This is a genomic window from Halomonas sp. KAO (assembly GCF_015595025.1).
Taxonomy (GTDB): Bacteria; Pseudomonadota; Gammaproteobacteria; order Pseudomonadales; family Halomonadaceae; genus Halomonas.
Window position 1 is genome coordinate 157,235 of the sequence record NZ_JADNRL010000005.1, and the last position, 55,522, is coordinate 212,756.

The window sequence follows — 55,522 nt, forward strand, 5'->3', positions numbered from 1 at the left end:
CAGCCAACTGACGCTTGAGCCTCGCGTTCTCTTCCGCCAAGGCCTGCTCGCGAGCCGAGGCATTCTGCTGCTGCTGAGCCTTGGATCGCCATTGGTAGAGCTGGCTGGGTTGAAGACCCAGCTCACGAGCGGCGGCACTGGCACCAACACGGTCAGCGAGCGCCAGGGCTTCATCCTTGTAGGCCTGGGAGTAACGGGTACGGGTCTTCTTCATCGACGTTGCTTGCCTTGCCATGGGGCACCTCGTTCAGTGTACTGCCTTAACGGGGTGTTCACTGTTGGTAGGCAAGATCAGCAGTCGCGGATGGCGCTCGAGTTGAGCCGCCACACGCTCGATCAACTCCCGGTAGGTCAGCACCTCGAGCCTAGCGAGCAAGGAGTGCTAGTCATTTCTATTACAACATTAGGGTTGACTAGGATTTGGTGAGCTTTACGAGCAGATACCTAGACCGATGGCGCTCAAGCTCGTAATAGCTAACGAGCGCAAGGTTAGATACATGTGTAAGCTGTTGAATCCTGTGGGAGAGCTCAGATTTCATGCTCTGTGTGCAGCAGGCTCCGCGCGGATGTGTAGATGCACGGCACAGGCTACGCGCAGCATGGAAGCAAGATTTGGCACTGTGCCTTTGGTTGCTATGACCTCGCCATACAGCTCACTGATGAATTGACCAGTAGATAGTCGCTGATCTTGGGCTAGCTGGTCGAGAATTTCCCAGAACTCGTTTTCCAACCGGATACTGGTCACGCTGCCCTGCAAGCGTATCGAACGTGTGGTGCATTCATAACGCCATGGATCGGTTGACGCATAGACGTGGCACATATGTTCTCTCTCTGAAAGGTGTGTCTGCAGGCTGAAGGCGAATTATGCTTGCTATTCACTGACATTGCCGCCTAAGACAGCACTTGAGCATTAGACCTTCGTAGATGTAGTAGCCCGCTGTTACCCGATGGATGCTTGCTACGTCTAGTCTCAAGTCAGCTTCTTGCCCCAGGCGGTCACCCCACAAAAATTGCTATCGGCCCAATACTGCCTTGGTATTGAGCCTTGATTACGAGAGGTCAGTCATGAGTTCATCCACTCTATCACGCCGCGTCTTTCTCAAAGCGAGCGGTGGTGTTCTGGCCGGTACTCTGGCCCTTGCTAGCGGACCTATCGCTCTATTGGCCCCCTCGCGTAGCTGGGCCATGCCACTCGATTCACTTAGCACACATCAAGGAGAAGTGCTACTGGGGGTTGTCAAACAGATTTTCCCACACTCGGGTTTAGAGGATGCTGTTTATGCCTACGTAGTGAAGAGCCTTGACCGAAAAGCTAGTGATAATAACTTGCTCAATACACTTAGTAACGGTATCGCAGAGCTCGAAAAATCTGCCGGCGGTGACTGGCTAGCGCTGGATGGTGCCTCTCAGCTTGATCATCTTACCGCCATGGCTGGTACGCCTTTCTTTGAAGCTATCCGCGGTGATGCCGTGGTTTCGCTTTATGACAATCCCTTAGCTTTCGCCCACTTCGGCTATGAAGGTGCCGAGGGTGACGGTGGCTATCTAAGCAAGGGCTTCAACGACCTCACCTGGCTACCCGACCCACCCCAGCCTCAGGGTGGCTACCTGCCCTTTGAGGAGCCCACGGCTTGACGTAGACGCGATCATCGTCACCAGAACAATAATGCTTATGGAGATACCAAGATGGCAATGACTGACAACCAGAAGACCTTCGCTCATGACGATGCCAGTGTTGTCGTAGTAATCGGTTCGGGTGCTGGCGGTGGTACCCTGGCTAATGAGCTGGCCCAACAGGGCATTGACGTGGTGGTGCTGGAAGCTGGTGCTTTACACACCACAGCTGACTTCTTGGCCGATGAGTGGGCCTCCTTTGCTCAGCTTGCCTGGCTTGATGCTCGCACTACTTCGGGTAGCTGGAGAATCTCGAAGGACTTCCCCAACCTGCCAGCGTGGATCGTTAAGGCGGTAGGTGGGACTACCGTACACTGGGCAGGTGCAAGCTTACGCTTTCAGCCTCACGAGTTTGCTGCCCTTTCAACCTATGGAAAGGTGACGGGCGCCAACCTACTCGATTGGCCCCTTACCTACAATGATTTGGCTCCCTACTACGATCGCGCGGAACGGCGAATGGGGGTAACGCGCACCAACGACAACAAGGGGCTGCCCGGAAATAATAACTTCAAGGTGATGTATAACGGCGCCAAGATGTTGGGCTACTCATGTAACACCGGACATATGGCTATCAACAGCGAGCCACGTGCTGGTCGCGCTGCCTGCCAGCAGAGGGGGTTTTGCTTTCAGGGATGCAAAACTGGGGCTAAGTGGTCGACCCTCTACACCGAGTTGCCTGAGGGCATCGCCACTGGTCACCTAGAGCTTCGCCCCGAGTCCCATGTGGCACGAATTGAACATGATGAACGTGGCAGAGTAACGGCGGTGGTCTACTTCGATGCTGAGGGCAATGAGCAGCGACAGTGGGCACGCCTGGTATCGGTAGCCGGTAACTCCCTCGAAACGCCTCGCCTACTGCTTAATTCGGCTAGCAACTTGTTCCCGGAGGGTCTTGCTAATGGCTCTGGCCAGGTGGGGCGCAACTACATGCGCCACATGACCGGGTCGGTTTATGCCACCTTCGAGGAGCCCGTGCACATGTACCGCGGCACAACCATGGCTGGCATCATTTCTGACGAGGCCCATCACGACCCTGAGCGCGGCTTCGTCGGTGGGTACGAGATGGAGACATTGTCTCTGGGCCTGCCGTTCATGGCGGCCTTCTTAGATCCCGGAGCTTGGGGGTCGCGCTTTACAGGGGCGCTAGATCAGTACGAGAACATGGCGGGCATGTGGTTGGTGGGCGAAGACCTACCCCAAGAAAGCAACCGAGTAACCCTCAGCCCTGATGTTACCGACCGATACGGGCTGCCTGTTGCAAATGTCCATTATGATGATCACCCCAACGACATTGCCATGCGCGAGCATGGTTATCGGCAGGGCGCAGAGCTCTACCGCTCGGTGGGAGCCAGAGATATCTACGAGGTGCCGCCTTATCCCTCAACACATAACCTGGGCACCTGCCGGATGAGTGAACGCCCCGAAGAGGGTGTCTGCAATTCCTATGGCCAGACCCATGAGGTTCCCAACCTTTTCATTTCCGACGGCAGTCAGTTCACCACCTCCGCTGCAGAGAACCCGACCCTGACGATTGTATCCCTGGCCATCCGACAGGCCGAACACATCGGCCAGCTGATGAGGCAGGGGGCTGTCTGATGTAAGCCCATAGCATGTCTGCCCTTTTTTCTACTTTGAATTAGTCAAGGAGTTGTGAAATGAGTTTTTCTGGTGAACAGTATCCTGGCGTTCATGCACCTCCATCCGAGGCCGAAGGCTTTCGCCTCAATCACACCATGTTGAGAATAAAAGACCCTGAGGCGTCTCTAAGGTTCTATACCCGGGTGTTTGGCATGCGAGTGCTGCGCCGGCTCGACTTCGAGGCAATGCAGTTCTCACTCTACTTCTTGGCACGTCCCGAAGCCGGTGAGTCCGTTCCCGATGATGTGAGTGAGCGCACCGTCTGGACTTTCAAACAGCGTGGCGTACTTGAGCTGACCCACAATTGGGGTACCGAGAGTCAAGAGGGGCGCATCTATCATGACGGTAATGCCGAGCCTCAGGGATTCGGTCACATCTGCTTCAGTGTGCCGGACCTAACAGCTGCTGAGGCCTGGTTCGTTGCCAACGATGTCGAATTCGTCAAGCGCTCAGACCAAGGCAAGATGAAAGATGTGATTTTCATCAAGGATGTCGATGGTTATTGGATTGAAGTAGTTCAGGCTGGCCGCCTCGGCTCATTGGGCGACTGATTTTCCTGACTCTTGCCCGGCTTCTCAGTCTTTCGCCAGGCAGCGCGGCAGGCTGTCAGTAAGTGTACGCGGCATGATACCGAGGTCGGCGAAGCTGCCCGCGTCCGGGTCGGCGAGGTTGTCGCGCTGCATCAGCAGTACCTGGTCCCGCGTCAGGGGCGGTGAGGGGAGCGGGGAGAGCAGGGCGGCGGCGAGGCGCCAGGCGGAGAAGGGCAGCGGCAGCAGTCGCGGATGGCGCTCGAGTTGAGCCGCCACACGCTCGACCAGCTCCCGGTAGGTCAATACCTCGGGCCCACCGAGCTCGAAGAGTCGGCGTTCGACGGGGCGTGTCGCGGTGAGGCGTGCCGCGGCACGGGCCACATCATCTACATGCACCGGCTGCAGGCGGGTCGTCCCGTGACCGAACAGCGGCACCAGCGGCAGGCGTACCAGCCGGGCGAGGTTAGCCAGCAGGGCATCATCGGGGCCGAACAGTACGCCGAGACGCAGCAGGGTCGCCTTGGGCATGGCCTCGAGCACGGTCTGTTCGCTGGCGGCCCGGGCACGCACATAGGCGGAGGGGGAGCGGGCATCGGCGCCGATCCCCGAGACATGCACCAGCCGCGAGATGCCGGCCTCCCGCGCCATTCCTGCCAGGCGGCCGGCGGCCTGTTCATGGATCGCGGTAAAGGTCAGCCCCGCCCGGCGCTGCTCCACGTAGAGACTGACGGCATTGATCGCGGCGGTGCTGCCCTCCAGGGCCGACGCGACCTGTGCCTCGTCGCGAATGTCGCAGGTCATGGCCTCGATCCGGTCTCCGGGCTCGCGCCATGCGGGCAGACTCGGGTGGCGCGAGGCGATGCGCACCGGGCGGCCCGCCTCCACCAGCTCGCGCACGATGGCGCGGCCGAGGAAACCGGTGCCACCGAAAACCGTGGTTGGACCCTCCTGCATGCTGCTTCCTTCTACATATTGGATGGGTCAATCCTGCCAGGCCGGGCCCTGGCCGTCATGTGCCCGCTGGAGACCCGCAGCGCCGCGGTGTAGGCTTGGCAGCCTTCATCCCACCTCGTCTGGAGCCTGTCATGAGCGAACTTCCCGCCTGTCCTGCCTGTAACTCTCCCTATACCTACGAGGACGGCATCCAATATGTCTGTCCCGAGTGCGGCCATGAGTGGTCCGCTCAAGCGGGTGACGAGGCCGTCGACACTGGCCTCGAGGTGCGTGATGCCAACGGTAACCTGCTGGCCGATGGCGACAGCGTCACGGTGATCAAGGACCTCAAGATCAAGGGCTCCTCCCAGGTGGTAAAGGTGGGCACCAAGGTCAAGAGCATTCGGCTGGTGGAGGGTGATCATGATATCGACTGCAAGGTCGAGGGTGTCGGCCCCATGAAGCTGAAGTCCCAGTTCGTGAAAAAGGCCTGACCCAGACGAGCCGCTGATAGTTTTCGCAAATGATAACGATTGCGTTTATTGATGCTATCGGCGTCGATCATGCCGCTATCCTGCCGGCTGGATAAGGGAATTCGCGGGGCGGGCTTCACATCGAAATCATATGGGACTAAAATGGTCCGCTATTGAGGCACGGCATATCGCTGGGCCGTTCGTCCACAGGAGGCTCGCCATGCTCAAGCTCTCGCGGCTGACCGACTACGCCGCTGTGGTGATGGCCCAGATTGCTCGTCACCCCGAGCATCCCCAGGCCGCGGCCGATCTCGCCGAGGCCGTCCAGCTACCGCATCCCACCGTCAGCAAGACGCTGAAGATGCTGGTCAAGGCGGGGCTGCTCGAGTCTCGCCGCGGTGCCCTGGGGGGATATTCGCTGGCACGGCCTGCCTCCGAGATCACCACTATCGATATCATCACCGCCATCGAAGGGCCGGTGGCGATGACGGAGTGCAGTCATGACGATGGCGACTGTGAACTGGCCGCCACCTGTGGCGTCGCCGATAACTGGCAGCGCGTATCGTTGGGTGTGCGCACCCTGCTCGGCAGCGTGACCCTGGCACATCTGGCCAGCCCCACGCCGATCAAGTTGCCGGTACAGCTGCCCATCCAGAGCGTGAGCCTGGCCGCCGATACGGCCTGAGCACCCAAGTTTCATCAGATTCAATCGGCGAGCCCGTCTCGCCGGCCCAATGTCCGGGAGGGGAGAGATCATGGCAACTGAAGAAATGGAACAGCTTGTCCGTCGCGAATACAAAGAAGGGTTCGTGACCGACATCGAGAGCGAGACGCTACCGCCGGGCCTTGACGAGGACGTCATCGCCTTTATCTCGAACAAGAAGGGCGAGCCGGAGTGGATGCTCGAGTGGCGTCTCAAGGCGTATCGTGCCTGGTTGAAGATGACGCCGCCCTCCTGGGCTCACCTCGATTTTCCGCCTATCGACTACCAGGCCATCTCCTACTTCAGTGCGCCCAAGCGCCCCGAGGATCGTCCCCAGAGCCTCGATGAGGTGGATCCCAAGCTGCTCGAGACCTACGAGAAACTGGGGATCCCGCTGCATGAGCGCGCCGCCCTGGCCGGCGTGGCGGTAGATGCCGTCTTCGACTCGGTCTCCGTGACCACCACCTTCAAGGAGAAGCTTGCCGAAGCCGGGGTGATCTTCTGCTCCATCTCCGAGGCGGTGCAGGAGTATCCGGAGCTGGTCAAGCAGTATCTCGGCACCGTGGTGCCCCAGACCGACAACTACTTCACGGCGCTTAACTCGGCGGTGTTTACCGACGGCTCCTTCGTGTTCGTGCCCAAGGGCGTGACCTGCCCCATGGAGCTCTCCACCTACTTCCGCATCAATGCCGAGAATACCGGGCAGTTCGAGCGCACCCTGATCATCTGTGAGGAGGGCGCCCAGGTCTCCTACCTGGAGGGCTGCACCGCGCCGATGCGCGACGAGAACCAGCTGCACGCGGCGGTGGTCGAGCTGGTGGCGCTGGACGATGCCTATATCAAGTACTCCACCGTGCAGAACTGGTATCCCGGCGACGAGGATGGCAAGGGCGGTATCTACAACTTCGTCACCAAGCGCGGTGACTGCCGTGGCGACCGCTCTCGCATCAGCTGGACTCAGGTCGAGACTGGCTCCGCCATCACCTGGAAGTACCCCTCCTGCGTGCTGCGCGGCAAGGACAGCATCGGCGAGTTCTACTCCGTGGCAGTGACCGGTGGCCGCCAGCAGGCCGACACCGGCACCAAGATGATTCATATCGGCGAGGGGTCTCGCTCCAGCATCATCTCCAAGGGGATCTCGTCCGGGCGCAGCAACCAGTCCTATCGCGGCCTGGTGAAGATCGGTCCCCGTGCCAAGGGCGCGCGTAACTTTACCGAGTGTGACTCGCTGCTGATCGGTGATCAGTGTGGCGCCCACACCTTCCCCTATCAGGAGATCGGCAACAGCACCGCGACCGTGGAGCATGAGGCCACCACCTCCAAGATCGGCGATGACCAGCTCTTCTACTGCCAGAGCCGCGGCATCTCCGAGGAGGACGCCGTGAGCATGATCGTCAACGGCTTCTGTAAGGACGTCTTCCAGGAGCTGCCCATGGAGTTTGCCGTCGAGGCCGAAGCGCTGCTCAGGGTCACCCTCGAAGGCTCCGTCGGCTGATCACACTGTTGCCAATCGCTTATTTGAATCAAAAGGTATTCACGATGCTCGAAGTCAAGGATCTACACGTTTCCGTCGAGGGTAATGAAATCCTCAAGGGTCTGTCGCTGACCATCAATGCCGGCGAGGTGCACGCCATCATGGGGCCCAACGGCTCCGGGAAGTCGACCCTCTCGGCGGTCATCGCCGGCAGGGAAGAGTATGAGGTGACCAGCGGCAGCATCACCTATGACGGCCAGGACGTGCTGGAGATGTCCGTCGAGGAGCGTGCCTGTGCGGGCCTGCTGCTGGGCTTCCAGTACCCGGTCGAGATCCCGGGGGTCAAGAACATCTATCTGCTCAAGGCCGCGCTCAATGCCAAGCGCGAGGCTCAGGGGCTCGGCGAGATTCCGGCTCCCGAGTTCATGAAGCTGATCAAGGAGAAGGCGGCGCTCATGCAGATGGACGCCAGCTTCCTGCAGCGCTCCGTCAACGAAGGCTTCTCCGGCGGCGAGAAGAAGCGCAACGAGATCCTGCAGATGCTGGTGCTGGAGCCGCGCCTGGCGATGCTTGACGAGATCGACTCGGGCCTCGACATCGATGCCATGAAGGTCGTCTCCGATGGCGTCAACTCGCTGCGCTCCGAGGAGCGGGCCATCCTGCTGGTGACCCACTATCAACGCCTGCTCGACTATATCGTGCCCGACCGGGTTCACGTGCTCGTCGACGGCCGCATCGCCATGAGCGGCGACGCGGACCTGGCTCGCGAGCTCGAATCCCGTGGCTATGACTGGGTGCTGGAGGAGTCCGTCGCATGAGTGAAGATACACAGCGTTTTCTCGACCGTTTGGCCGAGGCGCGTGCTGACCGCGCTGGCGAGCCGACCTGGATTGCCGCGCGTCGGCAGGCCGGCGCGGCCCGCTTCGAGGCGATGGGCTTTCCCACTCGCCGCGACGAGGCGTGGAAGTATACCGATGTTCGCGCCATCGCCCGGGGTGACTTCGCCCTGGCCGCCGATGCCGACTTCTCCCCGGCCAGCGCGGCGACGCTGACCCTGCCCATCGATGCCTATCGGTTGACCTTCGTCGACGGCATCTTCTCGGCGTCGCTGTCGCAGCTCGATGGTCTGCCGGAGGGCGTCTCCCTGCAGCCCCTGTCGGTGGCACTGGCCGAGAATCACGAGGCGGTAGGCGGACCGCTGGGGCGCCTCACCGGGGTCGAGTTCTCGCCCTTTTCGGCGCTGAACACCGCCTTTATGGAGGAGGGCGCCGTGCTGCGCCTGGCGCCGGGCACCGTGGTCGAGAAGCCGATCATCCTGCAGTTCCTCTCCCGTAACGGCGAGGCGCCGGTGATGAGCCATCCCCGCGTTCTGGTCCAGGCCGGCGGGCGCAGTGAGGCGACCCTGGTCGAGCATCATGTGGGCGAGGAGGGCGCCGCCAACTTCACCAACCTGGTGGCGGAAGTGATCCTCGAGCGTAACGCCATGCTCACTCACTACAAGCTTCAGGAGGCGCCGCTCGCCGATCTGCATGTGGCGTCGATCCATGTCGAGCAGGCCCGTGACAGCCGCTATACCTCGTTCAACCTGAACCTGGGGGGCGCCCTGGTGCGCACCGACCTGATCAGCGAGCTGAATGGCGAGAACGCGACCAGCGACTTCTACGGCCTGTTCTATGGCGAGGGTCGCCAGCATGTCGACAGCCACACCCTGGCCAACCACAATGCGCCGCGCACCTTCTCCAACGAGAACTACAAGGGCATCCTCGACGATCGCTCGCATGGCGTGTTCAACGGCAAGGTGGTGGTCAAGCCCGACAGTCAGAAGATCGAAGGCTTCCAGAGCAACGCCAACCTGCTGCTCTCCGATCGCGCCGAGATCGATGCCAAGCCCGAGCTCGAGATCTACGCCGATGACGTCAAGTGCACCCACGGCTGCACCACGGGACAGCTCGACGAGGAGGCGATCTATGCCCTGCGCGCTCGCGGAATCGATCGCCAGACCGCTCGAGGGCTCCTGACCCTGGCCTTCGCGGGTGAGGTGCTCGAGGCGGTGGGCCTGGATGCCATCGCCGAGCGTGTGGAGCTCGCCGTCGCCGGCAAGCTGCCCGAGCGCTTCAACCTGGCCGGGCTGGTGGAAACCGCCGTGGCCCTGGGTGATGAGTAAGGGTCATGAGTGAGAGCGACCGCGATATCCTGAGGAGGAGCCTGCCATGACCGATCTGGCTACCCGCGCCCCCGCGACGTCGACCCTCGACGTCGCGGCGATCCGCGCCGACTTTCCGATTCTCACGCGCCAGGTGCATGGCAGGCCGCTGGTCTATCTCGACAATGCGGCGACCAGCCAGACCCCGCGGCAGGTGATCGACGCGTTCACCGCCTACTACGGTGGCTACAACGCCAACATTCACCGTGGGCTGCACACCCTGGCGGATGAGGCCACCGCTGCCTTCGAGGGTACCCGGGAGACGGTGCGCGGCTTCCTGAATGCCGCCGATAGCCGCGAGATCATCTTCACCCGTGGTACCACCGAGGCGATCAACCTGGTGGCCAACAGCTGGGGGCGTGTCAACCTCCAGGCCGGTGACGAGGTGCTTATCTCGCGCCTCGAACACCACTCCAATATCGTGCCCTGGCAGCTGCTGGCCGCCGATATCGGCTTTACCATCAAGGTGATCCCGGTAGACGCCCATGGCACGCTGGATCTCGAGGCCTATCGCGAGCTGTTCAGCGAGCGCACCCGGCTGGTCGCGGTCAACCATGTCTCCAACGCCTTCGGAACCGTCAACCCGGTCAAGGAAGTGGCGGCCATCGCCCATGCCCATGGCGCGCGGATCCTGGTCGATGGTGCCCAGGCCACGCCCCATCAGGCGGTAGACGTGCGCGATCTCGATGCCGACTTCTACGCCTTCTCCGGTCACAAGGTCTACGGCCCCACCGGGGTCGGCGTGCTCTATGGCAAGGCCGAGCTGCTCGAGGCGATGCCGCCCTGGCAGGGAGGGGGAGAGATGATCGCCACCGTCTCCTTCGAGGCCGAGACCACCTTCGCCGAGATCCCCCACAAGTTCGAGGCCGGCACGCCGGCCATTGCCGAGGTGATCGCCCTTGGCGAGGCACTGAAGTGGGTGAGTGGCGTCGGGGTCGCGGCGATCGGCGCCTGGGAGGGGCGGCTGCTGGCCCATGCCACCGAGCGGGTCCTGCGCATCGACGGCCTGCGTATCCTGGGGACCTCGCCGAAGAAGGCCGGAGTGCTCTCCTTCGTGGTCGATGGTGCCCACGCCCAGGATATCGGCCTGCTGATCGACCAGCTCGGGGTGGCGATTCGCACCGGCCACCACTGTGCTCAACCGCTGCTCGCCCACTTCGGTGTCGATGCGACCTGCCGGGCGTCGTTTGCCGCCTACAACACCCTGGACGAGATCGACATCTTTGCCGATGCCCTGGAGCGCGTGATCGGCATGGTCAGGTAAGCCATGGTCAGGCAAGCAATGATCGGACAAGTAATGGTCGGGCAAGCAATGGTCGGGCAAGGAACCGCTAGAAAAGGAACGCCATGAGCGACATCGAGCAGATTGCGAGTCTTCACAAGGGGCAGGAGCTGCCCCTGCAGCGTGATGTGGAGGTGATCGCCATTCCCTTCGGCAACAGCGTGACGCTTGCCGAGGATAGCATGGTCAGCGTGATGCAGGCCAAGGGCAGCACGCTCAGCGTGGGCTATGAGGGGCGCCTCTACCTGATCGAGGGCGCCAATCTCGATGCCGTGGGTCTCGAGGCCATGCCGCGCCCGACCCTGCATGAAGATGCCACGGATGAGGAGCTCGAGCAGTTTGTGTGGGACCAGCTGCGCACCTGCTTCGACCCCGAGATTCCGGTCAATATCGTCGATCTGGGCCTGGTCTATGGCTGTCGGATCGAGCGCTTGATCAGCGGCGAGCGTATCGTCACCATTCGCATGACGCTGACCGCCCCCGGTTGCGGCATGGGGGATGTGATCGCTGCCGATGCACGCAACAAGATCCTGGGCGCCCCACAGGTCAGCAAGGTGCATACGGAGATCGTCTTCGATCCGCCCTGGAGCCGTGAGATGATGAGCGACGAGGCCAAGCTCGAGCTCGGCATGTTCTAGCGGCTCGCGCCGTTGACCCCGCGGTGATCGACCCGCGAGGGAGGGCGTCCAGGGAACAGGAGGTGCCGATGAAGCGGGTGGCATGGCGGATCCTTCGGGCCGTCCTGATGGCGCTGGGCACCTTGGTGTTGATGGCGGGACTCCTGCTGCTGGTGGCCAACCTGTGGGTGCTGGGGCAGACCCGCGAACGCATCGACTATCACCTTCCTCAGTGCCATGCCGAGCGGGTCGGTATCGTCTTCGGTACCTCCCACTGGACCCGCAGCGGAACCCGCAACCCCTACTTCGAGGCGCGCATGAGCGCCTCGGCCCGCCTGCTGCGCCTGGGGCGCATCGACCATCTGCTGCTCTCCGGTGACAATCGCACCCTCTCCTACAACGAACCCATCACCATGTGGCGAGACCTGCGTGGTCGTGAGGTACCCGAAACGGCCATGACGCTGGACTATGCCGGCTTCAGCACCTTCGATACCCTGGCTCGGGCGCGTGAGGTGTTCGGCGTGGAGCGTGCGCTGTTGATCACCCAGGCGTGGCATCTGCCGCGGGCACTGTTTATCGCCGAGGCGCTGGGGATCGAGGCCCAGGGCTGCGCGGTGAAGGGGCGGAATATAAAGGGGCAGTGGCGGCTGGCGACACGGGAGTGGGTAGCGCGACTGGCTACCCTGGGAGACCTCTATCTGTGGGAGCGTGAGCCCTACTTCCTGGGACCCCGCGAGCCACTGGTCATCACCCCGCGGGGGGGCGAGGCTGGCCAGGAGGGCTGGGCGGCCGATACACCGTCGGGTGAGAAGCGCTGAGAAGGGGCCTCAGCGCCGCTTGTCCCGCGTCTTCTGCAGGGCATAGAGCTCGCGGATCAGCGCCCGACAACCCTTCCAGCACTCCTCCGCCTTCGACTCCAGCTCGTCGGGCAGGGGGTGGGTCATCAGGTTGGAGAGCGACTGCATCAGCACCCGCTCCTGCTCCAGCAGCTCGCCGATCACCACCTGGCGTTCGTTGCCGACGAAGCTCTTCAATCGGCTCCACAGCCACATGTAGTCATCGCGCTCGACATCGGCGTCCCGCGGCAGCATGTTGAGATGCTCCCGGGCGAGTGATTGCAGCTCGCGCATGGACCGGCTGCGTGCCTCGTAGTGCGGCTTGAGTGCGTCGCGCAGCGACGGCCTCAGGCGCTCCAGATTGTCCTGAAAGTAGTCGATGCTGTCAGCCAGCGCTTCCAGCACGCTGTCCATCGCCACCTGGCGATTGTCGAGAAACATGAGCGGTCACCCCCTTTGGTGACGCAGATTGTGGCGGGGAAAACACTGTTTTGCTAGCCCCGGAATGGAATAAGTGCGGAAATCACGATGCCCATTGAGCCTGGCTTGTGCGCAACTGGCAATTACCCCTTGGGCTTAGGCGGTGCCTTGCGTGCCGGGGCGGCATTCTTCTCCAGGTGTTCGATGATCAGACCGGCGATATCCTTGCCGGTGGCACTCTCGATGCCCTGCAGGCCGGGAGAGGAGTTGACCTCCATGATCACCGGGCCGTGGTTGCTGCGCAGCAGGTCGACGCCGGCCACCCGCAGCCCCATGGCCTTGGCGGCACGGATCGCCGTGGAGCGCTCCTCCGGTGTGATCCGGATCACGCTGGCGGTGCCGCCGCGGTGCAGGTTGGAGCGGAACTCACCTTCGGCGGCCTGACGCTTCATGGCCGCCACCACCTTGTCGCCGATCACCAGGCAGCGAATATCGGCCCCCCTGGCCTCCTTGATGTACTCCTGAACCATGATGTTGGCCTTCATGCCCATGAATGCCTGGATCACGCTTTCCGCTGCCTGGTTGGTCTCGGCCAGCACCACGCCGATCCCCTGGGTACCCTCGAGCAGCTTGATGACCAGCGGGGCATTCTTGACCATGGTGATCAGGTCGGGAATGTCATCGGGGGAGTGGGCAAAGCCGGTGATCGGCAGGCCAAGCCCCTTGCGAGAGAGCAGCTGCAGCGAGCGCAGCTTGTCACGCGAGCGCGTGATCGCGACGCTGTCGTTGAGCACATAGGTGCCCATCATCTCGAACTGGCGCAGTACCGCACAGCCGTAGAAGGTCACCGAGGCGCCGATCCGCGGGATCACGGCATCGAAGGCTTCCAGCCCCCCGCCCTTGTAGTGGATCGATGGCTGGTGAGCCGCGATGCTCATGTAGCAGCGCAGGGTGTCGACCACTCGCGTGGTGTGGCCGCGTTGCTCGGCGGCCTCCACCAGGCGTCGAGTGGAGTAGAGGTTGCGGTTGCGTGACAGCAGTGCGAAATGCATCGAGTCGCTCCGGAGGGGTGGAAAAGCGAATTCAGGGGTCGCCGTGCAGGAAGGAGGCGCCGGGAGCCACCAGCAGACGACGCAGGGCGCGTCGGCCCAGCAGCATGGGGTGACGCATTTCGCGTCGGTCGGTCAGGGTGAACTCCACCGGGTACTCGAGGGTGCCGAGCCGCATGGGCGTGCGGACCACATAGCGCCACTCCTGCTGGCCGTTGGAGCTGCGTACCTTGCGGCGGTCGTGGAGCGGCATGCGGAAGACGTGGGGTGGGGAGTCAGGGCCACTGCCGGGGATGGTGAAGCTGACCCACGGCTCTCCCTCCTCGTCGAAGATTGTGATGTCCTCCGCGTGCAGCGCCGAGGTACGCGCCCCGGTATCCGCCTTGGCGCACAACACCAGCTGCATTTCGGTCAGCTCGACCATCTCCCGGCGGCCGATGATCGCCTTGGGGGTATAGGGCAGTTCCTTCATCATTGTCATGGATCGTCTTCGCCTCAGCGCGTCAGGGCCGCGAGCCGCTTGCCGATGGGCGAGTCGGCGGGCGCCTCGCGCAAGGTCATCAGCACGGGCAGTCGCAGCCTGGGGATCAGGGCCAGGTCGCGGGCCACTCTCATGAAGTCCGCCTGCTCGCAGCTTGCCAGGCGCTCGAGGTAGCACGGCAGTCGCTGACCATCCTCGAGAAGCGGCCAGCCGCGCGCGGCGATTGCCGCCAGCAGGTCGGGGCCACAGGCGTGGGCATCGGCCAGCAGGCTGTCGAACCAGTCACCGGCGGCCTCGCTGGTCGACGCCGCCCGTACGCAGGCACACAGGGTCTCGACATCGCCGGCCTCGGCGGCTGCTTCGCCCCGGGCGCGCAGCGCCTGGGCCAGCCGGTCATCGATGGCGACATGCTCGAGACAGTAGCACAGCGAGGTGAGCATCTCGGTGGGCAGGTCGGGCAGCCGCCGGGCCAGCTGGCGACGCTCCTCGTCACCCATGCGTGCCGCGAAGTCGGCCAGCCCCTGGAGGCCGAGTGCCTGCCAGTCGCGCGTCTGCTGACCACTCAGATAGGCCTCTACCGGCTCCAGGTGCGAGCTGGCCGCTCGTCCCAGGTCATGGCTGGCGAGGGCGTGAAGCATGGCCTGGAAGGGGAGGGACGGCGTGAAGGCCAGCGGGTTGTCCTTCATCAGGTTATCCACCGCCTGGCCATCCTCGCGCCCGACCTTGGCCACGTTCCGGCCCAGGGTCTCGAGGAGCCGCTGCACGAAGGCATCGCGGGATGCCGGGTCGAGCCGGCCCTGTTCATCCAGGGGCAGTGCCAGGAACCAGATCAGCGGGTCGGGCATGTCGCCGAGGCGAAAGACCAGACCCAGCCGAGCCTGGCCCTGCCAGGGGACCGGCCAGGGCGCCGAGCCGGTCTCCAGGGCTTCCAGGGTCGCCATCTCGCTGGACTCCACGCGCCGGCCCAGGTGGTAGAGCCGTACCTCGGCCCCGCTGCGCACGAAGAAGTCGTGAAGGGTGTGGATGGGTTGCATGGCATCTCCGCTTGTCTGAGCGTGCACTCTACCGTGGCATCATCATACTGTCAGCAGGTTCGGCGAGGATGTGCCGGGGGTGATCAAATGTTGATCGCCCTTCGCTGTCTCCCATGGCATCGGGGTTAGCGAACTCTTTCCAGCGGTTATCCACAGGGCCGTTCACGGAAACTGTGAATGAGCCATGAACGGGGGATAACCAACCGGTCCTGGGGACGACGCCGTGATCCTTGAGATGGCGGGTGGCCAGGGGTCGCCGGGGGCGAGATAATGACGCCACACTCGACTGGGAGCTTCCCCGATGACGGTTCACGACGAACTCGACAAGTCCCTGCGCCGGCTCGAGGCCACCATGAAGGCCGCCAACCTGTGGCAGATGGAGACACCCGAGCCCTCGGCATTCGATAGCCAGGAGCCCTTCTGCGTCGATACCATGGCGCTTCCCCAGTGGTTGCGCTTCGTGTTTATCGCCCGCTTGGACGCCCTGGTGGAACGGCGCGCTCCACTGCCGGCGCGTTGCGATGTGGCCCCGGCCCTGGCGGCCTATTTTGCCCAGCAGGGCGGGCGTGCCAGCGACCGCCTGCTGCTGTGGCAGGTGGTGGAGGAGATCGACCGCCTGATCACCGAAAACTGAGTCGGTAACGAGCTGACTGGCCGCCAGGCGCTGCTACAACAGGACAACCGCACGCCAGACACAACAGGGCCCGCCAATGGCGGGTCCTGTTGTGTCTGGCGTGAGGTGGAATCAGAAGCGGTAGCTGACGGCCCCCATCACGACCCAAGGGTCGATGTTAACGGTACCGATATCGGCACCATCAAGCTTGGCATCGGTATCGATGTCGAGGTACCAGGCGGCGCCATTAAGCGCCCAGTGATCGTCGATCAACAGGTCGACCCCCAACTGGCCGGCGGCACCCCAGGAGTCGTCCAGCTCCAGGTCACCTAGATCGCTCTTCTCGTTGGAGAAGCGGGTGTAGTTGACGCCCACGCCGATATAGGGCTGTACATAGGCGTCGGTGCCGCCCAGCGGATAGTACTGCAGGGTCAGGGTCGGCGGCAGGTGCTTGGTGGAAGCCAGGTTCGCCCCGTTCAGTTCGATGTCGTGCTTGAAGGGCAGAGCCGCCAACAGCTCCATGCCCAGCTTGTCGGTAAAGCGATACCCCAGGGTAAAGGCAAAATCGGTCTCGTCTTGGACGTCCGCTTTAACGGCACCATTGACTAGGCTTCCGTTATCGCTCTTGGGCGCGACCTTGGCCACGCCAATGCGGGTGAAGAAGTCACCGGCCCCATAGGCGAGGGCCTGGCTGCTGACGGTAACGGCGGCGGCGACGCTCGCCGCAATCAGGATTGAGAGGGGGCTCTTGCGCATGCTTCGGCTCCTGGTGGCTGGCCTTCTGCGGCGGGGTGCCGCATCGGATGTCATGTTCATGTTAACGAGCCGTTAGGCGCTGCATGTTGACCCAGCGCAAGGTTTTTTACCCGGGGTGGCAGAGTGTCGCAGCTCTTCCGGAGCGTCTTCAGGGTCGCCAGAACGAGGGGAATCGTCTTCACTGAAGTCAGTGGATAGAGGCGGGGGTGGCCATGTGGCGTGAGGAGTCGCGATACGATCGGGAGATGGCGCTGACGGCCCTGCTGCTGGCGGCGGGGCTGGCGGTGTGGCTGCTGTTGCGCCCGGAGCTGATCACTGGCCTGCCGCTTGCGGGGCGCCTGCCATTGATACTGCTGGGTATCTGGGCGCTGGGTGCGGCCTTCCTGCGCCCCTATCGGGTGTTGCCCAGCCGCGGCTGGCCGCACCGAATGCTGACGCCCCCCTGGAGCCTGCTGGCTCTGGGGCTGTTTGCCTTGCTGGTGATGGGGCTGGCCCTCTCAGGGTAGTGGCGCCTGGTAAGTGAAAGGACAGCAATCCGAACCTGGCCGATCATGAGGAGCCTGATCGCCAGGCGCTTATGCAACAGGGCCCGCCAGTGGCGGGCCCTGTTGTGTCGGGGGGGATGGTCAGAAGTGGTAGCTGATGCCACCCATGACCAGTATCGGATCGAGCTCGACTTTGCCTGCATCGGCACCGCCCACCTTGGCATCGGTGTCGATATCCATATACCAGACCGCGCCGTTAAGCGCCCAGCGGTCGTCGATCAGCAGATCCAACCCCAGCTGACCGGCGGCACCCCATGAGTCGTCCAGTTCCAGGCTGACACCATCTACCTTGGTTTTTTCGTCAGAGAACCTGGTGTAGTTAACGCCTACACCGACATAGGGTTGGACATAGGCGTCGGTGCCCCCCAGCGGATAGTACTGCAGGGTCAGGGTCGGTGGCAGATGCTCGGTGGAAGCAAGGTTGGCATCGTTCAGCTCGATGTCATGATCAAAGGGCTCGGAGGCCAGCAGCTCGACGCCCAGCTTGTCGGTAAAGCGGTAGCCCAGGGCAAAGGCGAAGGCGCTGTCATCCTGCACATCAGTTTCCAGCACGCCCAGCGCTGTATCCAGCGAACCGTTATCGCTCTTGGGTGCAAACTTGGCCACGCCGAGGCGGGCGAAGAAGTCGCCGGCACCGTAGGCGAAGACCTGGGTGCTGGCGGTGACGGCAACGCTCGTCGCGATCAGGATGGTGAGGGTTCTCTTGTGCATGGTTTTGGCTCCTGCAAGCGGTGGGACACCGCCACCGAGCATTTATTTTAGATGCATGCCGCAGATTTTGCGTTGTTTCAACGCTGGGTCTGGCGCGCAGGGCGAAAATAGCCGGTGGCACACCTGCAGAAACGTTGCAGGCCGCCCGAGGGCGGCCTGCTGATGGGAAGGGGCAGGCGAAGGCCTGCATGCTGCGGATGGGCTGAGAGGGGGCTCTCCCGCGTTCTACTCGGCCGTGGCCAGCAGGCTGGCGTTGCCGCCGGCGGCGGTGGTGTCGATGCAGAGGTGGCGCTCCACCACGTAGCGCTCCGGCGCGATGGTCTGGGTCTCCAGCGGCACGATGGCTCCGTCGCGCTCGGCGAGTGCCCGGCGCAGCTCTCGGGTCCAGTCGCTGCTGCCGGCGGCGGCCACTGCCACGAAGCCCTCGACCGCGGTCAGCGTATCTGCCGAGACGCGGCCGTCGATCCCGGTGACCGGCGCCCCGGCCCGCTCGAGGGGCTGTACGGCCTCGACCGCGCCCGGTGCGACGACCAGCGCCGGGCAGCCGGCACCGAGCGCCTGCACCGCCTGGGCGACGGCGATATCCAGCGTCGGACCGAGACAGAGCACCGGCCCCTTGGGGTACATCGCCAGCCGGTTGCTCTCTCCGGTCGGTCCCGGCAGCGACTGCGGCGTCATGTCCAGAGACGCCGCCTCGGCCAGCGCCTTGCGGATCACGCCGCGTTGGCCGGAGAGCGCCCGGCGCAGCACCTCGACCCGGTCGGGCCGCGCCGCCCAGTTGCGCGGGTCGAGGCCGTCGAGGGCCGACTGCAGATCGCCGATCGACACGGTGTCCCCCGTCGGCGCCTCGTGACGCTCGACCTCGGCGGTGCGGCGAAAGCGGGTGACGTAGAGCGGCCCGCCGGCCTTGGGTCCGGTGCCCGAGAGTCCCTCACCCCCGAAGGGCTGGGAGCCGACGATGGCGCCGATCTGGTTGCGGTTGACGTAGACGTTGCCGACATGGATCCGCTCGACGATCTGCTGTACGCGATCGTCGATGCGGGTGTGCAGGCCGAAGGTCAGCCCATACCCCTTGGCGTTGATCGCATCGACCACCTCGTCGATCTCCCGCGCCTTGAAGGTGGCCACATGCAGCACCGGCCCGAAGATCTCACGCTCGAGATCACCGATGCCGTCGACCTCGACCACCGCCGGGGTGACGAAGGTGCCCACCTCCGGGGCGGGCAGCGTCTTCAGCAGCTTGCCGGCCTTGCGCTGGGCTTCCACGTAGGCGGTGATATCGGCCTGGGCCTCTGCATCGATCACCGGCGAGACATCGGTGTCGGTGTTCCAGGGGTCGCCGATCACCAGCGCGTCCATGGCGCCGTCGAGCATGGTCAACAGACGCTCGCGTGCCTCCTCCTGGACATAGAGCATGCGCAGCGCCGAGCAGCGCTGGCCGGCCGACTGGAAGGAGGAGATCAGGATGTCGCGCACCGCCTGCTCGGTCAGCGCGCTGGAGTCCACGATCATGGCGTTGAGTCCGCCGGTCTCGGCGATCAGCACCGCATCGGGCCCGGCGTTCTGGGCAAGCGCCTTGTGGATGATCTGTGCCACCTCGGTGGAGCCGGTGAAGCAGACGCCGGCGATGCGCGAATCGCTGGTCAAGGGGCCACCCACCGTCGGCCCATCGCCGGGCAGCAGCTGCAGCGCCGCCTCGGGCAGGCCGGCCTCGCGCATCAACTCGACGGCCCGGGCGGCGATCAGTGGCGTCTGCTCGGCGGGCTTGGCGAGTACGGCGTTGCCGGCCCCCAGCGCGGCCGCGATCTGGCCGGTAAAGATCGCCAGCGGGAAGTTCCACGGACTGATGCAGACGAAGAGACCGCGGGCGCTGCCGGGCTCCTCGGCCTCGAGGCGCTCGCTCTCGTTGGCGTAGTAGCGCAGGAAGTCCACCGCCTCGCGCACCTCGGCGATGCCGTCGAACATCATCTTGCCGGCCTCGCGGGTGCAGATCACGGTCAGCTCGGCGATGTGCTCCTCGTAGAGATCGGCGGTCCGGCGCAGCACCTCGGCGCGCTCCGCCGCCGGCCGCGCCGACCAGTCGCGGTAGCCATCCTCGGCGGCGTCCAGCGCGGCGGCCACCTCTTCCTCGGTCGCCTCGTGGACCTGGCCGACCACCCGGGAGGTGTCGGCGGGGGAGAGCATGTCACGCGCCTTGCCCTTGGGCGCCGGGCCGCCGGCGAGCATCGGACCGGCGGTCCAGGTGGTATCGGCGAAGGCCTCGCGGGCCTCGATCAGCGGCAGGATCGAGGCCGGCTCGTTGATCCGGTAGCCCCGGGAGTTCTTGCGCTCGGGGGCGAACAGCTCGCCGGGCTGGCGGATCGACGGGCTGGCGATGGCGCCGCCCAGGCGCTGCATCTCGGCCACCGGATCCTTGGCGACCTCGCTCGGCGGGATGGTGTCATCCACCACCTGATTGACGAACGAGGAGTTCGCCCCGTTCTCCAGCAGGCGGCGTACCAGGTAGGCCAGCAGGTCGCGGTGTGCGCCGACCGGGGCATAGATGCGGCAGTGGGTGCCCTCCGACTGCTTGACGATATGGTGGAGCGACTCGCCCATGCCGTGCAGGCGCTGGAACTCGTAGCTCTCCTTGTCGCCGCCCGCCATGGCGATGATCGCCGCGCAGGTATGGGCGTTATGGGTGGCGAACTGCGGGTAGATGCGATCGCGCCGGTCGAGAAGCATCTGCGCGCAGGCCATGTAGCTGACGTCGGTGTTGACCTTGCGGGTGAAGACCGGGAACGTCTCGACGCCCATCTCCTGGGCCAGCTTGATCTCGGTGTCCCAGTAGGCGCCCTTGACCAGCCGCACCATGATCCTGCGGTCGTAGCGCTCGGCCATCTCGTGCAGGGCCTCGATCATCGGCGCGGCGCGGCGCCCGTAGGCCTGCACCACCACCCCGAAGCCGTCCCAGCCGTCGAGCTCCGGGTCGTCGAGCAGCGCCTCGATGACGTCCAGCGACAGATCCAGGCGGTCCTGCTCCTCGGCATCGATGTTGAAGCCGATGTTGGCCTTGGCCGCCTGCTTCACCAGCTCCTGGGCCCGGGGCACCAGGACCCTCATCACGGTATCGCGGTGTGTGTATTCGTAGCGCGGATGCAGCGCCGAGAGCTTCACCGAGATACCGGGGCTTGAGCGCACGTCGCCCTTGGCCTGCTTGGCGATCGCCTCGATCGCCGTGGCGTAGGCCTGGTGATAGCGCAGGGCATCGTCATCGGTGCGCGCCGCCTCGCCCAGCATGTCGTAGGAGTAGGTGTAGCCCTGCTTCTCGAGCTCGCGGGCATTCTTCATGCCCTCCTCGATGGTCTGGCCGAGCACGAACTGGCGGCCGAGAATCTTCATCGACTGAGCCACCGCGGTGCGCACCACCGGTTCGCCCATGCGGCGCACCAGGCCGCGCAGCGCGCGCACCGGGCCCTTGGGATCGTCTTCGAGTACCTTGCCGGTCAACATCAGCGCCCAGGTCGAGGCGTTGACCATCGACGAGGAGGACTTGCCCAGGTGCGCGCCCCAGTCGGAGGGCTCGATCTTGTCGTGGATCAGGTCGTCGATGGTCTCCGCATCGGGCACGCGCAGCAGCGCCTCGGCCAGGCACATCAGGCCGACGCCCTCGGCGGTGGAGAGCCCGTATTCGGCCAGGAACGACTCCATCATGCTCGGCGAGGTTTCCTTGCGCACCCGCGCCACGTAGTTGGCGCCGGCCTCGGCGATACGGTGGCGCTCCTCTTCGGAAAGGCGCAGCTGCTGCTCCACCAGTCCCTTCAGCACGCTGGCTTCATCGATCGAATAGTGGTCGCGGATGCGCGCGCGGAGGACGTTCTCGACCCCCTGAGGACCCGGGGTGGCGTGATTCATGGTTGATCTCTCCTGCTAATGGCCCCGGTCGCGGGGCCACGTGGTGTTGCTGGTTTCGGCGCCCTCGGGCACCGAATTACCGCTCGATATGCTGATACTCGCCGGCATCGGCGGTGGCGAGGCTCACCGCCATGATGGCCACCCAGGCGGCGATGAAGCCGGGGATGATCTCGTAGACGCCGGGCCCGCCCATGAAGGAGCCGTTCCAGCCCAGCGAGATCCAGATCATGACGGTCGCGGCCCCTGTCACCATGCCGGCGATGGCGCCGGCGCCGTTGGTGCGCCGCCACATCAACGAGAGGATGATCAGCGGGCCGAAGGCCGAGCCGAAGCCTGCCCAGGCGTTGCTGACCAGCCCCAGCACCTGGGAGTCGGGGTTGGAGGCGATGATCACGGCGACGATGCCCACCAGCACCACGCAGAGGCGACCGATCGTCACCGTCTCCTTGTCAGATGCCTGCTTGCGCAGGAAGAGCCGGTAGAAGTCCTCGGTCAGCGATGAGGAGGAGACCAGCAGCTGGCTGGAGATGGTGCTCATGATCGCCGCGAGCAGCGCGGCATAGAGGAAGCCGGTGATCAGCGGATGAAACAGCAGATCGGCGAGAATGATGAAGATGGTCTCCGGGTCCTCGACATCCATACCGTTGCGCACGGCGTAGGCCCGGCCGAAGATGCCCAGCGACACGGCGCCGATCAGCGAGATGGCCATCCAGGACATGCCGATGTTGCGCGCTATCGGGACCTCCTTGAGGCTGCGGATGGCCATGAAGCGCACGATGATGTGCGGCTGACCGAAGTAGCCAAGCCCCCAGGTCACCGCCGACAGCCAGCCGATGACCGTCAGCCCCTCGGTCCAGGTCAGCAGGGTGGGGTCTACCTCGTTGAGCGTCTGTGAGGCCTGGGAGTAGCCGCCGCCGCCTTCGCCGAAGAGTACCACCGCCGGCATGATCACCAGCGCCAGCATCATGATGCAGCCCTGCACGAAGTCGGTCAGGCTGACGGCCAGAAAGCCGCCGATGACGGTGTAGGCCAGCACGATGCCCAGAGTGATGACGACTCCCGCTGCATAGTCGCTCAAACCGCCGAAGTTGAATATGCCGGCGAAGGCGCTCTCGAACAGCTTGCCGCCCGCCACCAGGCCGGAGGCGGTGTAGACGGCGAAGAAAACGACGATGACGATGGCCGACACCGTCCTCAGCGACAGGGCGCGGGTCGGAAACCGGTTGGCCAGGAACTCGGGGATGGTGATCGCGTTGCCGTAGTGGACGGTCTGCTCACGCAGACGGGGGGCGACCAGGGTCCAGTTGAAGAAGGCGCCCACCAGCAGGCCGATGCCGATCCAGGCCGAGCCGAGCCCCGACACGAACAGTGCCCCGGGCAGCCCCAGCAGTAACCAGCCGCTCATGTCCGAAGCGCCGGCGGATAGCGCGGCCACCTTGGGGCTCAGGCCGCGTCCGCCCAGCATATAATCTTCGGACGACGAGGTGGCCTTCTGCATCGCATAAACGCCGATGGCGATCATGAGTACGAAGTAGCCTATTAGGCTGATCCATACACCAGTTTCCATGAAAACTCTCCAGTTCATCAGGGCGGAGCCTGGCTCCGCGTCGTTGATGCCTGTGCCGAGGGGTCGGCAATCGGGCACCGCTTTCTTGGCTTTTTTATCTCGATGGCACTATGCCGGGGCTCTTGGGGTATTGCGGCGATTCGTTTTCTGGGTGGCCTCCTTCGATGAGTGCGGTATTCGGTACCGGAGCGCCTTCTGCACTGCGCCGGCGCCATGCGGGCGAGGTTGTTGCAGCCTGGCCTTACCCTGACTGTAGGTGCTTGGCGCCGGTGATGCTTGTGGATTCCGCGGGAGTTGTTGCAAAAAACGCGTGACTTGTACGACGATAGCGTTAGATAGATAGACTTTAGTCTTAGCTTGTGGTGAGGGCAGTTTGCCTCAGGCGGCTCGGCGGTTGGCCATAGCTCTCGCGACAGGCGCGGGAGAGGGCGCTCTGGCTGCTGAACCCCGTCAGTTCCGCTATCTCGGTCAGCGATAGGTGAGTGTCATCGAGCAGCCGGCGGGCGGCCTCGAGACGACGGCGTCGCACGTATTGCCAGGGCGTGAGTCCGGTCTGGTGGCGGAAGCAGTGTCGGAAGTGGGCCTCGCTGAGACAGGCCACCCGGGCGAGGTCGGCGACGCTGAGGCGGTGTGCCAGATGTGCCTCGATGAAACGCTCCAGCCGCACCATATCGAGCCTGGGAGGGGAGGCTGGCGCCTCGCAGGCCAGGCGGGCGTGTAGGCAGCCCAGCAGCGTTGCGGCGAGACGGTCTCCCTGGTGAGCATCGGGTGGCGAGTGTTCCAGCTCCAGCAGCAGGAATGCCATGTAGCGCTTGAGTGGGTCATCCAGGGTAAAGAAGCGCGGGGCATCGAAGAGGCGTGCGAGCTCTCGCTGGGGGCCGGTGAGGGCGGCGGATCGTGTCGGCAGGTCAAGGATGAGCTGGCGGTTGTCGCCGGTACCTGCGTAGTAGTGCACATGGTTGGCCGGCACGATGCAGCCGGAAAGCGCCGAGATGGCGCCGCCGAGTCCCTCGATCTCGAATTCCGCCTGGCCCTGCAGGCCGATCACGACCTGATGGTAGTCGTGAGCATGATGTCGCGTGGCGGTATCGAGGGGGATCTGGCGAATCACGCTGGACATGGCGGTCTCCCTCCGCACAGCGGGCGAAGCACTATCCTACCCCGTGCGGCAGAATGTCTCATTTCACGCTGCGTTGACGCTCGCGCAGTGCCTGACGGCGCGCCAGGTGGGCGCGTAGTGCTTCGAGCTCGTCATGCCCCTTTTCGTCCAGCAGCGGCTTGCCCCTCGCGGCGCGGCCGTGGTTGCCATGCTCGTCCATCAGGCGCTGGGCCCGACGGCGCACGCCATCCAGATAGTCGTCGTGGCGGATTGGGTACCCCATGATGGTGTTCCACTCGCTCTCGTCGACACGGCTTTCCAGCGCCTGGTCGAACAGTGTCAGCAGTCGCTCGGGGTCGGTACGAAAGCGTGGAGTGCCGGAGAGCAGCAGCAGGCCGACCATGCCGCCGAAGATCAGCAGGCAGACGACAAAGACCAGCAGGTAGAGGGCCATGGCAAGCTCAGGCGTGGCAGCAGTATGGGTGCGAAGGCACGGAGGGGAGTAGAACCTGGAGCGGGTGAAGGGAATCGAACCCTCGTCTTAAGCTTGGGAAGCTTCTGCTCTACCATTGAGCTACACCCGCGAGTGGTTTTCGATAGTAAAACCAATACCTTGCCCATTGCAAGTCGTCTTGTGGGTTTCCTGTTCCTGCGGCGGTAACCCGTTGTTTTGTGAAGACTGCCGGGAGCCGCGGAACCGCTGTCGGGCCTGCCCTGCCGGCCTAAGGGTGTAGACCCCGCACCGTCAGCTTATTCGATATATCGGTGAAACGGCGTCAAGCAGCTGTTTTCATTAGCGCTCTGCTCGAAAAATAATGAAAAAATTTTGGCTTGTCGCGAACTTTCTCGCCAACGGCTGTCTGACTCTGTACAGCCAGTCGCGATAGCAGTCGCTAACACTGTTGCTCCGCTGGCAGTTTCGATCGCATCTTGGCCGTTCCTTCGGGAGCGGCCTTTTTTTTCTGGGTCGATGCGGCCGTTCCCGATGGCAAGAGGGTGGCTGGAGAGGGCAGGCTTGCTGGTGCCAACATGTTTGCCCCGTCGATCGACGGGGCGGGGAAGGACAGTTGAGCGCCGCTCAGGGGTCAGCGGTGGCGCATGCGCAGGATGGCGTCGAGTACGTCGCGGCGGGTCACGATACCCACCAGTCGATTCTGTTCCACGACCGGGTAGACCTTGGGCTTGTTGCCGAGCATCTCCTGGGCCAGGTCGGTAATGCTCTTGGTGGGTGACACCGTGAGCACCTCGTGGCGCATCAGGTCGCTGACCAGCGGCGGCTCGTCGTTGAGATAGGCACTCTCCAGCACCTTGCCCATCACGTCCTGTTCCGAAATGAAGCCGATGAGTAGATCGTTTCCATCGACCACCGGTGCGCCGGGCAGGCGATGCAGGGCAAGCCCGTGGGCCAGCGTCGCGACCGAGGTCCTGTCGGTGACCCGGTAGCAGTCGCGGGACATGATCTCACGTACGATGGTGGGAGCCTTGTTGGCCATGAGGGTCTCCTTGTGCCGGTTTGCTCTTAGCATAGCCGACCATGATGGTTCCCCATCTAACCCGGGCGAACCACCTTCAACGCTTGTGGTTCCGGGGGAACCCGGGATGCCGTCACTCCCTCAAACTGTCACCATCTTATGTTCCCTGGAGGTTATCCATGGATGCACGCGAATACCTCGCCCGAAAGGGGCTGGATGGCGAGCGCGACCGCGAGCGCCCCAACACGCTGGAAGAGAAGGCCTGGGCGCGCGCCCGGGGGGCCGGTGACCACCGCCCCCGGGCCGGTACGCCCCACGACTGGGAGGAGTGGGAGCGTTATCATGGCGAGCTGGCCGAGGGTGCCGACTCCATCGATCAGAAGATCGACCATGAAACCCATCGGCAAGCTCTGTTCCATGAACAACCCCTGGCTCGTGAACAGGATGCCTCGGCGGAAGACACGAGCGTGGGCACCTTTATACCGCCAGCGCAAGAGGGGGGCGCCGTCGGCCACTCCCCGGCGTCATCCGACGCGGTTTTCGAGGCACCGCCTCGTGTGCGCCTGGCACTGCGCATGCTGGCGATCCTGTTGCCGCCACTGGCCCTGGGGCTCGCCGGGCTGGGGGCACGCCCCGTGCTGATCGCCCTGGCGTTGACCCTGCTGGGGTGGGTGCCGGGAGTGATATATGCCTGGTGGCGCCTCTCGCGCCACTGACATCGCCATGCCGCTTGGCAGCGTTCTCGCCTCAGGTGTAAGCTTGGTAAACTTTAATTTTGGTATAGGGTTTACCGATGGGTTTCCTGATTGGCGTTACCGTGCTCTGGGCGTTCTCCTTCTCGCTGATCGGCGTCTACCTCGCTGGTCAGGTGGACAGCTACTTTGCGGTGCTGATGAGGGTCGCACTGGCGGCGCTGGTCTTCCTGCCGTTTCTGCGCCCACGACTGCTGAAGGGGCGCCAGCGCTGGGTGCTGATGGGGCTGGGGGCGGTTCAGCTCGGCGTGATGTACCTGTTCTTCTACCAGTCGTTTCTGCTCCTTTCGGTGCCGGAGGTGCTGCTGTTCACCATCTTCACGCCGATCTATATCACCCTGCTCGATGATGCGCTGTTCGGGCGCTTTACCCCCTTCTATCTGATCACTGCCTCACTGGCCGTGCTGGGGGCCGCGGTGATCCGTTACGACGGCGTTGACGGGGGCTTCTGGATGGGTTTTCTGGTCGTGCAGGGCGCCAACCTCTGCTTCGCCCTCGGTCAGGTGGGCTACCGGCGGCTGTCGGCCGAGCTGCCCGCGTCGTTGCCGCGCCACAGCGTCTTCGCCTGGTTCTACCTCGGGGCCCTGGTCGTGGCGGTGCCGGCCTTCGCCCTGCTCGGCAATGCCGCCGCGCTGCCCTCTACCGACGTTCAGTGGGGCGTGTTGCTGTGGCTGGGGCTGGTCGCCTCCGGCCTGGGCTACTTCCTGTGGAACCTCGGCGCCGTGCGGGTCGATGCCGGGGCCCTGGCGATCATGAACAATGCGCTGATTCCGGCGGGGCTGGTGGTCAACCTGGCGATCTGGAACCGGGATGCCGACCTCGTTCGGCTGGGGTTGGGAGGGGGTATCATCCTGACGGCTCTGTTGCTCAACGAGTGGTGGGTGCGTCGGCGATCCGCCTCGCTGGCCTGAGGTCGTGTTTGCTCGTGGGCAGAGCGCTCGCCATAATGAGCCGCTGAGCTGCGAGAGGCCCCCGAATGTCACCCCAACAGAGAACGGCGAAGGGGCGTGAGACGCCACCCTTCCGCCATATTGGTCTGATCGGCCGCCTGGGCAGCGCCGGGGTGGTCGAAACCCTCAAGCGCCTGATGCGCTTTCTCGACGAGCGTGGCCTGCATGTCATCGTCGAGGATCGCACCGCCACGGTGCTGCTCGATCACGGCCACCCGGAGGCCAGCCGGCGAATGCTCGGTGAGCTGTGCGATCTGGTGATCGTGGTGGGTGGCGACGGCAGCCTGCTGGGTGCGGCTCGTACCCTCTGTCATAGCGGTACCCTGGTACTGGGTGTCAACCGTGGCCGGCTGGGGTTCCTGACCGATATCTCCCCCGACGAGCTGGAGGAGCGGGTCGGCGAGGTGCTCGAGGGGCACTATGAGGTGGAGGAGCGCTTCCTGCTCGATGCCGAGCTCTATCGTGACGATACCCTGATGGGCAGTGGCGATGCGCTCAACGAGGTCGTGCTGCATCCCGGCAAGGCGGTGCGCATGATCGAGTTCGAGCTCTTTCTCGATGGTCAGTTCGTCTACAGCCAGCGCAGCGATGGCCTGATCATCGCCACCCCCACCGGCTCGACCGCCTATTCGCTTTCCGGCGGTGGGCCGATCATGCACCCGCGCCTCGATGTGCTGACCCTGGTGCCGATGTTCCCGCATACCCTTTCGAGCCGCCCCATCGTGGTGGATGCCTCCAGCGAGATCCGTATCCATATCGGTGAGACCAACCAGACCTACCCGCATATCAGCTGCGATGGGCAGACCCGGGCGGTGGCCAAGCCCGATGATGTCCTGGTGATTCGCCGCAAGCCTCAGACGGTGCATCTGGTGCACCCGGTGGGGCACAACTTCTACGAGGTCCTGCGCAGCAAGCTGGGCTGGAGCCATCGCCTGGGGGATTGACGTGAACAAGCGGGCGAGGCTCGAGGGCTATGACCTGATCGGTGATGTGCACGGCTGTGGTGCCACCCTGGCGGCCCTGCTGGAGAAGCTCGGCTATCACCAGCGAGGCGGCGTCTATCGACACCCGCGACGCAGGGTGATCTTCCTCGGCGACCTGGTCGACAGGGGACCGCGCGTGCGGCTGGCGGTGCAGATCGCCTATCGCATGGTGGAGGCGGGCGAGGCGCATATCGTGATGGGCAATCATGAATACAACGCCTTGACCTACTGCCAGCCGGCCCCCTCGGGGCTTGGCCGGGACTGGTTACGCGAACACTCTCCACGCAACAATCGCATCATTCGCGAGACCCTCGAGCAGTACCGTGATCATCCCCAGGAGTGGGAGGAGGCTCTGGCCTGGTTCCTGGAGATGCCGCTGTGTCTGGAACTCGACGGCCTGCGGGTGGTTCACGCCTGTTGGGATCAGCCGCTGATCGACGAGCTCTATCGACGCCGGCCCGACGCTCGTCTGGATCAGGCGTTCCTGGTCGAGTCCACGGCGCCCGGCGCCCGTGCCTTCAAGATTCTCGACCGCCTGACACGAGGCACCCAGATGCCCCTGCCCCTGGGGGTGGCGATTCACTCGGGAGACGGTTTCACCCGGCGCAGCTTTCGCACCCACTTCTGGGCACGCTCACCGCAGACCTGGGGGGATGTGGTGTTCCAGCCGGACAACCTGCCCGATGACCTCGAGCAACGCCCCCTGACGGAAGAGGAGCGGGCCCGCCTGTGCCACTATGGCCTGGAGGAGCCCCCGCTGTTTATCGGTCACTACTGGTGTGAGGGCATTCCGGCGCTGCCGACGGCCAATATTGCCTGCCTGGACTACAGCGCCGTGAAGTTCGGTCGTCTGGTCGCCTATCGCTGGAGTGGCGAGTCGCGACTGAATGCCGACCACTTCGTCTGGCTGCGAGTGCCCCGGGAGGAACAGGTGAGGCCACAGCCGTGGGAGATCGATCTCGATTGATACATACTGTTACAAATTTTGTCGTGTCGGGCAGTGAACTCCCGGCGCCATTCGCCATCAGAGTAGGTGTTCCCTTGAATGATCCCTTGCTCTTGTCCGGCGGCCCCCTCCGCCGGATTTTTTATGCATGGTTGTTTGACACATGCTTTTTTGATGCATGGATTTCTGATGCATGGTCGCCGGGTGTTCGCCGGCGGCGGGTCACCAACCCCGAGGTAATGCCATGTATCGCGTGATGCTGCTGCCCGTGGATGCCGACACCCGTGAGCTGCGCCGTGCCCTCTGGGCGGCGCGGATCGGCCATCGCATCACTGCCGAGGAGGAGGGGCAGCTGTTGTGGCTGGCCGACCCTGCCCAGCATGAGGCGCTGCTGGAGGTGGTGGGACGCTGGCAACGTGGCGAGCCAATGACTGTCGACACCTCGTCTCGCCGTTCTGACCGGTCCGGGGCACTGCTGTCGGTGTGGCGTCAGGCCCCGCTGACCACCGCGACCCTGGGGCTTTGCCTGCTGGTGTTTGCCGCCATGGCGCTATTCGGTGACCTGGTGATCGCGCTGCTGGCCATCGTGCCGCTGGGAATCAGCCCGGCCGGCACCCTGTCGGTGGGAAACCTGTCGGATGTACTGGCCTCGGGCCAGGTGTGGCGCCTGCTGTCGCCCGCCTTCCTGCACTTTGGCTGGATGCACCTGATCTTCAACATGCTCTGGCTATGGTACTTCGGTCGCCAGGTGGAGGCGCTGCAGGGGAGTCGGCGCATGCTGTCGATTCTGCTTGCCGCCGGCATCGGTGCCAACCTGGCTCAGTATGCCGCCGGAACGGCACTGTTCGGTGGCATGTCAGGCGTTGACTTCGCGCTGCTCGGCTATGTCTGGCTGATGTCTCGGCGTGCCCCGGGCAGCGGCTTCTTCGTGCCCCAGATGCTGGTGGTGTTCATGCTGGGGTGGATGCTCTTCACCATGACCGACATGGCAACCACGGTAGGCTTCGGCAATGTGGCCAACGAGGCACACCTGGGCGGCCTGGTCGTGGGCCTGGCCCTGGGCTGGTACCATTCCGGACGCGCCCGCCACCAGCGCTGACGCATCGATTCCCTGGAGAACCTTACGATGAGTGATATGACCTTCGAGCGCATGATCCAGCAGATGAGCCCGTCCATCTACGAGAGCCTCAAGCAGGCGGTCGCCCTGCGCAAGTGGCCCGACGGCCGCCTGCTGACACGCGAGCAGACCGAACTCTGTCTCGAGGCGGTGATGCGTTACGAGGTGGAGAACAACGTGCCGGAGAGCGAGCGCGTCGGCTACCTGGAGCGGCGCACCTGCGGGGGGGCCAGCAGTGGCGAGAACGTCGACCCGGCGCTGGCCGGCCTGGCGCGGGACGCCGGTCGTGACTGAGTCGCTGGTCGTGGCGAGTGAGGTGCAGGGCTGCCTGACCAAGATGGGCATCGTCCCGGGGCAGGGCGGCGAGCCGGCCCACTACACCCTGCGGGCCGGCGAGCAGCGTTTGGCGCTCAATGAGCGCCTGGGCCGGCCACTGACCCTTGCCTGGAGCGGCGCCATCGCCTGCACCCACTGTGGGCGTGCGACGAAGAAGAGCTTTGCCCAGGGCTACTGCTACCCCTGCTTCAAGCGGCTCGCCCAGTGTGATACCTGTATCGTCAAGCCGGAGACCTGTCACTTCTTTGCGGGTACCTGCCGGGAGCCGGAGTGGGCTGAGCGTCACTGCTTTCAGCCGCATATCGTCTATCTGGCCAATGCCTCGGGCCTCAAGGTAGGGATTACCCGTGGTACCCAGGTGCCCACCCGCTGGCTCGACCAGGGGGCGGTTCAGGCGTTGCCGATCATGGTGGTGGAGACTCGCCAGCAGTCCGGCTTCGTGGAGATGCTGTTCAAGGAGGAGGTCTCCGACCGCACCAACTGGCGGGCCATGCTCAAGGGAGAGACCGCCATGCTCGACCTGCCCGCCGAGCGGGACCGGTTGCTGGCGCGTCTCGAGGGGGGACTCGCCAACCTGCGGGAACGCTTCGGCGCCGATGCCATCCGAGTCCTGAATGAGGCGCCGGTGACGCTTGATTATCCGGTGCTGGAGCACCCCACCAAGGTGGTCTCCCATAACCTCGACAAGACGCCTGAGGTGTCGGGCATCCTGCTCGGCCTCAAGGGGCAGTACCTGATACTCGACAGCGGGGTGATCAATCTGCGCAAGTACACCGGGTATGAGGTCAGGGTTAGCGTCTGATACGCGAAGAGGGTGACGCCACGGGGCGATGCGGATGCCTTGGCGGTTCCTGGCCTCTCCATGCCAACAGGCCCCTCGCGGGAGGGGCCTGTTGTACAGGACGTTGTTACCCAACAGCCTTCAGCCGGATTCGGCGGTCGTGGGGTAGGGGTTGTCCGGCATCAGGTTGCGCGGCAGCGCCAGACGGCGGCTATCCTCCTTGGGCCCATAGTGCTCGGCCAGGTAGTCGAGGATGACGTTCTCCATTTCCGGCTGGAACTCCCATAGTCCCTGGGTCTCCTGCATCCAGCGGATCAGTGACTCCCAGTGGCCACGTGTGCCGCTGTTCTGGGTCACCAGCTTGGCGGAGTGACAGACCGTGCAGTTGGCCTTGGTCATCTGCCACCCCTCGGCCTTGATCAATCCCGATTCCGGATCCGTTTCCTGGGCCGCCCCCATCACGGGGAGCGCCAGCAGGAGCGCTCCCAGCATCGGCTTGGCGAGTGCGTGTAAAGGTTTCATGGTATCTCCTAGGCCACCTGAACCGCGATGCGATGGCAGGCGTTGTTGAGATAGCCCTTCGGGTTCCAGCCGGGGACGACCATGGGTTGAGCGCGGCCCTCCTCGTCGGTGGCCTTGGCCCAGACCTCGTAGTAGCCGGGCTCGGGGAACTCCACGGATGTGGTCCAGCGCTGCCAGGCCAGGCGGTTGGGCGCCGCCTTGAGCTCGGCCTTCTGCCAGGTGGCGCCGAAGTCGATGGAGACATGCACCTCCTTGACGGCCAGGTCGCCGGCCCAGGCGTGGCCGCGGACGGTCATGGTCTCGCCCAGGGCGTGGTCGACCCCAGACTTCGGGAAGGTCACCAGCGACTTCACCGGCATCGACTCGATGGTCACGAAGTCTTCCTCGGGCACCACGCTGCCCGGGGCCACCGGGTGCTTGGGTACGCTGTAGGAGGGGGGGCTCATCTTGGTGCCATCGTGCTTCTGGTCGCGGATCACGATGCGCGTGAGCCACTTCCCCGAGACCGAGCCCGGCCAGCCGCCGCACACCACACGCAGGGGGTAGCCGTTGAGATAGGGGATATCCTCGCCGTTCATGGCCCAGGCGATCAGCGACTCATCCTCCAGGGCCTTGGACATGGGCACCCCACGGGAGATCGGGTCCTTGTCGGGGTTGCCGCTGGCGTGGATGTCGGCACCGTAGTAGCCGATGTAGACGGCATCGTCCTTGATCCCGCAGACCTCCAGAACGTCCCGCAGGCGCACGCCGGTAAAGGTGGGGCAGGCCACCGCGCCGGTGGTCCACTGGTTGCCGCTGGCCGAGGGCACATACTCGCTGCGCCCATTGCCTCCGCACTCCACCTGCAGCTGGTAGGTGTGATGCTCGAACTTTTCCTTGAGATCGGCGATCGAGAAGCTCTGCGGGTTCTCGCAGGACTCACCCCCGATCTCGAGCTGCCAGGCATCGACGTCGATATTCTCCAAGGCAGGAGGAATGCCGTTGTTGCGCACGAACATGTGCTTGGCGGGGGTGATATCGTCGTCGAGCAGGTGGGGAGGGGTCTCGGCGTTGATTGGCCGGTCGTTGAGGATGGTCAGTCCCTCCTTGCCCTCGAGGGTGAAGGGTTCGTCGCTCTGGGCCAGTGCCGCGGGGATCAGGCCGCCGGGCATCTTGTCGGCAAAGGGGATGGACCCACCCACCGCCGCCGCCATGGCCAGCATGCTCGAGCGCTTGAGAAAGCCACGCCGGGATACCGGGTCGACCTCACGGTTCCATACCAGCTTGTCTGCCGCCTCGGGGTCCTCGGCGTATAGCTCATGGAGGCCACGGGTCCTGGTGTCGGGGGGTAACTTGGTCATGATTGTTGCTCCTGGCTGGTGCAGGCGCCGTGCTATGGCCGGCGCCATCTTGTCGTTGTCGTGCTCGAGGTCTCACGCACTCGGGGCCATGCTTCTGAAGCCGGACAAGGCTGCCACGAGTTGTCGCCCGGTGGAGGCGTCCTGCCACCACCGAAGGGATGTCGAACACGGGACAAGGATGGCGTATCGGCTAGCCATGATCCAGGCGCTAAGACCAAGGTCGACTTATGACCAAGGTCGATTTAGTTCTGGCGGGGGAGGATGCGCCGGTAGCGGTCGAGACACCTGTCCAGCCAGGCGCCGGAGAGGCGTTGCGGGGGTGTGGTCTCGGGTACCCGCAACTCGAGCAGTAACCAGCCGGTATCGGCGCCGGGCTCGACCAGGCGTGCCGACAGGGTTGTCGGCAAGCCCTCGGGGCGGCACCAGGCGAGTCCGAGGGCATCGCGGTCGAGCAGGTACTGAAAGCGTGTGGCGTCGCGCAGCACGGCGATCCCGCCCTCGGCAAGCCCGCGGGACAGACTCTCCAGGGTGCGGTAGGCGGGGGCACCGGCGGCCCGGCAGGCGTGCTGGCCGGCGACATGGCAGCGTTCGCGAGCCGCGGGAGATGCCGGCCAGCTACCGCCGGCCATTCGGCTGGTCGTGGCAGGGTAGGCGAGGGTGATGGTCACCGCCGGCGTGCCGTCGGCGAGGCGAGCATCGCTGCGGGTGAGCACGCCGTGGCGGAGCTCATGGCGCAGCCAGCGATAGTCGCTGGCCTGCTGGACGGTACCGCGGGCCTGGTCGGCGGTCTGGCTGGCCCCCTGCAGGGAGCGTAACAGGGAAAGGGTTCGCAGAATCACGGTCATGTCTCGTGGTTGACGCTGCCATCTTCCCGGGGGCGGCGACGGAAGACAAGGCCCGAACGAACACCGCCCGGCGCAAGGCCGGGCGGTGATGTCGAACGGGTGAGGCGCCGATCAGGCAGTCGCGGGCTGACCTACCAGCTCCTTGAGGGAGGCCTCGACGATATCCAGGCCCTCCTCGAGCAGTTCATCCTCGATGGTGATCGGCATCAGGAAGCGGATGGAGTTCCCCCAGAAGCCACAGGCGAGCAGGATCAGGCCCTTCTCCTTGGTCTTCTTGCAGAGGGCAGCGGCGAGTTCTGGTGCCGGCGTGCGTGAGGACTTGTCGGCCACCAGCTCGAATGCCGCCATGGAGCCGACGTTGCGCGGATTGTCCACCGCCTCGAACTCCTGTTGCCATTCGGCCATGCGCTTGGCCAGCTTGTCGCCGAGCGTGCGGCTGCGGGCCAGGATATCCTCTTCCTCGATGGCCTCGATCACCGCCAGGGCGGCGGCACAGGCCAGGGGGTTGCCGCTGTAGGTGCCGCCCAGGGAGTTGGGGCCCGAGGCATCCATCACCGAGCCGGTACCGACCACGGCCGACAGGGGCATGCCGTCTGCCAGGCTCTTGGCCATGGTCATGATGTCGGCCTCGATACCGCTGTGCTCCAGGGCGAACAGCTTGCCGGTGCGCGCGAAGCCGGACTGCACCTCGTCGACGATCAGCAGGATGCCGTGCTCGTCACAGATCTCGCGAAGCGCCTTGAGGAAGGAGGGAGAGGCAGCGTAGAAGCCCCCCTCACCCTGAATCGGCTCGATGACGATGGCCGCGGTGCGGTGTGGTGCGATATCGGTCTTGAAGACCGTCTTGAGGGCCTTCAGGGAGTCCTCTTCACTGATGCCATGGTAGGGCACCGGGAAGGGAGCGCGGAAGACATCGCCGGGCATGGGGCCAAAGTCATTCTTGTAAGGCAGCACCTTGCCGGTCATGGCCAGGGTCATGAAGCTCCGGCCGTGGAAGCTGCCGTCGAAGCAGATGATGCCGCTGCGCCCGGTGGCGGCACGCGCGACCTTGACGGCATTCTCCAGCGCTTCGGCGCCGGAGTTGACCAGCATGGTCTTGGCTTCACCGCGCACCGGCGTGAGCTGACACAGTTTCTCGGCCAGCTTCACATAGGGAGCGTAGGAGATGACGGTCTGGCAGGTGTGCATCAGCTGATCGAGCTGTGCCTTGACGGCCTCGACCACCTTGGGGTGGCGATGGCCGAGGTTGAGCACGCCGATGCCGCCGGCGAAGTCGATGATGCGATTGCCCTCGGCGTCCCAGAGCAGGGCGTTTTCGCCGCGGGCAGCGAACTGCTCGGAGGGGCTGGCAGCACCGCTGGCGACATAGCGCTGCTTGAGCTGATTGAGTTCTGCGTTGGTCATGTTGCCTCCTGAATAGTGGTTGGGCGAGCCGTCACAGGCCGCCGACACAGACGTATTTTAGTTCAGTGAACTCATCCAGGCCGTGGTGGGACCCTTCACGCCCCAGCCCTGACTCCTTGACACCGCCGAAGGGGGCCAGTTCGGTGGAGAGGATGCCCTCGTTCACCGCGACCATTCCATACTCCAGGCCTTCCATGACATGCCAGATGCGGCGATAGTCGCTGGCATAGAAGTAGGCCGCCAGGCCGAACTCGGTGGCGTTGGCCATGGCGATGGCCTGCTCATCACTTTCGAAGCGGAACACCGGTGCCAGGGGACCGAAGGTCTCTTCCCGGGCCACGGCCATCTCCTCGGTGGCATCGGCGATTACCGTGGGCTCGAAGAAGGTGCCACCCAGGGCGTGGGGCTTGCCGCCACACACCAGGCGACCACCCTTGTCCAGGGCGTCGGCGATGTGCGTCTCGACCTTCTTTACCGCGGCGGCGTTGATCAGCGGCCCCTGCACCACGCCCTCCTCGAGGCCGCTGCCGACGCGCAGCTCGGCGACCCGTGCGGCCAGTTTCTCTACGAAGGCGTCATAGACCCCGTCCTGGACCAGGAAGCGGTTGGTGCAGACACAGGTCTGCCCGGAGTTGCGGTACTTGGAGGCGATGGCGCCTTCGACGGCGGCATCCAGGTCGGCGTCATCGAAGACGATGAAGGGGGCATTGCCGCCCAGCTCCATGGAGGCCTTCTTGACCGTGCCGGCGCACTGGGTCAGCAGACGCTTGCCCACCGGGGTGGAACCGGTAAAGGAGATCTTGCGCACCCGAGAGTCGCTGGTCAGCACCTCACCGACCTCGGCCGGGCGGCTGGCGGTGACCACGTTGATCACCCCGGCGGGGAAGCCGGCCAGCTCGGCCAGGCGCACCACGGCCAGGGCGGTAAGCGGCGTCGCCTCGGCGGGCTTGATGACCACCGGACAGCCGGCGGCCAGGGCCGGGGCACACTTGCGGGTAATCATCGCCAGCGGGAAGTTCCAGGGCGTGATGGCGGCGACCACGCCAATGGGCTCGCGGAACACCAGGATACGCTTGTCGACACCGTGGCTGGGCAGGGTCTCGCCGGCCACGCGCTTGGCCTCCTCGGCATAGAACTCCACGAAGGAGGCGCCGTAGGCCACCTCGCCGCGGGCCTCGGCCAGGGGCTTGCCCTGCTCCAGTGTCATCAGCCGTGCCAGGACCTCCTGGTGGTCCATGATGGCGTCGTACCAGGCGCGCAGCAGATTGGCCCGCTCCTTGGCGGTGCGCTTCTTCCAGGCCGGCCAGGCTGCATCGGCGGCGGCCACGGCCTCACGGGTGGCGTCGGCGCCAAGGTCGGGCACCTCGGCCAGCACCTCGCCACTGGCCGGGTCGGTGACCGCGTAGGATGCTTCACCGTCGCGCCACTCGCCGGCGATAAAGGCCTTAGGAATCAGGATATCGGGCAGCTCTGCCATGGGTCCTCCAGAGGGGTATGTCGACTTATTTTACGCAGTGTGCATTATTTAAAACGCTTCGCCAAGCCTGTCGTGCCCCGGCATCGGGCACCGAGAGGACCGGGGAAGGGGAAAAATGGCACCAGCCATCGGCGTTGGAGACGCTTTCCGTTACACTATGGCGCCTTAAATCATGGTGCCATGGACCTTATGGCGTCCAATGGCGGGCACGCCGTTTCACTCCGCCGCCGCGTGCGGCCCTTGCGACCCGATTTCGAGGTGAGCCTTGATCGATCTCCTGAACGCCTGGTGGGCCCAGCAGCTGGTGCTGTGTGACTGGGCCTTCGATCCCGACCCGCTCAGCGTGGCACCCGAGGACGCCCGTGCGCGCCTGTCGACCCTGGCGGTGCCGGATCGCGGCGAGCTCGGCTGGCGGCTGCTGGAGTCCCTGGACATCGGCGGTGCCGATGCCGACCCGGCAAGGCTGCTGGCGGCACTGGAACTGGCGGCACTGGCCGGTGCCGCGGGGTGGCTGGAGCGGAGTCAGGCGCGAGCCTGGGCGCACTGGTTGACCGGTGAGATCGTCGCCCACCATCGTGACCTGGATGCCTGGCTGGAGGCGCTGCGTCGAGCGCGCAGTGCCGATGGTTGGGTGCGTGGTGACGATGGTTTCGCGGAGGCCTGTGACGCCCTGGCGGCTCTCGAGCACGAGGGGGATGGCATCACTTGGGAGCGCCTCGGCGAGTGGCTGGCGGTACATGATCGTCCCGAGGTGCTCTGGCCGTGCGACGGTGGTGCCATGGCATGGCGGCTGCGCGCCGGCCTTGCCCCGGTGCTGACACTGCCTGCCGGTGAGCATGACTGGGCGGGCGTGGCCGAGTGGCTCGCCGAGGACTGGCAGGTGCACGGTCGGGACGACCTGATTCGGGTCCTGCTGTGGCTGGGTGCCCAGGGGGATCGACAGGGCTGGGACCTCGATGCCACGCGGCTGCTGGCTCTCGATCCCGATGCACGCCGTGCCTGGTGCGATGGGCTGGAGGCGGGGGAGCGACGCTATGGTCGAACCCTGCTGATGTTCCTGGAGCAGGGAGAGCCGCTGGAGTGGGCCGCCTGGGACTGGTTGCGACTGGTCGACCTGGCCTGGGCGGGGGCTTGTCTAGGCTGGCTGCAGGACGGGGAGGCGGAGGCCTTCGCCCTGCATGCCGCCGACCTGGTGCAGCATCGCTACAGCGACTGGTCGGCGCTGGCCAGGGGCTTCCAGCGTGGTCGCAGCCTGTTCGAGGGGCGCGATCTGCTGGGTGCCTTCGAGGCCGACTGGCGGCTTCTGCTGCAGTCGCCGTTGAGTCCCTGGCGAGTGCCCTTGCAGGGGCTGGTGGATGACACCCTGATGGCATCTGCCCGGGAGGCGATGCGTGGCTGGCGTGCCGATGCCCGGCACTGGGTGCTGGCGCTGGCCTCGGTGCGTGAACCGGAGCTTGCCGTGCGTCAGGGGGCGTCACTGCCCGTCACATCGGCGCGGCGTGCCGATGCGCGCAGCTACCTGGCCGAGCATCTCGACCTCTACCCCGACGAGGGGGTCGAGGCGCTGGTGCGCTACTGGCTGCCGGCCGAGGCCCACCACCTGAATCAGCTCGCCGCCGATGCCTCCCACGGGGCACTGCCGCCTGCCGAGACCCCCTTCGGACGACCGGAGCCGGGTGCCCTTGCCCAGCGTAATGCCCTGCGCCAGGCCAGCCGACATGCGGCCACCGTTCATATGGCCGAGAAGTACGCCTTCTATCTGCAGATGGCCTTCGACAGTGAAGCCTTCGACGCCGAGGGCCTGGCGGCACTGGCCGAGGCGCTGCGAGGCTCGCTGTGTCGTTTCTATCCGGATGCCCGGCGCCTGCTGGAGGCCTGGATCTGCTGGGACTCGCTGCTGCCGGAGGAGGGGCAGCCGACACTCGCCCTGGAGATTCGTTGGCACCTGGAGGACCCCGGCAGCCTGTTCCACTGGCTCGACTGGCGGGTCGACGAGTGGCACGAGCCGGGCCCGCGCCCGAGGCTGTCGCAGTTTACCGCGCTGTCGCTGGTGGGACCGCTCAACAGCCCACCCTGGAGCCTGCCCCATCGTGAGAGCGAGCGTGAGGCGGTGGCCATTCGCGAGTGGGTCGATGGTCACTATGCGCTGCACTCCGCCGAGGAGCTGGTCGAGTTCCTGGACTTCCTGCTGGAGAGTGGCGATCGCCAGGAGTATCAGATCAACTATGCCCCATACACCCTCAACGCGGCACGCCTCGCCTCGGAGATCGCCACCCTGGAGAGTGGCGAGTGCAGCGAGGAGGAGCGTACCCATCTGCTACGTCTGCAGCGGGTTCGCGATAACGAGGATGGCTGCAATGACACCGACCTGATCGCCTGGGATCTGGCCCAGGCGGTGGATCTGGCGGTCGCCGGCCGCCAGTTGGGGTGGCTGGAGGCGGCGGACTTCGGCCGGGTGCTGGAGCGTGCCCATGCTCTCGCGGCGTCTCACTACTCGGGTTGGGAGGCCTACGCCCGGGGATTCTATGCGGGCTTCTCGTTCTTCATGGGAGAGACGCCGGAACGGGAGAGCTTCCTGGCCGGCCTGCGCCAGGCGCTGGTGGCCTGGCTTAGCGCTGCCCCCCCGCTGGCGGGTCCCTGGGCCAGCCTGGAGTTCCCCGGTGCACGGCCACGCCACTGGGCGCCGATGCATATCGATACGCTGCCGGGCGACTCACGCCTGCTGCACTAAAGCGTGAAGCGTGACGCGGGACCGAGGTCGCCAGCTGGGCGTTGCTGGTTTATAGTCGTGGCATCGAATACAGGGCTCTACCTGTCGGGAGCCCCTTTATCACAGTGAGTCGCTGACAGGCTGCTATGGCAGTGCTACCGATACTGGCCGGTGGTACTGCCATAGTGTTGTTTTCCCCTACCGGCCCATGGAAGCCGGCGCAAGCGGCTCAGGGAAGAGGTTGTTATCCTATGGCTGTCACTCCCTATCGTGCCTTGCTGGTTGTCGTGTCATTGGCCGTGCTGACCGGCTGTGCCTCGACGTCTTCGCAGAACGCTTCTCGCGATGCTGGCGACCCCTATTTCGCCCGGGACCTGCCGGGACTGCCTGGCGGGTGGGATCCCATGATGTCACCGGTGGACAACCCGATCCTCGAGGCGCGCCGACTCGGCAATCCGCCTCCCGCCCTGGTTCGTCAGGCCCTGCTGGCTCAGCATGAGCGTTGGGAGGGCACGCCCTACCGCCTGGGTGGCTCCTCCCAGCATGGGGTCGACTGCTCGGCGCTGGTGCAGAATGTCTTCGCCGAGACCTTCCGGCTCTCCCTGCCGCGCACCACCGGTGAGCAGGCGCATGAGGGTCGCCCCGTCTCGCGTGACGAACTGGCCCCGGGGGATCTGGTGTTCTTCCGACCGCCTGGCATCTATCGTCACGTCGGCATCTATATCGGCGATGGCCGCTTCCTGCATGCTTCTTCGTCCCGGGGCGTGATGATCTCGAAGCTGAATAACAGCTACTGGCGTCGTTACTACTGGCAGGCACGGCGTGCCTTGGCGCCGAGCCATCTGGCCCAGCGACTGCTGTCCGACGTCGACGCCTGAGGGGCGGCGCCCGGCGTTCAGGAAACCTCATGATTCAGATACGCAGTGCCGCCTGGTGGCGTGCGACTCTGGCATTGAGCCTGGGCTCTCTGCTGGTCTTCATCAATCTCTATGCCCCTCAGCCACTGCTGCCCGACCTGCGCGAGGCTCATGGTGTCTCGACCATGGTGGTAGGGCTTGTGATGTCGGTGGCGACGCTGTCGCTGGCGGCCTCGCTGCTGGTCTTCGGCCCGCTATCGGATGCCATCGGCCGTGCCGGCATCATGCGGGTCACTCTGCTGGCGGCGGGAGGGCTCTCTCTGGCCCTGGCCCTGGCACCCAGCTTCGAGATCCTGCTGGTACTGCGTCTGTTGCAGGGCTTCGTGCTGGGCGGGCTGCCAGCGGTCGCCATCGCCTGGATGGGGGATGAGTTCGAGCCGGAGGCGATGCTGGCCGCCGTGGGGCTCTATATCGGCGCCAATACCCTGGGCGGCATCAGTGGTCGCGTGGTCGGGGGTGGCATGGCCGAGCTGGGAGGCAGCGCCGCCGCTTTCCTGGCGGTGGGGCTGATCACGTTGGTGGGGGTGGCGGTGTTCTGGAGGCTGTTGCCCCCGGCGCGGGGATTCACGCCGCGGCGCTTCGAATTGAGCGGTGCCCTCGCGGATCTTCGTGCCCATCTGGGCAATCCGCTCCTGCTTTCGGCCTATCTGCTGGGTGGACTCAACTTCCTGATCTTCATCAATCAGTACAGCTACATCACCTTCCGGATGGCCGCGCCCCCCTTCAATCTGGGGTCGACCCTGCTGGGACTGATATTTCTGACCTATCTGGGCGGCACCCTGGGCTCATCGCTCTCCGGACGGCTGGTGCGCCACCTCTCCCAGCCGGCCTGCATGATGATGGGTATCGCCATCTTCATGGCGGGGACCCTGGTCACCCTGGCCGACAGCCTGCTGCTGATCCTGCTGGGGTTGACCCTCAATGCCTTTGGGTTCTTCGTCGCCCACTCCATGGCCTCCAGCTGGGTGGGGCGCCATGCCCGGCAGGCTCGGGGCAGCGCCTCGGCGCTCTATCTGGTGTTCTACTATACCGGGGCCAGCCTGGGGGTCTTCTGGCTGGAGCCGTTCTGGAACCTGTACGGCTGGAGGGGGGTGGTGCTGGGCTCCTGGCTGGTGCTAGGCGTGACGCTGACCATCGCCGGTTTCCTGTGGCGACGGCGACTGGATGGAGAGGCCGGCCTCTGACATGCCGTTCGCCAGGTAAATTCGCCATAAGCATGTAAATTCGCCATGAAAAAGGGGCAGCCGATCGGCTGCCCCTTGTGATGCGATAACGGTCGTGGATGAGCTTAGTGCTCGTGGCCGCCCTCGCCGTGCACGTGGCCGTGCTCGACTTCCTCTTCGCTGGCTTCACGCACCGAGGCGACCTCGACGTCGAAGTTCAGGGTCTGGCCGGCCAGAGGATGGTTGCCGTCGACGGTGACGGTGTCGCCGCTGACCTGGGTCACGGTGACCATCAGCGGACCGCCCTCGGTCTGGGCCTGGAACTGCATGCCGGGCTCGATGCTCTCGACACCCTGGAAGGCATCACGCGGTACTTCCTGCACCAGCTGCTCCTGCTTCTCGCCGTAGCCCTCTGCGGGTGTCACGGTGGCATTGAGCTTGTCGCCGGCGGCGCGGCCTTCGAGCTCCTTTTCGAGGCCCGGAATGATGTTGCCGGCGCCGTGGAGATAGGTCAGCGGCTCGCGGCCTTCCGAGCTGTCCAGCACTTCACCTGCGTCGTTGGTCAGGGTGTAGTGGAACGCGACAACGGAATTCTGCGCAATTTGCATTATTGAAGAACCTTTCGGTGAGTGCATGTCAGCGGCATGGTAACGCGACAGGCTCGATGCTGTCAGGGGCAATGGGGCATTTTCAGGATTGGCGGCTTCATCCTGAGTCGTGTTCACGCGTGTCGGGGCGCCCCTTGGATGCTTGCGTCACCACGGTGGCGAGGCTAACCTAGCGGCCACCCGAATCCCCCATGTAACTCAATCGATACCCGGAGACCTCCATGGCTCAAGTCGTGATCTGGTTGATTGCCTTTGCTGCGATCCTCTTTCTTTCCCTCAAGCGCTGGCCCTCGCTGAGCGCATCGCTCGACGGCATGCTGCCCCAGCCGATGAAGACCGGCGGTGACAACGGCGTGGTCTGGAGCCTGGGCCTGGCCGTGCTCGGTGCGACCGCCCTGGTGCGCCCCGTGGATGTTCTGATGACCGTCATCCTGCTGGTTCTGCTGGCAGTGATTGGCGTCAAGCTGGGCAGCTGGGCGATGAACAAGGTGGACTTCCACTAAGCGGCCGAGCCAGCCGGCTACACTGGCGACTCGCCAGCTTGCCGGTTGCCCCACGAGCTGGTTGCCCCACGAGAAAGGCCCGCGGTATTGTGAACTGCACCCCGAAAGTTGGACACCCACATCCAACCTTCGGGGTGTTTTTATGAGTAACCGATACGACGAGTGTTTCAAGCTGCTGGTGGCACAGCAGTGCTTGCACGGTGACACCAGCTTGAGGGAGGTGGCCCGCCAGCATGGCCTGGATCATTCTCTGGTGCGGACATGGCGGGACAACTACCGTCAGCATGGCGTGATGGGGGTGCGCAAGAAATACACGCACCGCAGCGCGGCTTTCAAGCTGCAGGTCCTTGAGACGATGTGGCGAGATGGCTTGTCACGGCGTCAGGCACAAGCCCTGTTTGATATCCGCGAGGGCGGCGCCATTGGCAGATGGGAGCATCAGTACCATAGTGGTGGTCTGACTGCACTGGAGCCAAAGCGCAAGGGGCGCCGCCCGATGACCAAGAAGCCGCCTTCCTCACCCCCACCGCCTGATGATGAGCGCTCCCACGAGGAGCTGCTCAAGGAGTTGGCGTATCTGCGTGCCGAGAATGCCTACCTAAAAAAGCTCGATGCCTTGATCCGGGAGAAAGGGACGGCGACGCGGGGCAAAAAGCTCAGGCCGTCCAAGGGTTAAGGCATGAACATCCGCTGGCTCTGCTGCTGCGTGCGGCTGAGCTGCCGCGCAGCACGTTCTACTATCAGGTCCAGGCCTTGGGTGCTGACGATCGGTACGCGTCTCTTAAGGCGCGTATCCGGGCGATCTATGAGCGCCACAGAGGGCGCTATGGCTACCGGCGTATCACCGCCGTCCTGCGGCAGGCAGGTGAGACGATCAACCACAAGACCGTCCAGCGGTTGATGCAACAGCTGGGCTTGAAGTCCCTGGTTCGCCCCAAGCGATATCGTGCCTACCGAGGGGCGGAAGGCTACGCCGCTCCCAATACGTTGCAGCGTCGGTTTCAGGCTCAGCGTCCCCATCAACGGTGGGTGACGGACATCACCGAGTTCAAGGTCAATGGCCAGAAGCTCTACCTGTCACCGGTCATGGATCTGTATAACGGAGAGATCATTGCCTTCCAGACAGGACCGCGCCCGGTATTCGACCTGGTGAAGGGCATGCTGAAGAAAGCCTTTGGGAGGCTGATGCCAGGGGATCGGCCGCTGCTCCACTCGGATCAGGGCTGGCATTACCGCCACCCCAGCTATCGCCGCCTGGTGGTGGAGAAGCGGATACTCCGCAGCATGTCACGGAAAGGAAACTGCCTGGACAATGCCGCCATGGAGAGCTTCTTCGGTACCCTGAAGGCCGAATATTTCCACCTGAACCGGTTCGACACCATTGAGCAGCTGCAGCAAGGACTCGACCTGTACATCCATTACTATAACCACGAACGCATCAGGCTGAAACTAAAAGGCCTGAGCCCCGTACAGTACAGGACTCAGGCCTTGGGCGCCGGCTGAACGAACCGTCCAACAATTGGGGGTCAGTTCACCATGCTGCAGGGGTGTTTTTCTTCAGGCTTCTAGCTTATGGCTTCAGGCTTCCGGCTGGTCGTCCTTGTGCTTGGCGGCCGTCTCCTTGATCAGCGTTTCGAGCTCACCGTTCTGGTGCATCTCCATCACGATGTCACAGCCGCCGACCAGTTCGCCCTCGACCCACAGCTGCGGGAAGGTGGGCCAGTTGGCGTACTTGGGCAGCTCGGTCCGAATATCCGGGTTATCCAGAATATTGACGAAGGCAAAGCGCTCGCCACAGGCCATCAGCGCCTGCACCGTCTGGGCGGAGAAGCCGCACTGGGGCAGCTGCGGGGTGCCCTTCATGTAGATCAGGATCGGGTTTTCGCCGATCTGGCGCTGGATGTTCTCGAGGGTGGTGCTCATGGCGTCTCCCTATGGGTGTAGCGGACAACAGAGGTCGCGAATGCCGGTACGATCAATACCTGATCCCGGCGGTAGGTCTTGGTGACAGCCATTCTACTGATCCACAACGCGTTGCGCATCCCCCGGCGGCTGGCTAGGATGAGCGCTTTTGCGAGGAGCACCGCATGGCCACTCGGCACTTCCTGACCCTGATGGATGCCAGCCCCGAAGAGCTGAGCTACATGATTCAGCGCGCCATCACCATAAAGAACGCGCTCAAGGTGGAGGGCCCCACCTACACTCCCTTCCCGAATCACACCATGGCGATGATCTTCGAGAAGTCCTCGACCCGCACCCGGGTCTCCTTCGAGACCGCCATGGCACACTTCGGCGGCCATGCGCTGTTCCTCTCCCCCCGCGACACCCAGCTCGGTCGGGGCGAGCCCATCGGCGACACCGCCCGCGTGCTCTCCGAGATGGTCGATATCGTGATGATCCGCACCTTCTCCCACGCCGGACTCGAGGCATTCGCCGAGGCCAGCAGCGTGCCGGTGATCAACGCGCTGACTGACGACTACCATCCGTGTCAGCTGCTCGCCGATGTGATGACCTGGACCGAGCTACGCGGCAGCGTAAAGGGCAAGACCGCGGTATGGATCGGCGACGGCAACAACATGTGCCACTCCTGGATCAATGCGGCCCGCCAGTTCGACTTCCAGCTGCGCATCTGCTGCCCAGAAGGCTATGAGCCGCGCCAGGATATCCTCGAGGCCGCCGGCGATCGCGTCACCCTGCTGCGTGACCCCGTCGAGGCCGTGACCGGCGCCGATCTGGTAACGACCGATGTCTGGGCCTCCATGGGACAGGAGGAGGAGCAGGCCAAGCGTGAGGCGGCCTTCGCCGGTCTTCAGGTCACCGAATCACTGCTCGATCGCGCTCACCAGGACGTGCTGTTCCTGCACTGCCTGCCGGCCCATCGCGGCGAGGAGATCAGCGAGACCCTGCTCGACGACCCGCGGGCCGTGGTCTGGCAGGAGGCAGGCAATCGTCTGCATGCCCAGAAGGCACTGATCGAGTTCCTGCTCCTCGGCGAGGTCCACGACGCGCCGTAACCCCCATTACTAGACCTTGGTCTTATTCAACCAAGGTTGTATACTGCGCCGCAGCACTTTCCACCAAGGAAGACGCGGCGCATGACTACCTCTTCGATCGACACCTTCGGGATGCAGCGCAGCCTGCGCCAATGCCTCGCCAACATGGCCGCCCTGCTCTATCGCCAGGGCCACGTGCTCGAAACCGTCACCGTCCCCCATCGTGGCCTCGACCCCACTGCGCTGGAAACGCTGGAGAGCGACAGCCACGAATGGTCGGTCTGTCAGCGCATACTCGAGTCCAGCGAGGCCGCTACCTGGAACGACCAGCGCCGCTTCGTGCTGACCGGCATGGGACGCGAACTGCTCTTCGACATGTTCGGAGAGGGCGCCGCCGACTGCGCCTGAACCCAGCCTGACCCGCAACACCTCTCCTCGGCGGAGCACAGTCACCGCCAGGGCCATGCCCCGGAGAGGCGCGATGAACATCAATGACCAAGGCCCGCCGACGCTCGATTGCGTCGGCGGGCCTTCTTGGTTATGTTGGCAGCTCTTGTCGGGGCGCCCCTCTCACCGTCATGCGGTATCAAGGGGCTGAGATCGGTACGGCCGAACCCGTTGAACCTGATCAGGTTGATGCCTGCGGAGGGAACAAGCTCGTGCCCCAGCCCGCCCCTACCCCGCATCCAGCCTGGTCACCACACCGTCAACTGCCGGATGCACACCTCATGAACGCCACCCCACAACGCCGCATCGCCATCGCCGGCGCCGGCCTGCTCGGCCGGCTGACAGCCTGGCGCCTGCTGTGCGACGGCCATGCCGTCAGCCTCTACGATGCAGGCGACCTGGATACGCCGCCCGCCGCTGCCTGGACCGCCGCCGGCATGGTCGCTCCCCTGGCCGAAACGGTTGTCAGCGAGCACAGTGTCTATGAGATGGGGCAGATGGCTCTCGATCGCTGGCCCACCTGGTTAGAGGAGCTGCAGGCGCCCGGGCTATGGCATCAACACGGCAGCCTGGTGGTTGCCCATCCCCAGGATGGCAACGAGCTGATCCAGTTCCGCCGCGACCTTGACGATACCTTGGGGGAAGGCGCCCTCTATCAGGAACTGGATGGCAGCGCCATCCATCATCTGGAGCCCGATCTGACCCGCTTCCGCCACGGTCTGTTTCTTGCCGATGAAGCACACCTGGATAACCGCGAGCTGCTGACACGGTTGCTGGGGGCGATTCGTGAGCTGGGCGGCGAGTGCCATGCCCATACGCCGGTGGAAGTGCATCCCGGCGAAGTGGCCACTCCGGCGGGAAGACACCGCTTCGACCTGGTGATCGACTGCCGTGGCCATGGCGCCAAGCCCAGCCACCCCACCCTGCGCGGCGTGCGCGGCGAAACACTGCATGTGACGACCAGCGAGATCACGCTAACGCGGCCGGTGCGCCTGATGCACCCGCGCTACCAGCTCTATGTGGTCCCCAAGCCCAATGGGCGCTTCGTGATCGGCGCCACCTCCATCGAAAGCGAGGATCGCTCACCGATATCGCTGCAATCCTCCCTGGAGCTCTCCAGCGCCCTCTATACCCTGTCACCGGCCTTCGCCGAGGCGCGGATCCTCGAACAGGGCGTCAACCTGCGCCCCGCCTTCCGCAACAACCTGCCCCGGGTTACCCTAAGTGATGGGTTGATAAGCGCCAATGGACTGTTTCGCCACGGTTATCTGCTTGCCCCGGCAGTGGTGGAGCATCTGCTGAGCGAGATCCGTGGCCACGGTGACAAGCCCTTCGCCAACCTATTGGACGGCTCCATTCCTCAGGAGACCCTATCGTGAAAGCGAGTGACCCCATGCATGAGATCACCCTGAGCCTCAACGGCGAGCCCGCTCGGCTCCCCGAAGGCACCCCCCTGGCGCAGGCCCTGGAGGCGTGGGGCTATGGCGAGCGTCGCGTTGCCGTGGCCATCAACGATGCCTTCGCGCCGCGCTCCACCTGGTCCGAGCGCACCCTCGGCGAGGGTGATCGTATCGATATCGTGGCCCCAGTAGGAGGCGGCTGATGCACACCCACTCAACCCATGACGATGCGCTGGTGCTCTATGAAGAGTGCTTCAGCAGCCGTTTCCTGCTTGGCACGGCCCTCTACCCGTCGCCACAGGTGATGCAGGAGGCCATCGAGGCCGCCGACTGCGCCATGCTGACCCTGGGGCTGCGTCGCCAGAACCCCGGCGGCGGCGACGCCGGTGGCGACGGCGATGCCTTCTGGCAGATCCTGCGAGAAAGCGGCTGCCACCTGCTGCCCAACACCGCCGGCTGTCGCTCTGCCCGGGAAGCCATCACGCTCGCCGAGATGTCCCGGGAACTCTTCGACACACCCTGGATCAAGGTCGAGGTCATCGGCGACGACTACAACCTTCAGCCCGACCCCTTCGGCCTGCTGGAAGCCGTTCGGGAACTGATCGAGCAGGGCTTCAAGGTGCTGCCCTACTGCACCGACGACCTGGTGCTCTGTCAGCGTCTCCAGGAGGCGGGCTGCCAGGCGCTGATGCCTTGGGGGGCACCGATCGGGACCGGGCGCGGCCTGATGAACCGTTACGCCCTGCGCACCCTGCGCGAGCGTATCGACGTGCCGATGATCATCGACGCCGGCCTCGGGGCGCCTTCCCAGGCCGCGGAAGCCATGGAGATGGGCTTCGATGGCGTGCTGCTCAACACCGCCGTGGCCAAGGCTCGTCGCCCGGCACAGATGTCGGCCGCCTTCGCCCGCGCCATCGAGGCGGGTCGCGAGGCCTATCTCGCCGGCCTGATGGAGCGACGCCAGACCGCCAGCCCCAGCACGCCGACCCTGGGCCAGCCCTTCTGGCACGCCACCCCCTGACACGACCACCGGCGAGCGTCATCACGCTCGCCGGTTTGACAGCAGCAGACTATCGAACCTAACTGAATGGGCGGCCCCGGGGCCGCCGATCGTTCCTGCCTTCGATCGCCACAGGCTGGCGATGAGGGCAGAACCCAACGGCGTACCCCGCACACGAGGCTGCCACTCTGCTCACCAAAACAAGGGACACTACAATGAGCACTCGTTTTCTGACGCCCCCTGCGCCCAGAGCCCTGACCATCGCCCTCCTCTCGGCGAGCCTGCTGGCCTCTCCAGCCGCCTTCTCTCAACAAGCCATCCTCGAGGGTGAGCGCTTCCATCCTCAGGAGAGTCGCAACGGCATGGTGGCCACCAGTCACTTTCTTGCCTCCGAGGTAGCCCGGGATGTGCTCGCGGATGGCGGTAACGCCGTGGACGCAGCGGTAGTCGCCGGCTTTGCCCTGGCGGTCACCCAGCCGCGCTCTGGCAATATCGGGGGCGGCGGTTTCATGCTGATCTCCGATGAGGAGAGTGACGAGGTCATCGCCATCGACTATCGCGAGACCGCACCTTCGGCAGCCTCCGAGACCATGTTCCAGGACGAGGATGGCGAAGCGGTCACCGAACGCTCACGCTTCACCCACCTGGCAGCAGGGGTGCCTGGCACCGTGGCCGGCCTGGCCCTGGCGCTGGAGAAGCATGGCACCCTGAGCCTTGCCGAGGCGCTGGAACCGGCCATACGCCTGGCGGAGGAGGGCTTTGCCGTCCCCCCGCGCTTCGTCAAGGGACTGCAGGATACCCGCGGCCGCTTCGAGGCCTGGGATGCCAGCATGGCCAAGTTCTTCAAGGAGGACGGCAGCGGCTATCAGGTCGGCGAGTTATTCCGGCAGCCCGACCTCGCCGCCACCCTCAAGCGTATCGCCGAGGAGGGGGCCCGGGAGTTCTATGAAGGCGAAACCGCCCGCCTGATCGTCGCCGAAATGGAGCGGCACGGCGGCCTGATCACCCAGGAGGATCTGGCCGGCTACCAGCCGGTGATTCGCGAACCCAGCCACGGTACCTACCGGGGGCACGACATCTACGCCATGAGCCCGCCCTCCTCCGGCGGCGTCCATATCGTGCAGATGCTCAACATCCTGGAGGAGTACCCCATCGGCGAAATGGGCTTCGGCTCGGCCGAGAGCATGCACTTGATGGCCGAGGCCATGAAACGCGCCTATGCCGATCGCTCCGAATTCCTCGGTGATACCGACTTCGTGGATGTGCCACTGGCCGGGCTCACCTCCAAGGAGTACGCCGCCGAGCTGCGCGCCCAGATCGGTGAACAGGCCACCCCCAGCGCCGAGATTGCCCCCGGCAATCCGGTCGACTACGAATCCAACGAGACCACCCACTTCTCCATCGTAGATGACAATGGCCTGGCCGTTTCCAACACCTATACCATCAATTTCAGCTATGGCTCGGGCATCGTGGTCGACGGTGCCGGCTTTCTGCTCAATAACGAGATGGATGACTTCTCGGCCAAGCCCGGCGTCCCCAATGCGTACGGTCTGATCGGTGGCGAGGCCAACAAGGTGGAGCCCGGCAAGCGCATGCTCTCCTCGATGACCCCGACCATCGTCAAGCGCGACGGCAAGAACTACCTGATCACCGGCAGCCCCGGGGGCTCGCGGATCATCACCACTACCCTGCAGGTGCTGATGAACGTGATCGACCACGACATGAACATCCAGTCGGCGGTCAGCGCCCCGCGCATGCACCACCAGTGGCTGCCCGACGAAATCCGCACCGAGGCCGGCTTCAGCCCCGACACGCTGGAACTGCTCAGGGAGCGCGGTCACACCATCAGCCAGCAATCGGCCATGGGTGCCGCCCAGTCGATCCTGATCGAGGACGGGATGTATTACGGTGGGGCCGACCCTCGCCGCTCCACCTCTTCCGCCATCGGACTATAAGCCTCCCCCCCCCCGGCCGTCGTGCCGGGGGCAACAGCCTCTGTTGGCGTATCCCCAGGCCAGGAGCCATGTTGCACCCTCGATCGACCACACACGATCGACCACGAAAAAGCCGCCTGGCGCAGTGCGCCAGGCGGCTGATTCATTGAATCTTGTTGGTGGAGCCTAGCGGGATCGAACCGCTGACCTCAACACTGCCAGTGTTGCGCTCTCCCAGCTGAGCTAAGGCCCCACACCGATCTCGCCGTTGCGAGAACGGGGCAGATAATACGGTGACATGAGGCCATCGTCAACTCTTTTTTCTGTTTGCCCACCATTTTGTATAGCAACCTAAGTAGTCTTTTCTCGCCGCCACCCTGTGTGGCAGGCTTGTCACCAACGGTTACCCTTACATCATGCGATGAGCCAGTTTGCTGCCGTCGAGTCGTTCAGGAGCGAATCAAATTGATCAAGGTACTCATTGCCGATGACCACCACTTGATAAGAACCAGCCTTGCCCATCTGCTGAATGCCGAAAAGGATCTGCGGGTCACCGGCGAGGCGGCCAGCGGCGAAGAAGCCATCGCCCAGGCCCGGCGCCTCAAGCCCGATGTGGTGCTGATGGATATTCGCATGCCAGGTATCGGCGGTCTCGAGGCCACGCGCAAGATCACCCGCGCCCTCCCGGATACCCGCGTCCTGGTGCTCACCGCCTGGCTGGAGGACAGCTTCGCCCAGCGGCTGCTGGACGCCGGGGCTCGAGGCCTTGTCAGCAAGGGTTCCCAGCACGAGGAGATGGTCGGTGCCATCCGCGAGGTCTTCCAGGGCCACCGTTATGTCAGCCCCGACGTGGCCCAGCGCCTGGTGCTGTCGCGGATCGACTCACCCGAGAACCCCTTCGATGAGCTCTCCTCCCGAGAGATGCAGGTGGCGATGATGATCATCAACTGCCAGAAGGTCGCCGACATCTCGGACCGACTCTTTCTCAGCACCAAGACGGTAAACACCTACCGCTACCGCATCTTCGAGAAGCTGGGCGTCAAGTCGGACGTCGAGCTTACCCACCTGGGCCTGCGCCATGGATTGGTGGAAGGCTTCTCCACCATGCAGTAACCTCGCCAGATGACCTTTGACCATCGCCGCTTCCTGGCCAGCGTCAGCGAGGCCCCCGGCGTCTATCGCATGTTCGACCAGGGCGGGGAGACGCTCTATATTGGCAAGGCGCGCCGCCTCAAGGCGCGGCTCGCCAGCTATTTTCGTGGTGCACTGAACGCCAAGACCCAGGCACTGGTAGCGCGTATCGCCGATATCCAGGTCACGGTGACCAACAGCGAGACCGAGGCCCTGCTGCTCGAGCAGACCCTGATCAAGGAGCTGCGGCCGCCCTACAACATCCTGCTGCGCGACGACAAGTCCTACCCCTTCGTCTTTGTCACCGACCGCCACCCCTTTCCGGCGCTGGAGTACAAGCGGGTTCGCCAGCGCCGAGATGACGGGCGCTATCTCGGCCCCTACCCCAGCAGCCACGCGGTGCGCGACAGTCTCTCGCTGATGCAGAAGATATTCCGCATTCGCAACTGCGAGGACAGCGTCTTCGCCCACCGCTCGCGACCCTGCCTGCAGTACCAGATCGATCGCTGCAGCGCTCCATGCGTGGGATACATCTCCGAGGCCGACTATCGCCGCGATCTGGAGCACGCCGTGCAGTGTCTGGAAGGCAAGAGCGAACAGGTCACCCGGGAGCTCACCGCCGCGATGGAAACCGCCAGCCGTGAGCTGGCCTTCGAGGAGGCGGCCCGCCTGCGCGACCAGATCCAGCAGCTGCGGCAACTGCAGCAGCGCCAGTTTGTGGATACCGGCGATGGCGATGCCGACGCCTTCGCGCTGGCCAGCCGCCCCGGGGCACTATGCATCTCGGTACTGGCCATCCGCCAGGGGAGGCTGCTGGGCGCGCGCCATCATGCTCCCGCCAATGGCCTCGACCTGCCGGAAGAGGCGCTGCTGGGCGACTTCATCAGCCAGTACTATCTGGGCCAGGCCCGGGAGATTCCTCGGGAAGTGATCACCAGTCACGCCGTTCCGGATGCCGAACTGATCGCCCAGGCGCTGGCTGAGAAGGCCGGCCGCCGAGTGCGGCTAACCGATCAGGTGCGCGGGCATCGCGCCCAGTGGAAGGAGCTGGCCCTCACCAACGCCGAACAGCAACTGGCCGCCCAGCTGGCCAATCACAACCAGCTTGCGCAACGTTTCGATGCACTGCGCGACGCCCTGGGCATGGCAACCGCGCCGGCGCGGCTTGAGTGCTTCGATATCAGTCACAGCCATGGCGAGGCCACGGTCGCCTCCTGCGTGGTGTTCGACGAGAACGGTCCCCGCAAGTCGGACTATCGTCGCTTCAATATCGAAGGGGTGGCGGCGGGCGATGACTACGCGGCCATGCAGCAGGCGCTCACCCGCCGCTTTCGTCGCCTGAAGGAGGGCGAAGGGCAGACGCCGGACGTGCTCGTCGTGGATGGCGGCAAGGGGCAGCTCAACATGGCCCGCGAGGTACTGGCGTCGCTGGGAGTCACCGGCGTGGCGCTCCTCGGCGTGGCCAAGGGCACCACCCGCAAGGCGGGCCTGGAAACGTTATTCCTGGAGACCGTGGACAGGACGCTGAACCTGGAGCCCTCCTCCCCTGCCCTGCACCTGATCCAGCATATCCGCGATGAGTCGCACCGGTTCGCCATCACCGGTCACCGCACACGACGAGACAAGCAGCGGCGCACCTCGACCCTCGAAGGCATCCCCGGCGTGGGCCCCAAGCGCCGACGCGAGCTGCTGCGCTTCTTCGGCGGACTGCAGGGGGTCAAGCAGGCGACGCGTGACGAGCTGGCCCGCGTGCCGGGCATCAGCGCCACCCTGGCCGAGACGATCCATCAAGCTCTGCATGGATGATGCTCGCCAAGGGGGATAGAATACGCCAACGCTCAACGCCCCTCTCACCGGCAAGGACAGCTTCGCGCGATGAACATTCCGAATATCCTTACCCTGGCCCGTATCGCTTTCATCCCGCTGCTGGTAGTGCTGTTCTATCTGCCACTCTCCTGGAGCATGCCCCTGGCGGCCGCCCTCTTCGCCCTGGCCTCGGTGACCGACTGGCTGGACGGCTATCTGGCCAGGCGCTGGAACCAGGCCACACCGTTCGGCGCCTTCCTCGACCCGGTAGCCGACAAGCTGATGGTGGCGGTGGCACTGGCGCTGATGATCGAGCGCTATGACGCGGTCTGGCTGACCCTCCCTGCGCTGGTAATCATCGGGCGCGAAATCGTGATCTCCGCGCTGCGCGAGTGGATGGCCGAGATGGGCAAGCGGGGCAGCGTGGCGGTGTCGTGGGTCGGCAAGCTGAAGACTACCCTGCAGATGGTCGCCATCTTCCTGCTGCTGGCCTTCGCCCCCGGCACGCCTGTTGCCATCCTCGCCGTGGTGACTCTCTATGCGGCGGCCGTGCTGACACTCTGGTCGATGGTCCTCTACCTGCGCGCGGCCTGGCCCCATCTCAGGCGTTCCATGTAAAAGAGGAAAGAGTAGAAAAGAGGGGAAGAGTAGAGAAGAGAGGAAAAGGCTTGACTGTCACCGGCTTATCCGTATAATACGTTCTCGAGTCAGGCGGGAATAGCTCAGTGGTAGAGCATCGCCTTGCCAAGGCGAGGGTCGGGAGTTCGAATCTCCTTTCCCGCTCCATTCTTCGGAATGGCCCGACTCATGAGGCTGGATGGCAGAGTGGTCATGCAGCGGACTGCAACTCCGTGTACGCCGGTTCGATTCCGACTCCAGCCTCCACTCCCCTATTTCTTCTGTACTGCCCGACACCGTGCCGCCCGGATGGCGAAATTGGTAGACGCAAGGGACTTAAAATCCCTCGGTGGCGACACCGTGCCGGTTCGAGCCCGGCTCCGGGCACCAGGCAATCGCCGATGGGCTAGACAGATACCCTGCGGGGCAATCTTCGATGAACCTGCCGCCCCTGCGCGACCCCTTCTTCACCTATCGCTTTCGTCGCCGACTGCATGTACTGCGTGTCGTGCTGGCGCTGACAGCCTCCTTCTTGCTCACTCATTTTCTGGCGATCCCTCACTACGGATGGGCGTTGGTGAGCACTGTCATGGTAATGGGCAACCTGCCGCATATCGGTGGCGTACTCGACAAGGGCCGCCAACGGCTGCTCGGCACCCTGCTCGGCGCGGCCAGCGGACTGCTGTTGATTCTGCTCCCCGGCGACCTGGCGCCGCTGATCCCTGCCGGTAGCGTGATCGCCATCGGTGTCGCCACCTGGCTCACCTTCGGCAACCGCCACGGCTACAGCGGCCTGATGTTCGCCATCAGTCTGCTGCTGGTGGCCGGCGACGGC

At 64.4% G+C, this 55,522-nt stretch carries 56 protein-coding genes, 5 tRNA genes and 1 riboswitch (1 of these 62 only partly in view); of the genes, 38 read left to right on the forward strand and 23 right to left on the reverse strand.

Going from position 1 to position 55,522, the window contains the following annotated elements; genetic code table 11:
* Both IOC61_RS01885 and IOC61_RS01890 read right to left on the reverse strand, forming a co-directional pair.
* The coding region (locus IOC61_RS01885; RefSeq protein WP_195687193.1) for a transposase at positions 1-235 on the reverse strand (235 nt) is incomplete at its 3' end.
* 300 nt (positions 236-535) lie between these two features.
* Complete coding sequence (locus IOC61_RS01890; protein ID WP_195687194.1) at positions 536-820, reverse strand: ribbon-helix-helix domain-containing protein; 285 nt, start codon at positions 818-820, stop codon at positions 536-538.
* Positions 821-1,065: 245 nt separating this feature from the next.
* Between IOC61_RS01890 and IOC61_RS01895 the strand changes: the two genes are divergently transcribed.
* The 3 genes from IOC61_RS01895 to gloA are packed head-to-tail and all read left to right on the forward strand — an operon-like array spanning position 1,066 to position 3,863.
* Positions 1,066-1,635, forward strand: coding sequence for a twin-arginine translocation signal domain-containing protein (locus IOC61_RS01895; RefSeq protein ID WP_195687195.1), 570 nt, complete (start codon positions 1,066-1,068; stop codon positions 1,633-1,635).
* A gap of 51 nt (positions 1,636-1,686) precedes the next feature.
* Positions 1,687-3,270 carry a GMC family oxidoreductase gene (locus IOC61_RS01900; RefSeq protein WP_195687196.1) on the forward strand — a complete coding sequence of 528 codons (1,584 nt, stop codon included), beginning with the start codon at positions 1,687-1,689 and terminating at the stop codon, positions 3,268-3,270.
* A 59-nt stretch (positions 3,271-3,329) separates the two neighbouring features.
* Entirely contained in the window at positions 3,330-3,863 is a 534-nt protein-coding gene (gene gloA, locus IOC61_RS01905) for a lactoylglutathione lyase (RefSeq protein ID WP_195687197.1), read from the forward strand.
* A gap of 24 nt (positions 3,864-3,887) precedes the next feature.
* On the opposite strand, the gene IOC61_RS01910 is transcribed toward gloA, so the two are convergent.
* The gene (locus tag IOC61_RS01910) at positions 3,888-4,796 is read right to left on the reverse strand and encodes a complex I NDUFA9 subunit family protein (RefSeq protein WP_195687198.1); all 909 of its coding nucleotides are present in this window, start codon (positions 4,794-4,796) and stop codon (positions 3,888-3,890) included.
* Between the two features lie 131 nt (positions 4,797-4,927).
* Between IOC61_RS01910 and IOC61_RS01915 the strand changes: the two genes are divergently transcribed.
* The 8 genes from IOC61_RS01915 to IOC61_RS01950 all read left to right on the forward strand — a co-directional run bounded on the left by IOC61_RS01915 (position 4,928) and on the right by IOC61_RS01950 (position 12,345).
* A complete protein-coding gene (locus IOC61_RS01915) occupies positions 4,928-5,269 on the forward strand; it encodes a zinc ribbon domain-containing protein YjdM (protein WP_195687199.1) in 342 nt (113 codons plus the stop codon).
* 199 nt (positions 5,270-5,468) lie between these two features.
* Complete coding sequence (locus IOC61_RS01920; RefSeq protein WP_132045088.1) at positions 5,469-5,933, forward strand: SUF system Fe-S cluster assembly regulator; 465 nt, start codon at positions 5,469-5,471, stop codon at positions 5,931-5,933.
* Between the two features lie 70 nt (positions 5,934-6,003).
* Positions 6,004-7,446, forward strand: a complete 1,443-nt coding sequence (gene sufB / locus IOC61_RS01925) for a Fe-S cluster assembly protein SufB (protein ID WP_195687200.1) — start codon at positions 6,004-6,006, stop codon at positions 7,444-7,446.
* Between the two features lie 44 nt (positions 7,447-7,490).
* Positions 7,491-8,243, forward strand: coding sequence for a Fe-S cluster assembly ATPase SufC (sufC, locus tag IOC61_RS01930; RefSeq protein ID WP_195687201.1), 753 nt, complete (start codon positions 7,491-7,493; stop codon positions 8,241-8,243).
* The gene (sufD, locus tag IOC61_RS01935; protein WP_195687202.1) at positions 8,240-9,589 is read left to right on the forward strand and encodes a Fe-S cluster assembly protein SufD; all 1,350 of its coding nucleotides are present in this window, start codon (positions 8,240-8,242) and stop codon (positions 9,587-9,589) included. The genes sufC and sufD overlap by 4 nt, the downstream gene beginning before the upstream one ends.
* Before the next feature lie 46 nt (positions 9,590-9,635).
* Positions 9,636-10,892 carry a cysteine desulfurase gene (locus IOC61_RS01940; protein ID WP_195687203.1) on the forward strand — a complete coding sequence of 419 codons (1,257 nt, stop codon included), beginning with the start codon at positions 9,636-9,638 and terminating at the stop codon, positions 10,890-10,892.
* Between the two features lie 83 nt (positions 10,893-10,975).
* Positions 10,976-11,548 (forward strand): putative Fe-S cluster assembly protein SufT, encoded by a 573-nt coding sequence (gene sufT / locus IOC61_RS01945; protein WP_195687204.1) that lies wholly within the window; start codon positions 10,976-10,978, stop codon positions 11,546-11,548.
* Positions 11,549-11,616: 68 nt separating this feature from the next.
* A complete protein-coding gene (locus IOC61_RS01950) occupies positions 11,617-12,345 on the forward strand; it encodes a SanA/YdcF family protein (RefSeq protein ID WP_195687205.1) in 729 nt (242 codons plus the stop codon).
* A gap of 9 nt (positions 12,346-12,354) precedes the next feature.
* Here the strand turns inward: IOC61_RS01950 and IOC61_RS01955 are convergent, their stop codons facing one another.
* The 4 genes from IOC61_RS01955 to IOC61_RS01970 all read right to left on the reverse strand — a co-directional run bounded on the left by IOC61_RS01955 (position 12,355) and on the right by IOC61_RS01970 (position 15,347).
* Complete coding sequence (locus IOC61_RS01955) at positions 12,355-12,804, reverse strand: hypothetical protein (RefSeq protein WP_195687206.1); 450 nt, start codon at positions 12,802-12,804, stop codon at positions 12,355-12,357.
* A gap of 122 nt (positions 12,805-12,926) precedes the next feature.
* Positions 12,927-13,835: a 30S ribosomal protein S6--L-glutamate ligase gene (gene rimK, locus IOC61_RS01960; RefSeq protein WP_195687207.1), complete on the reverse strand. Its 909-nt coding sequence runs from the start codon at positions 13,833-13,835 to the stop codon at positions 12,927-12,929.
* A 31-nt stretch (positions 13,836-13,866) separates the two neighbouring features.
* Entirely contained in the window at positions 13,867-14,304 is a 438-nt protein-coding gene (locus IOC61_RS01965; RefSeq protein WP_195687269.1) for an ATP-dependent zinc protease, read from the reverse strand.
* A gap of 23 nt (positions 14,305-14,327) precedes the next feature.
* A complete protein-coding gene (locus IOC61_RS01970) occupies positions 14,328-15,347 on the reverse strand; it encodes a DUF3549 family protein (protein ID WP_195687208.1) in 1,020 nt (339 codons plus the stop codon).
* Positions 15,348-15,648: 301 nt separating this feature from the next.
* On the opposite strand from IOC61_RS01970, the gene IOC61_RS01975 reads away from it, so the two are divergent.
* Positions 15,649-15,981 (forward strand): YqcC family protein, encoded by a 333-nt coding sequence (locus tag IOC61_RS01975; RefSeq protein WP_195687209.1) that lies wholly within the window; start codon positions 15,649-15,651, stop codon positions 15,979-15,981.
* Positions 15,982-16,092: 111 nt separating this feature from the next.
* Here the strand turns inward: IOC61_RS01975 and IOC61_RS01980 are convergent, their stop codons facing one another.
* Positions 16,093-16,716: an OmpW/AlkL family protein gene (locus tag IOC61_RS01980; RefSeq protein ID WP_195687210.1), complete on the reverse strand. Its 624-nt coding sequence runs from the start codon at positions 16,714-16,716 to the stop codon at positions 16,093-16,095.
* 245 nt (positions 16,717-16,961) lie between these two features.
* On the opposite strand from IOC61_RS01980, the gene IOC61_RS01985 reads away from it, so the two are divergent.
* Positions 16,962-17,222 carry a hypothetical protein gene (locus tag IOC61_RS01985; protein ID WP_195687211.1) on the forward strand — a complete coding sequence of 87 codons (261 nt, stop codon included), beginning with the start codon at positions 16,962-16,964 and terminating at the stop codon, positions 17,220-17,222.
* 120 nt (positions 17,223-17,342) lie between these two features.
* On the opposite strand, the gene IOC61_RS01990 is transcribed toward IOC61_RS01985, so the two are convergent.
* The 7 genes from IOC61_RS01990 to IOC61_RS02020 all read right to left on the reverse strand — a co-directional run bounded on the left by IOC61_RS01990 (position 17,343) and on the right by IOC61_RS02020 (position 26,025).
* A complete protein-coding gene (locus IOC61_RS01990; protein ID WP_195687212.1) occupies positions 17,343-17,972 on the reverse strand; it encodes an OmpW/AlkL family protein in 630 nt (209 codons plus the stop codon).
* 225 nt (positions 17,973-18,197) lie between these two features.
* The gene (putA, locus tag IOC61_RS01995; protein WP_195687213.1) at positions 18,198-21,866 is read right to left on the reverse strand and encodes a bifunctional proline dehydrogenase/L-glutamate gamma-semialdehyde dehydrogenase PutA; all 3,669 of its coding nucleotides are present in this window, start codon (positions 21,864-21,866) and stop codon (positions 18,198-18,200) included.
* 76 nt (positions 21,867-21,942) lie between these two features.
* Entirely contained in the window at positions 21,943-23,433 is a 1,491-nt protein-coding gene (gene putP, locus IOC61_RS02000) for a sodium/proline symporter PutP (RefSeq protein ID WP_195687214.1), read from the reverse strand.
* 352 nt (positions 23,434-23,785) lie between these two features.
* Complete coding sequence (locus IOC61_RS02005; RefSeq protein ID WP_195687215.1) at positions 23,786-24,553, reverse strand: helix-turn-helix transcriptional regulator; 768 nt, start codon at positions 24,551-24,553, stop codon at positions 23,786-23,788.
* Between the two features lie 58 nt (positions 24,554-24,611).
* Positions 24,612-24,986 carry a hypothetical protein gene (locus IOC61_RS02010; RefSeq protein WP_195687216.1) on the reverse strand — a complete coding sequence of 125 codons (375 nt, stop codon included), beginning with the start codon at positions 24,984-24,986 and terminating at the stop codon, positions 24,612-24,614.
* Positions 24,987-25,042: 56 nt separating this feature from the next.
* Positions 25,043-25,116 (reverse strand) — tRNA-Gly (locus tag IOC61_RS02015).
* Between the two features lie 501 nt (positions 25,117-25,617).
* Positions 25,618-26,025, reverse strand: coding sequence for a CBS domain-containing protein (locus IOC61_RS02020; RefSeq protein WP_195687217.1), 408 nt, complete (start codon positions 26,023-26,025; stop codon positions 25,618-25,620).
* A 158-nt stretch (positions 26,026-26,183) separates the two neighbouring features.
* Between IOC61_RS02020 and IOC61_RS02025 the strand changes: the two genes are divergently transcribed.
* The 7 genes from IOC61_RS02025 (at position 26,184) to IOC61_RS02055 (ending at position 31,890) form a co-directional block, all read left to right on the forward strand.
* Positions 26,184-26,720, forward strand: a complete 537-nt coding sequence (locus tag IOC61_RS02025) for a YqaE/Pmp3 family membrane protein (RefSeq protein ID WP_195687218.1) — start codon at positions 26,184-26,186, stop codon at positions 26,718-26,720.
* 77 nt (positions 26,721-26,797) lie between these two features.
* Entirely contained in the window at positions 26,798-27,667 is an 870-nt protein-coding gene (locus tag IOC61_RS02030; protein WP_195687219.1) for a carboxylate/amino acid/amine transporter, read from the forward strand.
* Between the two features lie 65 nt (positions 27,668-27,732).
* A complete protein-coding gene (locus tag IOC61_RS02035; RefSeq protein WP_195687220.1) occupies positions 27,733-28,650 on the forward strand; it encodes an NAD(+) kinase in 918 nt (305 codons plus the stop codon).
* A gap of 1 nt (position 28,651) precedes the next feature.
* Positions 28,652-29,656, forward strand: a complete 1,005-nt coding sequence (locus IOC61_RS02040) for a metallophosphoesterase (protein WP_195687221.1) — start codon at positions 28,652-28,654, stop codon at positions 29,654-29,656.
* 223 nt (positions 29,657-29,879) lie between these two features.
* Positions 29,880-30,734, forward strand: coding sequence for a rhomboid family intramembrane serine protease (locus tag IOC61_RS02045; protein ID WP_195687222.1), 855 nt, complete (start codon positions 29,880-29,882; stop codon positions 30,732-30,734).
* Between the two features lie 27 nt (positions 30,735-30,761).
* Positions 30,762-31,046, forward strand: coding sequence for a YeaC family protein (locus tag IOC61_RS02050; protein ID WP_195687223.1), 285 nt, complete (start codon positions 30,762-30,764; stop codon positions 31,044-31,046).
* Between the two features lie 43 nt (positions 31,047-31,089).
* Positions 31,090-31,890 carry a DUF2797 domain-containing protein gene (locus IOC61_RS02055; RefSeq protein WP_195687270.1) on the forward strand — a complete coding sequence of 267 codons (801 nt, stop codon included), beginning with the start codon at positions 31,090-31,092 and terminating at the stop codon, positions 31,888-31,890.
* A 120-nt stretch (positions 31,891-32,010) separates the two neighbouring features.
* Here IOC61_RS02055 and IOC61_RS02060 read toward each other — a convergent pair whose 3' ends face one another.
* From IOC61_RS02060 to IOC61_RS02080, 5 genes are all read right to left on the reverse strand, one after another.
* Positions 32,011-32,391, reverse strand: coding sequence for a hypothetical protein (locus IOC61_RS02060; protein ID WP_229332856.1), 381 nt, complete (start codon positions 32,389-32,391; stop codon positions 32,011-32,013).
* Between the two features lie 8 nt (positions 32,392-32,399).
* On the reverse strand, positions 32,400-33,731 hold the full coding sequence (locus tag IOC61_RS02065; protein WP_195687224.1) for a sulfite oxidase: 1,332 nt from the start codon (positions 33,729-33,731) through the stop codon (positions 32,400-32,402).
* A 242-nt stretch (positions 33,732-33,973) separates the two neighbouring features.
* Positions 33,974-34,570, reverse strand: a complete 597-nt coding sequence (locus IOC61_RS02070; protein ID WP_195687225.1) for a hypothetical protein — start codon at positions 34,568-34,570, stop codon at positions 33,974-33,976.
* Between the two features lie 117 nt (positions 34,571-34,687).
* The gene (gene gabT / locus IOC61_RS02075; RefSeq protein ID WP_195687226.1) at positions 34,688-35,980 is read right to left on the reverse strand and encodes a 4-aminobutyrate--2-oxoglutarate transaminase; all 1,293 of its coding nucleotides are present in this window, start codon (positions 35,978-35,980) and stop codon (positions 34,688-34,690) included.
* 31 nt (positions 35,981-36,011) lie between these two features.
* Positions 36,012-37,457 (reverse strand): NAD-dependent succinate-semialdehyde dehydrogenase, encoded by a 1,446-nt coding sequence (locus IOC61_RS02080; protein ID WP_195687227.1) that lies wholly within the window; start codon positions 37,455-37,457, stop codon positions 36,012-36,014.
* Between the two features lie 265 nt (positions 37,458-37,722).
* On the opposite strand from IOC61_RS02080, the gene IOC61_RS02085 reads away from it, so the two are divergent.
* From IOC61_RS02085 to IOC61_RS02095, 3 genes are all read left to right on the forward strand, one after another.
* The gene (locus IOC61_RS02085; protein WP_195687228.1) at positions 37,723-40,188 is read left to right on the forward strand and encodes a DUF1266 domain-containing protein; all 2,466 of its coding nucleotides are present in this window, start codon (positions 37,723-37,725) and stop codon (positions 40,186-40,188) included.
* Positions 40,189-40,418: 230 nt separating this feature from the next.
* Positions 40,419-41,045 (forward strand): C40 family peptidase, encoded by a 627-nt coding sequence (locus tag IOC61_RS02090; RefSeq protein ID WP_195687229.1) that lies wholly within the window; start codon positions 40,419-40,421, stop codon positions 41,043-41,045.
* 29 nt (positions 41,046-41,074) lie between these two features.
* Entirely contained in the window at positions 41,075-42,268 is a 1,194-nt protein-coding gene (locus IOC61_RS02095; RefSeq protein WP_195687230.1) for an MFS transporter, read from the forward strand.
* 104 nt (positions 42,269-42,372) lie between these two features.
* Here IOC61_RS02095 and IOC61_RS02100 read toward each other — a convergent pair whose 3' ends face one another.
* Positions 42,373-42,855 carry an FKBP-type peptidyl-prolyl cis-trans isomerase gene (locus IOC61_RS02100; protein ID WP_132044915.1) on the reverse strand — a complete coding sequence of 161 codons (483 nt, stop codon included), beginning with the start codon at positions 42,853-42,855 and terminating at the stop codon, positions 42,373-42,375.
* A gap of 221 nt (positions 42,856-43,076) precedes the next feature.
* Here IOC61_RS02100 and IOC61_RS02105 point away from each other — a divergent pair, with 221 nt between their 5' ends.
* Positions 43,077-43,358 (forward strand): hypothetical protein, encoded by a 282-nt coding sequence (locus tag IOC61_RS02105; protein WP_195687231.1) that lies wholly within the window; start codon positions 43,077-43,079, stop codon positions 43,356-43,358.
* Positions 43,359-43,500: 142 nt separating this feature from the next.
* Positions 43,501-44,861, forward strand: a protein-coding gene (locus tag IOC61_RS02110) for an IS3 family transposase (protein WP_195687232.1) whose coding sequence is annotated in 2 segments (ribosomal slippage) — positions 43,501-43,966 and positions 43,966-44,861 — 1,362 coding nt in all. Because the reading frame shifts where the segments join, the coding sequence is not laid out codon by codon here.
* A 75-nt stretch (positions 44,862-44,936) separates the two neighbouring features.
* Here IOC61_RS02110 and IOC61_RS02115 read toward each other — a convergent pair.
* The gene (locus IOC61_RS02115) at positions 44,937-45,281 is read right to left on the reverse strand and encodes a Grx4 family monothiol glutaredoxin (RefSeq protein ID WP_195687233.1); all 345 of its coding nucleotides are present in this window, start codon (positions 45,279-45,281) and stop codon (positions 44,937-44,939) included.
* A gap of 164 nt (positions 45,282-45,445) precedes the next feature.
* Between IOC61_RS02115 and argF the strand changes: the two genes are divergently transcribed.
* The 6 genes from argF (at position 45,446) to ggt (ending at position 51,153) form a co-directional block, all read left to right on the forward strand.
* Positions 45,446-46,372, forward strand: coding sequence for an ornithine carbamoyltransferase (gene argF, locus IOC61_RS02120; protein ID WP_195687234.1), 927 nt, complete (start codon positions 45,446-45,448; stop codon positions 46,370-46,372).
* An 81-nt stretch (positions 46,373-46,453) separates the two neighbouring features.
* Positions 46,454-46,759: a hypothetical protein gene (locus tag IOC61_RS02125; RefSeq protein ID WP_195687235.1), complete on the forward strand. Its 306-nt coding sequence runs from the start codon at positions 46,454-46,456 to the stop codon at positions 46,757-46,759.
* Positions 46,760-46,898: 139 nt separating this feature from the next.
* Positions 46,899-47,019: riboswitch (TPP riboswitch) on the forward strand.
* A gap of 60 nt (positions 47,020-47,079) precedes the next feature.
* Entirely contained in the window at positions 47,080-48,177 is a 1,098-nt protein-coding gene (thiO, locus tag IOC61_RS02130) for a glycine oxidase ThiO (protein WP_195687236.1), read from the forward strand.
* Complete coding sequence (gene thiS / locus IOC61_RS02135) at positions 48,174-48,401, forward strand: sulfur carrier protein ThiS (RefSeq protein WP_324254670.1); 228 nt, start codon at positions 48,174-48,176, stop codon at positions 48,399-48,401. The genes thiO and thiS overlap by 4 nt, the downstream gene beginning before the upstream one ends.
* Positions 48,401-49,219: a thiazole synthase gene (locus IOC61_RS02140; RefSeq protein ID WP_195687237.1), complete on the forward strand. Its 819-nt coding sequence runs from the start codon at positions 48,401-48,403 to the stop codon at positions 49,217-49,219. Before thiS ends, IOC61_RS02140 begins: the two co-directional genes overlap by 1 nt.
* A 194-nt stretch (positions 49,220-49,413) precedes the next feature.
* Entirely contained in the window at positions 49,414-51,153 is a 1,740-nt protein-coding gene (ggt, locus tag IOC61_RS02145; protein WP_195687238.1) for a gamma-glutamyltransferase, read from the forward strand.
* 156 nt (positions 51,154-51,309) lie between these two features.
* Here ggt and IOC61_RS02150 read toward each other — a convergent pair.
* A tRNA-Ala gene (locus tag IOC61_RS02150) sits at positions 51,310-51,385 on the reverse strand.
* A 212-nt stretch (positions 51,386-51,597) separates the two neighbouring features.
* Here IOC61_RS02150 and IOC61_RS02155 point away from each other — a divergent pair.
* The 7 genes from IOC61_RS02155 to IOC61_RS02185 form a co-directional block, all read left to right on the forward strand.
* Positions 51,598-52,245, forward strand: coding sequence for a response regulator (locus IOC61_RS02155; protein ID WP_195687239.1), 648 nt, complete (start codon positions 51,598-51,600; stop codon positions 52,243-52,245).
* Positions 52,246-52,254: 9 nt separating this feature from the next.
* The gene (gene uvrC / locus IOC61_RS02160) at positions 52,255-54,069 is read left to right on the forward strand and encodes an excinuclease ABC subunit UvrC (protein WP_195687240.1); all 1,815 of its coding nucleotides are present in this window, start codon (positions 52,255-52,257) and stop codon (positions 54,067-54,069) included.
* A 69-nt stretch (positions 54,070-54,138) separates the two neighbouring features.
* A complete protein-coding gene (gene pgsA, locus IOC61_RS02165; protein WP_195687241.1) occupies positions 54,139-54,687 on the forward strand; it encodes a CDP-diacylglycerol--glycerol-3-phosphate 3-phosphatidyltransferase in 549 nt (182 codons plus the stop codon).
* Between the two features lie 93 nt (positions 54,688-54,780).
* A tRNA-Gly gene (locus IOC61_RS02170) sits at positions 54,781-54,855 on the forward strand.
* A gap of 25 nt (positions 54,856-54,880) precedes the next feature.
* A tRNA-Cys gene (locus tag IOC61_RS02175) sits at positions 54,881-54,954 on the forward strand.
* A 36-nt stretch (positions 54,955-54,990) separates the two neighbouring features.
* Positions 54,991-55,077 (forward strand) — tRNA-Leu (locus tag IOC61_RS02180).
* Between the two features lie 46 nt (positions 55,078-55,123).
* Positions 55,124-55,522 carry the 5' end (the start) of an FUSC family protein gene (locus IOC61_RS02185; protein WP_195687242.1) on the forward strand. 747 nt of this gene lie beyond the right edge of the window, so only the first 399 of its 1,146 coding nucleotides appear in the window; its start codon is at positions 55,124-55,126; the stop codon falls past the right edge of the window.

Coding starts and splice junctions, on each gene's coding strand:
- IOC61_RS02080 (WP_195687227.1), bottom strand. CDS start 37,457: ATGGCAGAGCTGCCCGATATCCTGATTCCTAAGGCCTTTATCGCCGGC.
- IOC61_RS02025 (WP_195687218.1), top strand. CDS start 26,184: ATGGATGCACGCGAATACCTCGCCCGAAAGGGGCTGGATGGCGAGCGC.
- IOC61_RS01975 (WP_195687209.1), top strand. CDS start 15,649: ATGACGGTTCACGACGAACTCGACAAGTCCCTGCGCCGGCTCGAGGCC.
- IOC61_RS01970 (WP_195687208.1), bottom strand. CDS start 15,347: ATGCAACCCATCCACACCCTTCACGACTTCTTCGTGCGCAGCGGGGCC.
- IOC61_RS02035 (WP_195687220.1), top strand. CDS start 27,733: ATGTCACCCCAACAGAGAACGGCGAAGGGGCGTGAGACGCCACCCTTC.
- IOC61_RS02095 (WP_195687230.1), top strand. CDS start 41,075: ATGATTCAGATACGCAGTGCCGCCTGGTGGCGTGCGACTCTGGCATTG.
- IOC61_RS02010 (WP_195687216.1), bottom strand. CDS start 24,986: ATGGCCCTCTACCTGCTGGTCTTTGTCGTCTGCCTGCTGATCTTCGGC.
- IOC61_RS01915 (WP_195687199.1), top strand. CDS start 4,928: ATGAGCGAACTTCCCGCCTGTCCTGCCTGTAACTCTCCCTATACCTAC.
- argF (WP_195687234.1), top strand. CDS start 45,446: ATGGCCACTCGGCACTTCCTGACCCTGATGGATGCCAGCCCCGAAGAG.
- IOC61_RS02125 (WP_195687235.1), top strand. CDS start 46,454: ATGACTACCTCTTCGATCGACACCTTCGGGATGCAGCGCAGCCTGCGC.
- IOC61_RS01990 (WP_195687212.1), bottom strand. CDS start 17,972: ATGCACAAGAGAACCCTCACCATCCTGATCGCGACGAGCGTTGCCGTC.
- IOC61_RS02060 (WP_229332856.1), bottom strand. CDS start 32,391: ATGAAACCTTTACACGCACTCGCCAAGCCGATGCTGGGAGCGCTCCTG.
- IOC61_RS02030 (WP_195687219.1), top strand. CDS start 26,798: ATGGGTTTCCTGATTGGCGTTACCGTGCTCTGGGCGTTCTCCTTCTCG.
- IOC61_RS01895 (WP_195687195.1), top strand. CDS start 1,066: ATGAGTTCATCCACTCTATCACGCCGCGTCTTTCTCAAAGCGAGCGGT.
- uvrC (WP_195687240.1), top strand. CDS start 52,255: ATGACCTTTGACCATCGCCGCTTCCTGGCCAGCGTCAGCGAGGCCCCC.
- ggt (WP_195687238.1), top strand. CDS start 49,414: ATGAGCACTCGTTTTCTGACGCCCCCTGCGCCCAGAGCCCTGACCATC.
- IOC61_RS02055 (WP_195687270.1), top strand. CDS start 31,090: ATGGGCATCGTCCCGGGGCAGGGCGGCGAGCCGGCCCACTACACCCTG.
- sufD (WP_195687202.1), top strand. CDS start 8,240: ATGAGTGAAGATACACAGCGTTTTCTCGACCGTTTGGCCGAGGCGCGT.
- sufT (WP_195687204.1), top strand. CDS start 10,976: ATGAGCGACATCGAGCAGATTGCGAGTCTTCACAAGGGGCAGGAGCTG.
- IOC61_RS01980 (WP_195687210.1), bottom strand. CDS start 16,716: ATGCGCAAGAGCCCCCTCTCAATCCTGATTGCGGCGAGCGTCGCCGCC.
- IOC61_RS01900 (WP_195687196.1), top strand. CDS start 1,687: ATGGCAATGACTGACAACCAGAAGACCTTCGCTCATGACGATGCCAGT.
- IOC61_RS02045 (WP_195687222.1), top strand. CDS start 29,880: ATGTATCGCGTGATGCTGCTGCCCGTGGATGCCGACACCCGTGAGCTG.
- IOC61_RS01955 (WP_195687206.1), bottom strand. CDS start 12,804: ATGTTTCTCGACAATCGCCAGGTGGCGATGGACAGCGTGCTGGAAGCG.
- rimK (WP_195687207.1), bottom strand. CDS start 13,835: ATGCATTTCGCACTGCTGTCACGCAACCGCAACCTCTACTCCACTCGA.
- IOC61_RS02105 (WP_195687231.1), top strand. CDS start 43,077: ATGGCTCAAGTCGTGATCTGGTTGATTGCCTTTGCTGCGATCCTCTTT.
- IOC61_RS02065 (WP_195687224.1), bottom strand. CDS start 33,731: ATGACCAAGTTACCCCCCGACACCAGGACCCGTGGCCTCCATGAGCTA.
- IOC61_RS02115 (WP_195687233.1), bottom strand. CDS start 45,281: ATGAGCACCACCCTCGAGAACATCCAGCGCCAGATCGGCGAAAACCCG.
- IOC61_RS02140 (WP_195687237.1), top strand. CDS start 48,401: ATGCACACCCACTCAACCCATGACGATGCGCTGGTGCTCTATGAAGAG.
- pgsA (WP_195687241.1), top strand. CDS start 54,139: ATGAACATTCCGAATATCCTTACCCTGGCCCGTATCGCTTTCATCCCG.
- sufC (WP_195687201.1), top strand. CDS start 7,491: ATGCTCGAAGTCAAGGATCTACACGTTTCCGTCGAGGGTAATGAAATC.
- IOC61_RS02020 (WP_195687217.1), bottom strand. CDS start 26,025: ATGGCCAACAAGGCTCCCACCATCGTACGTGAGATCATGTCCCGCGAC.
- gabT (WP_195687226.1), bottom strand. CDS start 35,980: ATGACCAACGCAGAACTCAATCAGCTCAAGCAGCGCTATGTCGCCAGC.
- IOC61_RS01940 (WP_195687203.1), top strand. CDS start 9,636: ATGACCGATCTGGCTACCCGCGCCCCCGCGACGTCGACCCTCGACGTC.
- IOC61_RS02090 (WP_195687229.1), top strand. CDS start 40,419: ATGGCTGTCACTCCCTATCGTGCCTTGCTGGTTGTCGTGTCATTGGCC.
- sufB (WP_195687200.1), top strand. CDS start 6,004: ATGGCAACTGAAGAAATGGAACAGCTTGTCCGTCGCGAATACAAAGAA.
- IOC61_RS02100 (WP_132044915.1), bottom strand. CDS start 42,855: ATGCAAATTGCGCAGAATTCCGTTGTCGCGTTCCACTACACCCTGACC.
- IOC61_RS02005 (WP_195687215.1), bottom strand. CDS start 24,553: ATGTCCAGCGTGATTCGCCAGATCCCCCTCGATACCGCCACGCGACAT.
- IOC61_RS02050 (WP_195687223.1), top strand. CDS start 30,762: ATGAGTGATATGACCTTCGAGCGCATGATCCAGCAGATGAGCCCGTCC.
- thiO (WP_195687236.1), top strand. CDS start 47,080: ATGAACGCCACCCCACAACGCCGCATCGCCATCGCCGGCGCCGGCCTG.
- putP (WP_195687214.1), bottom strand. CDS start 23,433: ATGGAAACTGGTGTATGGATCAGCCTAATAGGCTACTTCGTACTCATG.
- IOC61_RS01910 (WP_195687198.1), bottom strand. CDS start 4,796: ATGCAGGAGGGTCCAACCACGGTTTTCGGTGGCACCGGTTTCCTCGGC.
- gloA (WP_195687197.1), top strand. CDS start 3,330: ATGAGTTTTTCTGGTGAACAGTATCCTGGCGTTCATGCACCTCCATCC.
- IOC61_RS01920 (WP_132045088.1), top strand. CDS start 5,469: ATGCTCAAGCTCTCGCGGCTGACCGACTACGCCGCTGTGGTGATGGCC.
- IOC61_RS01890 (WP_195687194.1), bottom strand. CDS start 820: ATGTGCCACGTCTATGCGTCAACCGATCCATGGCGTTATGAATGCACC.
- IOC61_RS01965 (WP_195687269.1), bottom strand. CDS start 14,304: ATGAAGGAACTGCCCTATACCCCCAAGGCGATCATCGGCCGCCGGGAG.
- IOC61_RS01985 (WP_195687211.1), top strand. CDS start 16,962: ATGGCGCTGACGGCCCTGCTGCTGGCGGCGGGGCTGGCGGTGTGGCTG.
- putA (WP_195687213.1), bottom strand. CDS start 21,866: ATGAATCACGCCACCCCGGGTCCTCAGGGGGTCGAGAACGTCCTCCGC.
- IOC61_RS01950 (WP_195687205.1), top strand. CDS start 11,617: ATGAAGCGGGTGGCATGGCGGATCCTTCGGGCCGTCCTGATGGCGCTG.